General features: G+C 69.0%; 45 protein-coding genes (1 of these 45 only partly in view). 23 read left to right on the top strand and 22 right to left on the bottom strand.

The window, feature by feature from the left end; translation table 11 throughout:
* The 5 genes from IF46_RS0123780 to IF46_RS0123760 form a co-directional block, all read right to left on the bottom strand.
* Window positions 1-1,824 carry the 5' portion of a hypothetical protein gene (locus tag IF46_RS0123780; RefSeq protein ID WP_157563393.1) on the bottom strand. 1,068 nt of this gene lie to the left of the window's left edge, so the window shows 1,824 of its 2,892 coding nt (coding positions 1-1,824); its start codon is at window positions 1,822-1,824; its stop codon lies beyond the left edge, outside the window.
* Window positions 1,825-1,932: 108 nt separating this feature from the next.
* Window positions 1,933-3,246 carry a hypothetical protein gene (locus IF46_RS0123775; RefSeq protein ID WP_030490590.1) on the bottom strand — a complete coding sequence of 438 codons (1,314 nt, stop codon included), beginning with the start codon at window positions 3,244-3,246 and terminating at the stop codon, window positions 1,933-1,935.
* A 60-nt stretch (window positions 3,247-3,306) separates the two neighbouring features.
* On the bottom strand, window positions 3,307-4,485 hold the full coding sequence (locus IF46_RS0123770; protein WP_157563390.1) for a hypothetical protein: 1,179 nt from the start codon (window positions 4,483-4,485) through the stop codon (window positions 3,307-3,309).
* Entirely contained in the window at window positions 4,482-8,060 is a 3,579-nt protein-coding gene (gene pglX, locus IF46_RS0123765; protein ID WP_030490588.1) for a BREX-2 system adenine-specific DNA-methyltransferase PglX, read from the bottom strand. Before pglX ends, IF46_RS0123770 begins: the two co-directional genes overlap by 4 nt.
* A gap of 72 nt (window positions 8,061-8,132) precedes the next feature.
* Entirely contained in the window at window positions 8,133-8,372 is a 240-nt protein-coding gene (locus IF46_RS0123760) for a winged helix-turn-helix domain-containing protein (RefSeq protein WP_030490587.1), read from the bottom strand.
* A gap of 312 nt (window positions 8,373-8,684) precedes the next feature.
* Between IF46_RS0123760 and IF46_RS0123755 the strand changes: the two genes are divergently transcribed.
* Window positions 8,685-8,978 (top strand): DivIVA domain-containing protein, encoded by a 294-nt coding sequence (locus IF46_RS0123755; protein ID WP_232234137.1) that lies wholly within the window; start codon window positions 8,685-8,687, stop codon window positions 8,976-8,978.
* 279 nt (window positions 8,979-9,257) lie between these two features.
* Here the strand turns inward: IF46_RS0123755 and IF46_RS0123750 are convergent, their stop codons facing one another.
* The 3 genes from IF46_RS0123750 to IF46_RS0123740 all read right to left on the bottom strand — a co-directional run bounded on the left by IF46_RS0123750 (window position 9,258) and on the right by IF46_RS0123740 (window position 12,139).
* Window positions 9,258-10,229, bottom strand: a complete 972-nt coding sequence (locus IF46_RS0123750) for a hypothetical protein (protein ID WP_030490585.1) — start codon at window positions 10,227-10,229, stop codon at window positions 9,258-9,260.
* On the bottom strand, window positions 10,229-10,894 hold the full coding sequence (locus IF46_RS0123745) for a hypothetical protein (protein ID WP_198041516.1): 666 nt from the start codon (window positions 10,892-10,894) through the stop codon (window positions 10,229-10,231). Before IF46_RS0123745 ends, IF46_RS0123750 begins: the two co-directional genes overlap by 1 nt.
* Before the next feature lie 354 nt (window positions 10,895-11,248).
* Window positions 11,249-12,139 carry a hypothetical protein gene (locus IF46_RS0123740; RefSeq protein ID WP_030490583.1) on the bottom strand — a complete coding sequence of 297 codons (891 nt, stop codon included), beginning with the start codon at window positions 12,137-12,139 and terminating at the stop codon, window positions 11,249-11,251.
* A gap of 580 nt (window positions 12,140-12,719) precedes the next feature.
* Between IF46_RS0123740 and IF46_RS33390 the strand changes: the two genes are divergently transcribed.
* Window positions 12,720-13,901 carry a Shedu anti-phage system protein SduA domain-containing protein gene (locus tag IF46_RS33390; RefSeq protein ID WP_198041515.1) on the top strand — a complete coding sequence of 394 codons (1,182 nt, stop codon included), beginning with the start codon at window positions 12,720-12,722 and terminating at the stop codon, window positions 13,899-13,901.
* On the opposite strand, the gene IF46_RS0123730 is transcribed toward IF46_RS33390, so the two are convergent.
* Both IF46_RS0123730 and brig1 read right to left on the bottom strand, forming a co-directional pair.
* On the bottom strand, window positions 13,886-14,650 hold the full coding sequence (locus IF46_RS0123730; RefSeq protein ID WP_157563388.1) for a hypothetical protein: 765 nt from the start codon (window positions 14,648-14,650) through the stop codon (window positions 13,886-13,888). The two genes, IF46_RS33390 and IF46_RS0123730, sit on opposite strands and share 16 nt — an antisense overlap.
* Window positions 14,651-14,796: 146 nt before the next feature.
* Window positions 14,797-15,675, bottom strand: a complete 879-nt coding sequence (brig1, locus tag IF46_RS0123725; protein ID WP_030490580.1) for an anti-phage DNA glycosylase Brig1 — start codon at window positions 15,673-15,675, stop codon at window positions 14,797-14,799.
* A gap of 269 nt (window positions 15,676-15,944) precedes the next feature.
* On the opposite strand from brig1, the gene IF46_RS0123720 reads away from it, so the two are divergent.
* The 5 genes from IF46_RS0123720 to IF46_RS34875 all read left to right on the top strand — a co-directional run bounded on the left by IF46_RS0123720 (window position 15,945) and on the right by IF46_RS34875 (window position 20,074).
* A complete protein-coding gene (locus IF46_RS0123720) occupies window positions 15,945-16,376 on the top strand; it encodes a hypothetical protein (protein WP_030490579.1) in 432 nt (143 codons plus the stop codon).
* 3 nt (window positions 16,377-16,379) lie between these two features.
* Window positions 16,380-17,552 (top strand): hypothetical protein, encoded by a 1,173-nt coding sequence (locus tag IF46_RS0123715; protein WP_030490578.1) that lies wholly within the window; start codon window positions 16,380-16,382, stop codon window positions 17,550-17,552.
* Window positions 17,549-18,154 (top strand): hypothetical protein, encoded by a 606-nt coding sequence (locus IF46_RS0123710; RefSeq protein WP_157563385.1) that lies wholly within the window; start codon window positions 17,549-17,551, stop codon window positions 18,152-18,154. The genes IF46_RS0123715 and IF46_RS0123710 overlap by 4 nt, the downstream gene beginning before the upstream one ends.
* Complete coding sequence (locus IF46_RS34880) at window positions 18,151-19,113, top strand: hypothetical protein (protein ID WP_198041514.1); 963 nt, start codon at window positions 18,151-18,153, stop codon at window positions 19,111-19,113. The genes IF46_RS0123710 and IF46_RS34880 overlap by 4 nt, the downstream gene beginning before the upstream one ends.
* A 160-nt stretch (window positions 19,114-19,273) precedes the next feature.
* Window positions 19,274-20,074: a ribonuclease HI gene (locus IF46_RS34875; protein ID WP_198041513.1), complete on the top strand. Its 801-nt coding sequence runs from the start codon at window positions 19,274-19,276 to the stop codon at window positions 20,072-20,074.
* Window positions 20,075-20,114: 40 nt separating this feature from the next.
* Here IF46_RS34875 and pglW read toward each other — a convergent pair whose 3' ends face one another.
* From pglW to IF46_RS0123685, 4 genes are all read right to left on the bottom strand, one after another.
* Window positions 20,115-24,536 carry a BREX system serine/threonine kinase PglW gene (gene pglW, locus IF46_RS0123700; RefSeq protein WP_030490575.1) on the bottom strand — a complete coding sequence of 1,474 codons (4,422 nt, stop codon included), beginning with the start codon at window positions 24,534-24,536 and terminating at the stop codon, window positions 20,115-20,117.
* A 77-nt stretch (window positions 24,537-24,613) separates the two neighbouring features.
* Window positions 24,614-25,489 (bottom strand): hypothetical protein, encoded by an 876-nt coding sequence (locus IF46_RS33385; RefSeq protein ID WP_051724109.1) that lies wholly within the window; start codon window positions 25,487-25,489, stop codon window positions 24,614-24,616.
* 13 nt (window positions 25,490-25,502) lie between these two features.
* The gene (locus tag IF46_RS0123690) at window positions 25,503-27,770 is read right to left on the bottom strand and encodes a hypothetical protein (RefSeq protein WP_157563382.1); all 2,268 of its coding nucleotides are present in this window, start codon (window positions 27,768-27,770) and stop codon (window positions 25,503-25,505) included.
* The gene (locus IF46_RS0123685; RefSeq protein ID WP_157563379.1) at window positions 27,767-28,555 is read right to left on the bottom strand and encodes a hypothetical protein; all 789 of its coding nucleotides are present in this window, start codon (window positions 28,553-28,555) and stop codon (window positions 27,767-27,769) included. Before IF46_RS0123685 ends, IF46_RS0123690 begins: the two co-directional genes overlap by 4 nt.
* 741 nt (window positions 28,556-29,296) lie before the next feature.
* Between IF46_RS0123685 and IF46_RS0123675 the strand changes: the two genes are divergently transcribed.
* Window positions 29,297-30,106, top strand: a complete 810-nt coding sequence (locus IF46_RS0123675) for a Crp/Fnr family transcriptional regulator (protein ID WP_332261501.1) — start codon at window positions 29,297-29,299, stop codon at window positions 30,104-30,106.
* 90 nt (window positions 30,107-30,196) lie between these two features.
* On the opposite strand, the gene IF46_RS0123670 is transcribed toward IF46_RS0123675, so the two are convergent.
* From IF46_RS0123670 to IF46_RS0123660, 3 genes are all read right to left on the bottom strand, one after another.
* Entirely contained in the window at window positions 30,197-31,147 is a 951-nt protein-coding gene (locus tag IF46_RS0123670) for an endonuclease domain-containing protein (protein WP_051724106.1), read from the bottom strand.
* A gap of 198 nt (window positions 31,148-31,345) precedes the next feature.
* Window positions 31,346-32,971, bottom strand: coding sequence for an ABC transporter permease (locus IF46_RS0123665; RefSeq protein WP_030490568.1), 1,626 nt, complete (start codon window positions 32,969-32,971; stop codon window positions 31,346-31,348).
* Complete coding sequence (locus IF46_RS0123660) at window positions 32,968-33,933, bottom strand: ABC transporter ATP-binding protein (RefSeq protein WP_051724105.1); 966 nt, start codon at window positions 33,931-33,933, stop codon at window positions 32,968-32,970. Before IF46_RS0123660 ends, IF46_RS0123665 begins: the two co-directional genes overlap by 4 nt.
* A gap of 108 nt (window positions 33,934-34,041) precedes the next feature.
* Here IF46_RS0123660 and IF46_RS0123655 point away from each other — a divergent pair, with 108 nt between their 5' ends.
* Window positions 34,042-34,932 carry a TetR family transcriptional regulator gene (locus IF46_RS0123655; RefSeq protein ID WP_030490566.1) on the top strand — a complete coding sequence of 297 codons (891 nt, stop codon included), beginning with the start codon at window positions 34,042-34,044 and terminating at the stop codon, window positions 34,930-34,932.
* Window positions 34,933-34,976: 44 nt separating this feature from the next.
* Here IF46_RS0123655 and IF46_RS0123650 read toward each other — a convergent pair whose 3' ends face one another.
* Complete coding sequence (locus IF46_RS0123650) at window positions 34,977-36,755, bottom strand: ABC transporter ATP-binding protein (RefSeq protein WP_198041518.1); 1,779 nt, start codon at window positions 36,753-36,755, stop codon at window positions 34,977-34,979.
* 97 nt (window positions 36,756-36,852) lie between these two features.
* On the opposite strand from IF46_RS0123650, the gene IF46_RS0123645 reads away from it, so the two are divergent.
* Together IF46_RS0123645 and IF46_RS0123640 are read left to right on the top strand one after the other, a co-directional pair.
* Window positions 36,853-37,284 (top strand): MarR family winged helix-turn-helix transcriptional regulator, encoded by a 432-nt coding sequence (locus IF46_RS0123645; protein ID WP_232234136.1) that lies wholly within the window; start codon window positions 36,853-36,855, stop codon window positions 37,282-37,284.
* Window positions 37,285-37,382: 98 nt separating this feature from the next.
* Complete coding sequence (locus IF46_RS0123640; RefSeq protein WP_030490563.1) at window positions 37,383-39,167, top strand: N-acetylglutaminylglutamine amidotransferase; 1,785 nt, start codon at window positions 37,383-37,385, stop codon at window positions 39,165-39,167.
* 24 nt (window positions 39,168-39,191) lie between these two features.
* Here IF46_RS0123640 and IF46_RS0123635 read toward each other — a convergent pair whose 3' ends face one another.
* Window positions 39,192-40,325, bottom strand: coding sequence for a carboxylate-amine ligase (locus IF46_RS0123635; protein ID WP_030490562.1), 1,134 nt, complete (start codon window positions 40,323-40,325; stop codon window positions 39,192-39,194).
* A gap of 150 nt (window positions 40,326-40,475) precedes the next feature.
* On the opposite strand from IF46_RS0123635, the gene IF46_RS0123630 reads away from it, so the two are divergent.
* Entirely contained in the window at window positions 40,476-41,798 is a 1,323-nt protein-coding gene (locus IF46_RS0123630) for a flavin monoamine oxidase family protein (protein ID WP_030490561.1), read from the top strand.
* Between the two features lie 115 nt (window positions 41,799-41,913).
* Here IF46_RS0123630 and IF46_RS0123625 read toward each other — a convergent pair whose 3' ends face one another.
* Together IF46_RS0123625 and IF46_RS0123620 are read right to left on the bottom strand one after the other, a co-directional pair.
* Complete coding sequence (locus tag IF46_RS0123625) at window positions 41,914-44,547, bottom strand: discoidin domain-containing protein (RefSeq protein ID WP_030490560.1); 2,634 nt, start codon at window positions 44,545-44,547, stop codon at window positions 41,914-41,916.
* 301 nt (window positions 44,548-44,848) lie between these two features.
* Window positions 44,849-46,048, bottom strand: coding sequence for an ROK family transcriptional regulator (locus tag IF46_RS0123620; RefSeq protein ID WP_030490559.1), 1,200 nt, complete (start codon window positions 46,046-46,048; stop codon window positions 44,849-44,851).
* A gap of 237 nt (window positions 46,049-46,285) precedes the next feature.
* Here IF46_RS0123620 and IF46_RS0123615 point away from each other — a divergent pair, with 237 nt between their 5' ends.
* From IF46_RS0123615 to IF46_RS0123595, 5 genes are all read left to right on the top strand, one after another.
* On the top strand, window positions 46,286-47,584 hold the full coding sequence (locus tag IF46_RS0123615) for an ABC transporter substrate-binding protein (protein WP_030490558.1): 1,299 nt from the start codon (window positions 46,286-46,288) through the stop codon (window positions 47,582-47,584).
* A 70-nt stretch (window positions 47,585-47,654) separates the two neighbouring features.
* Window positions 47,655-48,647, top strand: a complete 993-nt coding sequence (locus tag IF46_RS0123610) for a carbohydrate ABC transporter permease (protein ID WP_030490557.1) — start codon at window positions 47,655-47,657, stop codon at window positions 48,645-48,647.
* Entirely contained in the window at window positions 48,640-49,479 is an 840-nt protein-coding gene (locus tag IF46_RS0123605; protein ID WP_030490556.1) for a carbohydrate ABC transporter permease, read from the top strand. Before IF46_RS0123610 ends, IF46_RS0123605 begins: the two co-directional genes overlap by 8 nt.
* 29 nt (window positions 49,480-49,508) lie before the next feature.
* Window positions 49,509-50,885, top strand: a complete 1,377-nt coding sequence (locus IF46_RS0123600) for a GH1 family beta-glucosidase (protein ID WP_030490555.1) — start codon at window positions 49,509-49,511, stop codon at window positions 50,883-50,885.
* 109 nt (window positions 50,886-50,994) lie between these two features.
* On the top strand, window positions 50,995-51,663 hold the full coding sequence (locus IF46_RS0123595) for a TMEM175 family protein (protein ID WP_030490554.1): 669 nt from the start codon (window positions 50,995-50,997) through the stop codon (window positions 51,661-51,663).
* Here the strand turns inward: IF46_RS0123595 and IF46_RS0123590 are convergent.
* Complete coding sequence (locus tag IF46_RS0123590; protein ID WP_030490553.1) at window positions 51,650-52,231, bottom strand: nucleotidyltransferase family protein; 582 nt, start codon at window positions 52,229-52,231, stop codon at window positions 51,650-51,652. The two genes, IF46_RS0123595 and IF46_RS0123590, sit on opposite strands and share 14 nt — an antisense overlap.
* A gap of 125 nt (window positions 52,232-52,356) precedes the next feature.
* On the opposite strand from IF46_RS0123590, the gene IF46_RS0123585 reads away from it, so the two are divergent.
* The 6 genes from IF46_RS0123585 to IF46_RS0123560 all read left to right on the top strand — a co-directional run bounded on the left by IF46_RS0123585 (window position 52,357) and on the right by IF46_RS0123560 (window position 57,532).
* Window positions 52,357-52,851, top strand: coding sequence for a 2Fe-2S iron-sulfur cluster-binding protein (locus tag IF46_RS0123585; RefSeq protein ID WP_036393040.1), 495 nt, complete (start codon window positions 52,357-52,359; stop codon window positions 52,849-52,851).
* The gene (locus IF46_RS0123580) at window positions 52,848-53,831 is read left to right on the top strand and encodes an FAD binding domain-containing protein (protein ID WP_030490551.1); all 984 of its coding nucleotides are present in this window, start codon (window positions 52,848-52,850) and stop codon (window positions 53,829-53,831) included. Before IF46_RS0123585 ends, IF46_RS0123580 begins: the two co-directional genes overlap by 4 nt.
* Entirely contained in the window at window positions 53,828-55,918 is a 2,091-nt protein-coding gene (locus IF46_RS0123575) for a xanthine dehydrogenase family protein molybdopterin-binding subunit (RefSeq protein ID WP_030490550.1), read from the top strand. Before IF46_RS0123580 ends, IF46_RS0123575 begins: the two co-directional genes overlap by 4 nt.
* 28 nt (window positions 55,919-55,946) lie before the next feature.
* Window positions 55,947-56,312 (top strand): ArsR/SmtB family transcription factor, encoded by a 366-nt coding sequence (locus tag IF46_RS0123570; RefSeq protein WP_030490549.1) that lies wholly within the window; start codon window positions 55,947-55,949, stop codon window positions 56,310-56,312.
* Complete coding sequence (locus IF46_RS0123565; RefSeq protein WP_030490548.1) at window positions 56,312-56,953, top strand: SRPBCC family protein; 642 nt, start codon at window positions 56,312-56,314, stop codon at window positions 56,951-56,953. Before IF46_RS0123570 ends, IF46_RS0123565 begins: the two co-directional genes overlap by 1 nt.
* A gap of 63 nt (window positions 56,954-57,016) precedes the next feature.
* Window positions 57,017-57,532 carry an NUDIX domain-containing protein gene (locus IF46_RS0123560; RefSeq protein WP_030490547.1) on the top strand — a complete coding sequence of 172 codons (516 nt, stop codon included), beginning with the start codon at window positions 57,017-57,019 and terminating at the stop codon, window positions 57,530-57,532.
* The last annotated feature ends 139 nt before the right edge of the window (window positions 57,533-57,671 follow it).

Here is a 57,671-nt window from a genome sequence, read left to right as displayed (position 1 = left end):
CGCCAATTCCTCTGCCCGCAGAGAGCCCTGGTGGCGCTGCTCGCAGGTGTCGATCGAGACAGCGATGCCATGCGGACGCTCGGCCACCTGCCGAAGCGATTCTAGTGTCCCTTCGGACAGCGGGGTGTCCACAGGGGTGTAGATATCGCCCGATCGCAGCGTCAGGTGGACGATGTTCACTGCCCTCAGGTGGCGACTGACGAGGCGCACGCTCGAGGCCGTCTCGCGGATCAGGAGGGCCGTGTTGCAGAGGGCGTGCACCATCTGATCCACGTCGTTGAGCGCGGCACCCGCTCCCTGCCCGTGACTACCGTCCCTCGCCAGCCACGCATAGCCGAAGGTGCCGTCGTCCGGCCCGGTCTGGCATTCCACGATGACGAGGCTCAGCTTCTTTTGGTCAGCGAAGTTCTTCAGCAGCTCTTCACAAGCGAAGAGCCCGTCGGAGGGCTGTTCGGTCTTTTCCCTCTCCGGCGGCTGCTGGGGCTCGCGTTTCGCGGGCTGTCGCGGCACCTCGACTACCGGGGCCTGGCTCATGCGCTCACGCACCACGTCCGCCACCGAAGCCGGGCAGCCTTCGAAGGGGTGAGCGGCATAAGCCGCAGGGCACGCGACCCGATGCTCCCTGCACGCTTCCGCCACGACCGCGCCGAGTCCGGAGTCCGCCTCGATCACCGCTTTGGTCGCTTCGGCGAGACAATCGGCGCGCAGCTTCCGCATCCCTTGAGTCCGGTACTTCCGGACAGCGCGAAGGTGGAGGTGGCCGACGATCAAACGAGCCTCAAGGCACCTGGCGCTTCCTCTGGCGTAAGCCTCCCCGCTGTGCTCAAGTTGGGCCCTCAACGCGGCCCTGGCGGGCGGAAGCGCGCTACGCAAATCCGACTCCACCGAATCCCGTACCCGCATCAGCGCGGACACGATCTCGTTGGCACAGCTCACCCACTGCTCTGCGACGGCCTCGTGCGCAAGGTTCGGATCGCAATCCAACCCGTTGACGTCGATAAACGCCTTGCGGGTGAATGCTGAGGGGTCCAGTCTGCACATCCGGCGCACTCCAGACGACAGTGACCGCCACTGCGAACCTTCGTGTTCATCGAGCCACCGCCAAACGTCTGTGGCCGGTCGCTCGAGCGCTCGCTCTCGGAGAGAGCGCCGCTTGAGGGCCTGGGCCAACGCTGCGGTGAAGCGGTCACCTGTCACGGCACGGACAACCGCCGTCTCCAGCGGCTCCGGTATAGCGGGCTCCGCATCCAGAGCAGCCCGCTCTCGCTGGTACTCGTCCTTGAAGGTCAAGCTTGCTGCCTGGCACGACTTCGCGAGAACGTCCCGAACACCGGTCAACTTTCGAGCTAGTTGGGCGTCGCCGGACACGTCGGCGACCCGCGCCTCGCTGTCGACCAGCAGCTCCGCGTAGCGCATGGCGGCGATCGAGGCCGAGCTACCAGCCCCTGCCTCGAGAATCGTCTGTTCCGCCGGCGCAAGCTTGCCGCCCTCGGCGATAGTGCGATGCAGCGACGCCAACCACATCATGTCCCGAGGCATCGGACTGGCGACCGGCTGCGGACGCGGTGGTGCGGCGGCGGGTATGGCTTCAGGTTTAAGCCCGCTCACAGCGACCGCATCAGCTCTCGCAGGGCTGTAGCACCGGATACAGAGCAGCTTTCCCCAGTCTCCGGACACCGTCACCACCGAGCTGGACATGCTCGTCTGCTGGCACTCGGAACACTGCAGGGTAATCGGCTGGTCGAGGAGGAACCGCTGCAACTCCCCCCGAGCCGGGTAGACCCGCGTGATGCGGAAGCGGGGAGACTTCTTTTTCGATGCCATCAAGCCTCCCGCAGCCGCCGGACTCGGTTGTGAAAGTCTGCTCGACCCTGAGCCGCATGAGAGGGGCAGACGCCGACTGAGCTGATCAATCCGCGCCGGCCACCCGGGTCAGGCAGCGACTGCAGGGAACACCACGAGCGATCCGTCGCTGCCTCGTTCGATCTCAATCGCGACGTCAGCCTGTTGGCTCCCCACGGCGAGCCCATCGCCCCAGGCTCGCAGGCGGTACGCCGCCTTGAGCAGCTCGTCGACCTCGCCCTGCGTGAACATGATGTTTCGGATGCCGCTGTGACGCTTCAGCTCCATCGACGACAGCCGAAGCAGAACCGAGTTGATGCCTGACTCCAACTCGTCGATGCGACGCTCATCCTCCTGCAGGCTTACGACAAAGCTCTTGAATGGGTTGTCCGCACCCGCCAGCTGGGCGTGCTCCACCGCTTGGAGCACGAGCACCCGGCGTTTGAGCGCGATGGCGAGTCGCGCCAGTTCCACGTGGGCGCGGAACGCACCGCCTTCTTCATTGATGCCGGGGAACGCCTTCGTCAACACGCCGAGTTCCGTCGGGCCATCGGGCAGCACCGCAAGCGCCTGCTGCCACTTCGAGAGCCGACGCTTGGTTCCCTCGATCGCTGTGTTGATCGCGTACGACGAGGAATCCAGCCCTAACGACAGGCCGACGCGGCCTTGGTCCAGGAGGACCGACGTCGCCTTGTCGATGGCGTCACGGCAACCGTCCAACGCGTTGCGTTCCCTCTCCAGGCTGTCTTCGTGTAACTGCTCCAGGAGGTCGGTGATTCGCTCGATAGCTTGCTGACGTTGGTGATCGGCGTAGGCGCTGACGCCGACCGCGACGGCCATCAACACCAGTGGCGCGGCCACCGTCAACGCTCCGGCACCGGCCGCAGCCACACCCGCAGTGGCGGCTGAGCCGGTCGCCGCCCCGGCAACAGCGGTCTTGCCGGCCACGGGCACGAATGTGGCCTGGGCTGCGATGCCGGTAGAGTTGACCAGTGCGCTGTGGATGCCTCCCGCAGATGCCCTTGATGCCATGGGTCGGACGAGTCCCTTACCGACCTGCGCGGCGACCTTCGCCGGCACCACCATTCGGTAAAGCACCTCACCTGAGGTGGCGACATTCAACGTCCGGGGCGCTGAACTCGCGGTCTGAGTGACGAGGTGCGACAGCTGCTGAGCGAGCGGGCTGGTCGCGTGCAGCGGAATCCCGCTGGCCCGGTCACGTCTGGCCGATATCGGGTGCGCTTCCAGCGTGGCGATGGGGGCGCCTGCGAGTGTCGCCAGGGCCGTTCTCAGCTCGCCGAGCCGGGCCGGCGTCATGCCATCGGCACCGAGCACGTCGGGCACACTCACCGGCTCCGTGGCGAGCGTCCACACCGGCACCTGCGCCGTGTCAACAGTGGTCACGTCTTGTTCCCTCCCCAAACTGACAGCACCATCGCCGCGGTGGCGACACCAACAGAATCCTCAGGGCGCGGATCGCAGACCGGTCGTCCAACCCGCTATGCCCTCGCCCTGGACCAGGACGACCTGGTTCTCAGCGCAGATGTCGAACCAGGCCTGGTCCGTGTATCTCGACACGACCAGCACGGGCGTCGCAGCGACTCCCCGCGTCGCCAGGCGGTGGCGGTATTCAAGGACCTGACCGAGGCCCAGCCGCAGCTGCTCCACCTCGTTGCCCCCGACCACGCTCTTCACCTCGGCGATGAACTGCCGCCCATCGGCATCAAGCCACGCCAGATCCACCAGTACGTCGTGCAGTCCCGCGCCAGCCCGTATGCCCTCGGCGTCGAGGTGGTCGATCAACGCCCGGCACAGCCGATCGTGCTCACTGACCCCGGCCCGGTAGGCGTTCGCGTCAAACGACCGCTGCACCGGTAGGTCGGCTGGCGCAGACGACCCGGCGTACTCCCGGTCGAAGCCCCGCTCCCCGCCGGTCTGGGCGGACGCCTTATCGGAGATCAGGGCCTCGGCGGCCCGCCAGGCGCGGCCGGCCACCTCGGGCCGGTACCGGCTCTCGAACGAAAACGGGCCGGCCGCCACCCAGGCGTTGAGCATCCGGGCGGCGGCCATCACGGGTGGCTGCCGGAGCAGCCACAGCGCCGTCTCGATGTCGGGGCAGGTGAAGAGCAACTTGTCCTCGGCGAGGGTCTTCGTCCGGTCCTCCCCCACGTCGACGCCGCGCCGTACCCACTCCTCCAGGTCCGCGATACCGGCGTCCATGGCCAGGCCGATCGGTACCGCAGACACCCGCAGCCACACTTCCTCGCCCGACTCGTACACGCCGAGGGTTTCCAGCACTCCGACGGTCAGCCGCAGTAGCGGCCCGTGGCCGTCGCTCACCCGCGACAGCAGCCAGTGCGTGCCGGCGGTCGGTGCCGCCTCGGGCACCGCCATCCGGGCCACCCATCCGGCGAGGGCCCAGGCGGCGCGCTGTGGCTCGTCCAGCCCGTCGGCCCAGTCACCGTCGAAGGCGGCCGGCGGTGGGTCGAGCGGCGCCGGCGCCGGGTCGGCGAACACCCACGCCGCGAGGTCGGCCGGCTCGGTGAGCTGCCACAGGCGGGAACGGCGGGCTGCCAGGATCCCGGTCAGCTCCTCGACGTCATCCGTCGACCACAAACCGGCCGGCACCGACTCGGTCGTCACGCCTTGGCCTTGCGGCCGCGGGTGGCTTTCGCCGGGCGCCACGACGTGAGCGCCTCATCAGTGAGGTGCAGGCGGTTGGTGGTCTCGGCGAGGAAGCCGTCGTAGATGTCCGCCGGCGAAGCGCCCCACTCCGGGTCGAACTCGCCGTGCCACTGGCGTACCCAGGGAAGGATCTCGCGCAGCCCCGCGACCAGCGGCAACAGCCGGTCGTCGGCCCAGCCGTCCTCCTGCTCGCGGGCCACGATCAGGGTGGCCAGGGCCTGGGCCTGCTCGCGGTGGTCCCAGCCGGCCCAACCGACCAGCAGCGACGGGTCACCGTCGCGGTTGGCACCGGGGTAGGAGACGAACCGCTCCTTGGGTACGTCGAGCTTGCCTCGGTGCTTCCAGAAGCTGCTCTTGAGGAAGTCCGCTGAGGTGTACTTCGGCGGCACCGGAATGCCCTTGCGGAACTCCCGCTTCGCCGCCTCGTCGGGCAGCGCGTCCTCCTGCCGCTGCAGGTCCCACACCTGCTCCCAGTCGGCGCGCTTGGCCAGGCCGGTGTCCTTGTAGCGCAGCGCGGCCAGGTGCGGCACATGATCGTCGGCGACCAGGCCGGCGATCACCTTGCCGAGATCCTGACCAGGTGCGTAGAGGTTGGCGACGGTGAGCACATCGGCGTCGCGGCGCAGCTCGTCGGCCAGCTGGGCGGTGGTCAGCGGGCGCGGCTGTTCGAGGCCGTCGACGTGCTGGTACCACAGCTCCCGCGCCTCGCACCGGTCGAGCAGCCAGTCGCGCAGCGCCTTCTGCTGCATGACGTCCCAGCCCTCGGTGGCCCAGCGCCGCTTGCACTCCGGCCGCTCGATCAACCCGATGTTGCGGTTGCCCTCGATGATCGCGATCCGCCGCTCCACGACCGCGCGGTACTCGTCCGACCAGTGCGGCGGCAGCTCCGTGATCGGCGTCGACTTGTGCCGAGCGAACCACTGCGTCTCGGCCTCACCGGCGGCCACCTTGCGAGCGAGCACGATCTCGAACGCCCGCTCTCCGAGACTGAGCATCGGCGGCCGGACCCTCTCCGGCGCGGTCAGATCCTCGTCCAGCAGCCCGTAGAGCGAGTAGACCTGCCAGTCCAACTCCTCCTGCAAGGAGATCATTTGGCCCCGTATGCCGTGCCACTCGTACGCGGCAGCGTTCAAACGCTCGCGGGTGGGCACCCCAGAACCCGCGGCCGCCGCCGGACTCACCGTGGCAAGCCGCTGCGCCAGGCCGTCGATCTCGCTGCTCAGTTCAAGGGGGTACGCAGGCGGCAGCGGAAACTCCTGCACTTTCGAGCCATTAAAGGCGAACCGATGTTCCCAGAACTCGTCGGAGATCCCGCCTCCTATTCCCCCGTTACCCTTGTCGAAACACATCTGCTTCAACCAAAAGCAGGCGACCGAACTGTTGAGTATCCCCAGCAGTTGCAGATGATCCGCCTCAGTAGACTTCTCCGACAACTTAATCACGGGAGCGGTACGGTTGAAGACCTTCCCACCTCGATCGAACACAAAGTGATTGTGGGTTGTGACCTCGCCAAGCGCGATACCGAGAGGCACTGCGAAGCGTTCCGGATGCCAACGGCTCCACTCGAACCAGGTCAGTCCAATCTGCTCGTGGGTCCCCCCTGGCTCCCGCCGGAGGGCGAGCAGGCTTCGGGTCAGCCAAAGCCTTCGGTGAAGCACTGGGTCGTGGAGCGATGCTTTTAGGTTGCGATCGTAGGGGAACATGGCCTCCGTGACAGGCGTTACCTGCCAGTCACGAACGGTATCGCCCTCTACCAGTTCCACCACCGAACCATCAGCAGCCCCGAAGCGAGTCAATGTGCCGATCGGCGCAAAGTAGCTCTCGTCGGCTCCCGTGTGAGTCACACGGCCCATGGCCTTTACGAGGTCACCGACTGTGGTCTTTCCCGCCGCTGCCAGCGCATCCATAACATGGGACGCCCCGCCACCCGTAAGGCTCATCGGGAACCTATGAAGCACCGCTCGCGGCAAATCGACAGAACTCACCCAGTCCGAATCCGTGCCTGGCTCATGCAATTGATTCATGATCGCAGTCCATACGAGGCCCTGGCCGGGATTTTCCGGAGCGTTTGGCTCCCCACGGATTCCAAGAATGGCGCGCACTTCCGCGGAACGATTATAGTTGCGATTCCGTCCCACTAGAATGACCGTCGGCGTACCGTGGCCTGGAATGTAAGCACCGGAAGCGTCGATTATGTAGGTGAGATCAACCTCTTGCGCAAAGAATCTCTCGATCAGCTGTTTGCCAAACTCACGCTTCATGAAAGAGTTAGCAGTAATTTGACCGACGTAGCCAGGCCGGGCATTATCATTGCCTCCCTGTTGGGCCAAGGCGAAGAAGCGCTGCGCGAAGGGCACCGAGAGCGCGTACTGCATGTGGCAGGCGCTGTAGATTTCTCGGTAAAGATCGTTAAGCCGCTTATCCTTCACCGTAATGTACGGCGGGTTCCCCACAACAACGTGGTAGCGGCCCTCCCGGAGAATGCCGGGGTGCTGATGGATGTTCTCGGTGGCATAACTGAAGTCTGCTACAGCATCCGTGGTGCTAAAAAGGTCGAGTTGACGGGCCTTGATGAGGGAGTCGCCCACTGCTAGGTGCATCGGGAAGGTGTAGCCGGCCGAGTCGGTCAGGGTCTTGACATCGCTGGCGCGGAGGGCGGAAACCAGGAGGCGGAAGCGGGCGATGGCTACCGCGAAGGGGTTGATGTCGACGCCGTGGACGGCGTCGAGGGCCAGGCGTACCCGCTCGTGGGGGTCGCGGTTGGGGGCGTGTTGCTCCCACTCCTTGAGGAGGCGGTGGAAGGCACCGAGGACGAAGTGGCCTGAGCCGCAGGTGGGGTCAATCATCTTGACCACGTCGTGGCCGAACTCAGCGATCGCCGGCGTGAGGGTCAGGTCGAGGATGAACTCCTCAACGAACTCCGGGGTCTGGAGCAGGGCGTAGGTCTTGCGGGCCGCCTCGGAGAGATCCTGGTAGAGGTCACCGAGGAAACGGGTGTCCCACTCCGGGTCCGTAAAGTCGTGCGCCAGGCCGCCCGTCTCGCTGCGGCGACGCCAGAAGGCGATCAGGTTCTTGGCCTCGTCGTGGGACAACGGGATCTGGTACAGCGGGTTGTGGCGCTTGTCGAAGAGCGACTTGCCGGCCTGGGTGCTGGCGATGGCGTTGTAGCCCTGGTGCAGCCAGTCGCGGAGGGTTTTGTCGGGCTGGTCGCGGAAGAACTGCGCCTCGGCTTCCTCGGCGAGGACCAGGCGGTCCCCCGGGCCAGCCAGATAGGGGTCCGGCAGCAGGCCGTTGTCCTCGCAGAAGCGTACGAAGACGGTACCGAGCACCCAGGCGACGGCTGCCTGGGTGACGCGCTCGTCCCGCCAGGCTGTCCAGGTGGCGGCGGTGCGCCCGACCTTGAAGGCGTGGTCGTACTCGCCACGCAGGCGGAGGCGCACCTCCTCGACCGACTCGGCCTGCTCTCGCAGGTCCTTTTCCAGGTTCTTGACCTGCTTCTGCAGGTCGGACAAGAGCAGTTTCCGGTCGATCACGCGCCGACTCTAGTCGTCCCGTGGACGGGACGGGGGTACCCAAAAGGCTCGTGTAGGTAGCCAGCCCGCTACCTACGGCTCCCGCATCCAGGTCTTCGGGTCGGTCACGAAGACACCCTTGCCCTGCTGCCGCCGAATCACCCGCAGCGCCTCCAATCGGGCGTAGGCCATCTGCACGGTCCCGTGACTGACGTCGTAGCGAGCACGCAGTTCAGCGATGGAGGGCAGCTTGTCCCCGGGCTTCAACTTCTTCGACCTGACGTCGGCGATCACATCGTCGGCGATGCGCCAGTAATCCGGCACTTCTCGCATGGCACTCCTCGCGTGGCAACCCGATTTGATCACACCGCGACGCGCCTAACAAGCAGCGTTGACTCATCTGACATGTCTAGCTATGTTGATTCCGGGCCGCTCCTCGCGTGGCAACGAGTTCGGCTCATCCCCTGGTCGGGGCGGGTGCGTGTGCCCGTCCCGACCCTCCGGACTGCTCTGCTGTCGTACCGCTGAATAAGGCTGCGGCGGCGGAGCGGGCGGGTCGCCCGCGGCCCCCGAGCGGACGGCCCGCCCTTCCAGACCCACCACAAGGACCTTTGGCGCTCCCGCCTGTCCTCAGAAAGGATCGTCGTGGCTCAGGTGTATCGAGGTGGCCAGCCCTACCCCGCCGGCCACCCAGGCAGGTTGACGCCGCACGAGGTGCGGACCCGCGCGTTCGCCGCGTGCCGGCGCGGCGTCGACCCCGATGAGGTACGCGAGTTCCAGGCCCGGGTGGCCGACGAGCTGGCCATGCTCAACGAGACGGTTCGGCTGCTCAGCCAGGAGAACGACCGGATCAAGCGGGCACTGCGTGACTGGCAGACCATGCACGCGCGGGAGTGCCCGCCGCCGCAGGAGCATCACCGCAACTCCGGTCACTGGTGACCGCGCGTCCCTCCCCCGGCGACCTGCTCGTCATCGACGGCCGGGCCTCGGTGCAGTTCGCTGGGGGTCGTGCCCTGACCTTCCGCGTCGTCTCAGTCTGCGACCGGCCGACGTACCAGGACTGGATCTGGTTGACCGGCTACGTCCTCAACCGCCGAGGTGACGCAACCGCCAAACGCGAGGTCTTCGTCCAACTCGCCGGCCTCCACCCCGCGCCCAAGCCGGTAAACGAGCGGAGTGCAACGCCGGGTCGGGGAAGGTCGCCCGGTCAAGTCAGGGTCAGAAGCGCCAGTCGTTGAGGGAGATGGCATTCGTCCAGTTAGATCCGACCAGCGTCCCATCGGGAAAGGCGGTGGCTGCCTCGTCCAGCTCAATGCCGGAGTCGAGAAGCTCGACCACCGAGTCGTGCAGACCTGACAGCTCCCCCTGGCTTGCCTGCTGAACCCTGACGGCGATGTCCCTACGCAGGCCAACTCGAAGGTCGAGCAGGCCGAGACGGGAGGTGAGGTAACGCTGGTCCCGCACCTGCGGAGTTCCTGCGGCGATGGCGGCGAGGAACGGTTCATAGTACGCCAGCATGTACCGGTCCAGGTCCAGGTCGACGTCGACCGGTTCGGGTCCTTCCTCGTCCGGGTCCACCGCGGTGATGGACAGCTCGCGCCGATGCGGCGGAAAGGCGGCGACGCAGCCCAGGGCGAGCCAGGGGCGCCTGCCAGAAATGGACTTCACCGAGCGCTTCTGAGCGATGATGGTGTTCAGTAGATCCGGTTCTATGCCGTTCGAGCGTCCCTTGGCCTCGGCGACCACCCAGCCGGCCGGTGACAGACCGAAGAGATCTGCCCGCTTCTTGGTGGCGGCGAAGACGACCCCCCACCTGCTTGCGTAGCGGTCAATGTGCAGCAGGTGCGTCACCCCCAGTTTTCGCTCACAGAAAATCCCGGTCAACGCCTGCCCGAGCGAGTACGACAGCGTCACCTTCTCCGAGCGGTCCAACTCCATGGCAAGGGCCGACTTCACCAACGCGCCGCCGCGGGTCCTGCGCACGTACGCCGGAATGAGCGAGGCGCGGTGGACGAACTCCCACACGGATGCCCACCCGTGGCGTACCTCGTCGCCCGGCGCCCTGCCGGTGGCGAAAATGGCATGGGCGAGATCGTCCGTAGTGAACTCCAGAACCGCGTTTGGTGAGATCAGCCCGGCGGGAAACGCAATGGCGCGGCAGGCGGCCGTGAACCTGTTGCGATGCGGCATCAGGCACCCACCACGTCCGCCGGCGTGGGCTTCGCCTGGTCGACCTGCACTGCCAGCCAGCGAAACTCGCCATTGCCGCCGTTCAGGCGGGCGAAGTCTCGCCACGTCAGTGGATAGTCACCGAGCAGGTCCCTCTGATTCGCCAAGAAGTAGCTGCCCTCGGTCCCCCAGCGAAGCATGCCGCGAAGCCTGCGTCCCTCGTGCAGGCGGAACTCTCCGTCCCGGGTCAACCGGTATCCGGTCGGTGGGCTCCACATCCCGCGGTCGTTGGTGAGCAGGACGGCCAGACCGTTCATCGCGGCGGGGCCGGATTGGCAGAACCGTTCCAGCCTGGCGATGTCGACCACGAAGCCGAGCCGGGCGAGGTCTGGGGCGCCGTGGTGGCGCAGCCGGAACTGTTCGCCGGTGCGAGGGTCGACGCCGTCCCAGCGCGCGGTGAAGTACTTGAACTCGATCGCCGTCCGGCCTTTCGGACCGAAGCAGAGCAGGTCCAGGTACGCCTTCTCCTCCTGCCGCACTTCCAACCTCACCTGGACCTCGTTGTCCAGGCAGTGAACAGCCCAGGCGAAGGCGTGCTGGAAGTCCGCCTCCGAATGGAAGACGGTCCGCGCGGCCCGCAACGCGTCCATCACCACGGCGAGCGGGAGCGAACCTGCGATCCGCACTTCTGCCTGCTGATCCACTCTCGTCCTTCCACATATCCATCCGGCACCGTGCGCCTACGCTGCACGACGCAGGCGCCCCCGCCGGGATCCGCGCTTCATCCATCGACACATTCCCCTCGCCTGCAGGCCATCCGTGGCGACCGAGAGGACACGGGGAAACCCCTGTCGATTTACGCTGGGTCGATACTCACGTTCACCTTGAGGTGAGTGGAAACTCACCGTACGGAGTCCCACAGTTGGCATCAAGGGTCTTGACTGACTTCTCTCGCCCGACAGGGCCAATTCGCTCCTGTCTTCCGGCGGCTCACTGATTCATGCGGCCCCGACTGCTCACCCTGATGGCGCCGGACGGCGTCACAGGGCAGGTTCGTGGCCCTTGCGCTGCCACCACGCCGTGAAGAGAGTGATCACCTGCGCTTTGACGTCCTCCGCGACGAACCCTTGGGCATCACCCATGAGCGGCACGACGGCGTGCTGGTAGACATCCCGGTGCCGTTCGACCGACGGGCAGGCGAACACGGCAAGCATCCGCAGGACGCGCACGGTGTCAGCGCCTAGGAGAGGGAAGTGAGCTTCGAGCAGCCGCGTCAGTGCCGCCCACACCTTGTCGACGACGATGTCGACGACAGCGTCCTTCACCAACTCGGAGATGCGGGACGTGAAGTGATTCGACAACGCGTTCTTGACGGCCTGCTTGGCCGCATCGGTGAAAAGGCCGATGACCTTGTTGATCCTTTCGATCAACTGGATCAGCGCCACCAGGAGGCTGCACCAGCCGTGACTGGCGAGACCCTTCTTGATCTCCCGAGCGGTTGGCTCGTTCTGAACGAGGTTGTCGATGTCGCGCGATATCTCGCCCCAGGGGTCCACCATGATCGCATCGGCGAGGAGGTTCATCCGCCCGTTGTCGAACTCCACCGCCGTCCGGTCGCCGACCTCGAAGTCACGTTCAAGCCTGCCCTCGGTCCTGGGACGCGGATCCGTGGCCCACAGGTGCTCAGCGATGCCCAGCCGGGCAAGATCGAGGGAGAGCTGTCGGTTTTTGGCGTTGGACCTCAGTTCCCCGACGCGGCCCTTCTGGATGTCGCCGTTGAACGCGCGTCGCCGCTCGTCGCGTACGGCCGGGCGCTCGACGGCGAGCGTCGCCCAGCCATCCCAGCCATGCAGCGAGCCACCACAGCCGGAGCACTTGCAGCCCGGATTTTGAGCATTCGCGCAATTCGCCCGATGCGTGCTCACAGCCATCCGCAGTCCGCCAATCGGCTCGCCGTCGCCTGGGGTGAAGCACCGATAACCCTAAGTGCCTGACTGGGCGCTGCCAATCAGGGCCTGTCGCTGAAGATCAGGCATTTGCCGCTCCAGCGAGATTGCCTGGCTGCCAGACTGGTGCGCGTCTCGCCTGCACCTATTGATGCTGTCGGATTTCTGATGGACGCGGTCGAGACGATCTGCAGGTCCGGATGGCCGACGATCTGGCCATGCTCAACGAGCCGGTACGGCTGCTCAGCCAGGAGAACGACCGGATCAAACGGGCGCTGCCAAACGCGAGGTCGTCGTCCAACTCGCCGGCCTCCGCCGGGTCTCCAGCAGAGTCTGAGTGGCTTACCGCTGCCCATCCGTGCGCCCGGACGATCGAAGCGGGCGGCGGAGATTCCTGACGCCTCCGATCGCGCTGAGGGCTGTCCCTGGCACAGATAGCAGTAGCACGAGACGAAGCGTCGGTGGGACGCTGCACGATCGGTTCCTGATTCCCGACAAGCGTGAGGCGTGAGGGGCAATGCGAACGCGGTCTGACTACACCCTTCGGCTCCTGATCGAGAAGATCGTGAAGCTCGGCGTCTCGGAGCATGTCCGCGGCTTCCTTGAGGACGCGCTGAGGCACATGGGCGGCCAGAGCCCTTACCGAGGTGGTAGGGAGTTGCTCTCCCTACTCCGCTACGCGGAGGGTGCCGCGCGGGAAGAGGAGGACCGACTCGCGAGTGAGCGCATCGAGGATGCGCTGGCGTACGCGATGAACACGATGCTTCGCCCTGACGTTGAGATCAAGTATCAACTCTTCCCTGGATCTCGACTCAACCTGCTCACACTCATACGTCGAACCATGGAAGCCTTCGGCGATGTCGTTCTGTCGTCTGCGCGTACCTTCCTCACCAACAACCCGTCGGCTACGGCCGCCGATCTCCAGAGTCATCTCGTTGGTGTGTTCGAGTCCGCGTCCGCGATCTCTGATGACGAGGAGCAGCCTGGGCACTATGTGCTTCGCGGCCAACGGGAGTCATCCGCTTGGCTACACGAGGTCTTGACGAACCGCCTGACTCTCGAAGAGCGGCCGGTGGGAGCTGGTGCAGACGCTGGCCGACTCACGATGGCTGAAGTGATGAGCATGGAAGAGCTGGCTCATCTCGCCCAGCTCAGGATCCGATCGGACGCCCTGCAACGACTGACTGCTGCGGTTCACAATCCGCACAGCAGCGAGGCCGACCTTCAACACGAAATCCAAAGGAACCTCTGGATTTTTGGTGGGTCCTACCTTCCGGACCTCGGCCGTCGCCGGCTCGTCGTGGGGAGCGAGCTGGACATCCCCCTGCTCCGCCCCGACGGTTCGCTCCACGTCGTGGAGCTGAAGCGTGCCAACGTGCGCATCATGACCCATCAGCGCAATGGCCTGATCCCTAACGCTGAGGTGCACCGTGCAGTGGGGCAGGTGATGAACTACCTGCTTGCCCTCGACGAAGACCGCTCGCGCATCCTCGACCGGCACGGCGTGGATGTGCGCCGGGCGGGTGCGACGGTGGTGATCGGCCATCCACGCTTCCAGCCTGACCTCGACGAGGCGGAGGTGAACGAGGTATTACGGACCTACAGCAGCCACCTTGCCCGGATCGAGGTCATCACCTACAAGCAGCTGCTCGACGGGGCAAGCAACGCCCTCGGGCTTGCTCAAGCCGACGCGGCGCGGCGGGTGAACAACAGCGACGATGCGAGGCACAGCTACCTCGGCGGGTAGAGATTCACATCCTGCGGGCGCCGTTGCGGTCCGACCGGCTTGCTGTCGTGCACATCCATGGGAGTCATCAGTTGTTGCGCGGCCCTCAACGTCGGGGCGACGGTCTCGAATAGGTACGGCACTTTGGTCAGGCGGCCCCAGTGGTCGGTCAACCGCATGGCAGACGGGTGGTTGAAGGCGGCGACTAGGGTTTCGACGCCGGCAATCCTCGCCCGGACGAGGTGTGGGGTGATCTGACGACGGTCACTCATCATCGTGGTGAGCGACTTGTAGACCTCGACTCCCTGAACAATGCAGAGGGTCGGTTGAAGGATCTCGATCGTCGCCGACATGTGGGGGGCGCAGTTCCGGCTCATGGTCGGGTTACCGAGCGACTTGGTCGTGCCGCTGACCATCGCCGAGCAGAGCCGCATATTGGCCATGGCATAGGCGTCGAAAAGGTGCACCGGCGACGAGACGTTGTCCAAGTTGAGCAGCTCACCGGCCCTGTCCGGCCCTGGTTCGCGCCCAGCGGCGAGCCGCAGCGCGCTCGTGACTCCACGCATGTGCGGGTTGCGGGCGGTGAACGCCAGGCCAGCGGACTGCATCACCTCGGCATAACGCTGTTTGAGCGTGACACCTCCTCGGGCTCTCCCGGTCTCCATGGCGATAACCAAGGTCCGCGCCGGCACCCCGTCGAGGACCAGGTCGTAGTGATGACCGACGTGCGAGAGTTGCCCTGCGGCAAAGGCCGCCTCCGGTCGGGACACCGATCGGCGTCCACCCAGGGCGCTTCCACGGCAGCTCTCCAGCCTGCGGCAGACACACGTTCCAGACGGAGCCAGGACGTACTGACCCATGTACTGATCGAGCTGCTCGATTCGGCCGACTGTGAGGACGGCGTCGCTGGCACGGGTCATGATGACGGTCCGAGGGGCGTCGAAGCAGGGGCCTGGTCGACGGAGGCTTCCGCCCTGGGACTGGGTGTGATCCAGGTGCCGTCACTCCCAGCGTCGATGAGCGCTTCCCGGAGTAGGGCCGTCTCCTTGGCGCTCGGCGGTCCGGCTGAGCCTGGATGCCACTCCACCACCAACCGCTGTCCTGATGGAAGCCCGTACGTTCGCACCGTCCGACCGGACACCTTCGACCCGTAGTCCGTGCCACCGAACCCCAACTTGCGCGTCTGCCGCAGGCCGAGCGCCTGTGCGATGCCGTCCCATGGGCGACCGAAGGCGAACACGTCCCGCACGGGCAGCTCTGCGATCGGCGGCCAGACGTACTCATCAATGACCTCGGACGGCGGCCGCAGTGGAGCCGTGATGGACTTCGAGTGCCACGGGTAGCACTCGAAGATCAACAGATCACGATGGTCCGCGCTCGGGTCCTGGAGCCACCGACGGGTGAACGAAAGCCGGGCCTGGTAGTACCTGTTCCTGCCCATCTCCTGCGGCAGTGTCCACGGCGGCCGGTTGTATGGGCAGGTCGTAGCCCACCTGCTGTACGAGCCGTGCTCCTCGATCTCCTTGGCGAAGATGCCATCGCGCGCCTGGAAGCGAGGACGGAACTCGCCGGGGTTCAGGCCGAGCACCACCATCCGTGGCGTGTGCTCCAGACCGAGGAGGTCACCGTGGTAAGGCTCTGGAAAGCCCTCGCGCGTCACTTCGCCGGGGCCTGCCCCGACATAGGAGGCGAACCAGGACTCAAGCTCTCCCGGCATTTGATCTTCTCCGCCGAGCCAGGACTCGACGTAAGCATCCCAGAACGCCGCGACGCGCTGCCGATCGGAGGTCGTCATGACGAGAAGTTAGCGATGCCTCACTGATCAACCCAGTGCACGCCGCGAAGAATCAACCTTGTGACCGGGAAGTTGCACCGGTTGGCGGCATTGCTGCGGGCTCGCGACGAATTGGACGCCCGGATAAACCGCTTTCTGTTGGGACGACGATTCTCGGTGCCGCATCAATACGTCACGGCCGAGCCTGTCCTTGACAGGCATGAGGGCGTTGGCATACTGGGCGATGCCCGCTCCCCCAATGCGCGCCATTACAACAGATGCGGTGATCCATGGACGACCTGTCGGCAGCAGGCCTGGCCGCCGCAGCGAGCGCGGCCTTGATCCAGGCCATGGCCTCGGACGTGTGGCTCAACGTGAAGGACCACGCGGCACGCATTCTCGGTCGCGACGAAGCTGGGTCCGTGGCCAACCTGGACGGGGTCCTGGAGGATGCGCGCGACCGGGTGTTGGCCGCCTCGCCAGAGCGCAGGGATGAGACGTCCGCATTGGAGGTGGCTAGGTGGGAAGGCCGCTTGCAGGCCCGGCTTGAGGAGGACCCCGGAATCGCCGTCTCGATACGTGACCTGATCACTATGGCGCGGGCTTCCGGTGAAGGCGTCGATCAATCGACAACAATTCAGCAGAACGTGACCGCCGGACGGGATTCCTACACCGCGGGCCGTGATCTCACCGTGGGACGCCCCGAACGAGCACATGAGTGACTCGTGACCGTCCCCCAGCAGGACGTCAGCGCACGGCGCGACGGCTATGTCGCAGGCCGCGACCTGCACCTGCACGTGGCGGGGCAGCAGCTCAGCCTCTATTCAGAGGAACGCTTCGCGACGCCGCTGACCTACGATCGGGCACGGCCAATCTTCGTGCAGTACCTGAATCCGGAGATCCGGTCCTGTTACGGCCGCTCACCGACGGCCCCCTTCACCGAGACAGATCTGGCTCAGGCGCTGCATGCGACGCGGTTGGCCGTGCTCGCCACCGACGAGGAGCTGATCCTTCCCGCGTCGTACCTGTTCGAGGTGCCCAGCCTGTCGGTCTTCCTCACCCGGATCAGGTCACTCGTGGTTCGCGGCGTGATCCACTATTCCTCACACATTGCCCACCTCGACTCCTACGTGGAGCACAAAGCCGCCGAATACCGCGGCGACAGCCGCAATCCCTACGAGCTGACCCCGCACCGCAGCCTCACCGACGGCCTTGTCTGGCGGCCCCGCTACGCGCAGAACACCGCCGCCGATATCGGCCAGAGCTGGGGCACCGCGCTACAGCCGGACGGCGAGTTGGCCACGACGCTCGTGAGCATCGCCCGTCGCTGGCCCACGGGAGCCGGCGACGTCGAGACGCGCCTGCATGAGGTGCCCGAACGGCTCGACGGGCAGGCGTTCATCGGCCGGTTCGTCCGCGCCACGGTGCCAGTGACTCTGGGAGCCGAGGAACGGGCCAGGATCGAGATGTTCCTGTCCCGCGAATATCTCGCCAGCTACCTCCGTGACCTCGACGCCGCCATCGTCGCCGACTTCGACTTCGGCGACTTCTCCTGTGGCATCCGCCAGATGCGGGCATACCTCGCCGACCGCGTGCTGTCCGCCCGCTCGTTCGACCTCGGCCTGCGATGGCTGGGTATCCACGATTTCGTCCACCGCACCGCCCGCTGGCCCGAGCTGCTCACCCTGCGCTCGACTCCCGAGTTCGGCACCGTGGCCATCGCCACGCAGCATCCGGTGCTCCGCGCCCGGCTCCGCGAGGCGGTGATCCGGGGGCGGAAGCGCGTCAGGTGCCAGGATGCAGAAACCATCCAGCAGGCTCTGACCGTGGTGGCCGTCGTCGCCAACAAGCTCGATGTCACGTTGAACCCGACAGACTCCGATCGAAGGGCACGATGATGCTGGTATCCGTTTACTGTTCGGGATCGATCATCAAAGGTGGGGGCGACCAACATCGTCTTTGCTGGACGGATGTGGAACGAAAGGAGGTCGCGGGCGGCGCGGCCTCATGCGAGGTCGTCTTTCTCAATCCAGACGATCCGATACCGGATGCGGGCAACACGTTGGGCCAGTTCGGCCGGGACATGTACCAGGTGATGATTGCGACGGCGGTCATCGTCGACGCGCGGGTGCGCCGCGGAATCGGCATCGGTGTCGAGATGGCGGCGGCGGTCACGCTGGGGACGCCCGTGGTCGTGGTTGCTCCTCGCAACTCGCAGTACCGCAGCGACGTGCTGGAATACCGAGGTGTGCGGGTGACCGACTACGTGCACCCGCACGTGGCGGCACTGGCCACCCATGTGGTTGACGACTTCGCGGCCGCCGGCCGCGCCCTCGTGTCACTGGCCCACCGACCCAAGGCGTCTCAACCTCGCCCCGCTTGGTTGTCCGCCGCACTGAACGAATACGAGAACAACGTGCTCAACATCGACACACCGATGCTCGTTGCGCTTCAGAAGATCAGGGCCGGCGCGTCGCGAGTGCCCAGCACGACGGCATGATCGAGGACACAGGGTCCAGCGTCATAGAGTCGATTGGCAGCAGAACGGGAGTGACAGGTCTCCACCTGGTGCACAACCGGCACCTGGAAGCGCTCTTGTTCGACCGCAATCTGACGGACCTCCCGTTCCGACAGGCCTGCCTCGCTAGCAGCCGAGAGTTCGTCCGGCACATCCGGGACGAACTCGACGGTGCCGACCTCACCGAGCTGATCATCCTGAGCAAGGGCCTGGTATACCAGCTCGCGGAGGCGGTCGCCCTCGATGCGGGCCGGAACCTGCCGGCGAATCTGGTCTGCACGAGCAGGGTGGCCGTCGCCTCCGACGACGCGACCGTCGAAGTGTCCTACGCGCGGTTCGACGCTGGTGGTTCGACGCTACTGATCGGCGACACGGTCGCCTCCGGTGCCACGATCGTGGCAGCGCTACGGGAGTACCGACGGTTCCACCCAGTCCGCCGACTGTACGTGCTGTCATACGCCGGTGCCCTGCACGGCGCAGCCCGCATCGCCGACTATTGCGCCAGCAGCGGGATCGAGTGCACCATGCTTTTCGGCCTGGCCGCGTTTGGGCTCGCCGAGAATGGGTTCGACCTGTCTTTCCTGCATCCCGCGACAGTTACCAGGGACGCCTACCGCGAGCGAGCCCGACGGCAGTTCGCTGGCAAGCCTGTGTCAGCAGTCGGCTGGGACTTCGGCTCGCAGGCCATGGCCCCGGAGAAGTACCGCCAGCTCTGCTGGGTTGAGGCAGGCTTGTGGGATCTGCACGGTTCCCCGGCCCTCGCCGTCGCCCGCGCGCCCGAAAACATGGAGGCCCTCGCACACGAGGCACCCGCGTACGCGGGCACAACGTTTCAGGTTCCCGGCAACGATGTCGCGCGAAGCGCCGAGACCGCGGCAGATACTCGTCCGTCAAGCGATGACTCCGCTGCTTTGGGCGTGGACGATCCATACGTCCGGTAAGAGATCCACTCGCTTTCCCCCGCACCACCACACCGCCCAACTTCGGCCAGAAGGGCGGCCTCGCGCAACCCGCCACCGCAATGTCGGCATGCCGACGGGACGCCACCCGGCGGATGACCGCGTCCTAGAGTTGTCCACTTGTGCGGTAAGGAGGCAACCGGTGGCAACAGGACAGCAGGAACCTGAGGTAAGGCTCTGCACGAACTGTCGATACATCGTTGTACGCGAGGACGCCCAGTGGGCGCACCCGGCCTGGGTGATCGACAGGTTCCCCAGGTATCAGTGCGAGTTGCCCGACCCGGGCCGTCTAGCTAAGCCACGTGAAGTGCGGGCGGGCTGGGGTACGGACGTCCGTAAAGACGACTTCTCACATCAGTCCGAGATCGAGGAGTTCGCCCTTGAAGCACAGGTGCGTGTTCTTCTTGGAACTGATGGCTCCTACCGTCACGTGGAGGGTATGGACATCCGGCAGCGACCCATCTGCTGGGGCTACGTTGGGGAGAACGGCATTTATGGCCTTGGGGCGGCACGGATGCCGCACCGAATAATTGGTGCTCGCGTGCTGCAGACCGAGTTGCGGGCGATGTGGTGGTCGCTTCGGCGTCTCATCAGGCACCACCCGGTCCGCATTCTTAGTGACTCCCAGGACGCGCTCGATCTGATTAGCCTGTGGCGTTACGGTAGCGAGCAGATGCCGCCGGGTTACACGCTGGACCGGGCGGGCGGGCGTAAATCAACGATCCTGCAACTGGCGCATCTCGTAGCAGAGAACGCGGATCGAATCAGCGTGGAGAAGGTCCGAGGCCACACCGGTCATCCCCTCAATGAAGGTGCTGACGCGCTCGCCAAAATAGCCCGTGCCTGGGCAACGGGAAGAATTTCAAAGCAGACGGCTCATGCGGATGCGCGATCGGTCGCACGCAACACGGTTGCCCGTTACGTGAGCAGCACCGCCCAATGACCAGAGCGCGTGGTTTGGAGCTCCAGCCTCACTGAGCGCACTAGGCCGAGGCAGAACTCCGGTGGGCGTTGACGACCCAGGCGTCCGGTAGCGCGATCCACTCGTTGTCACCCACCCGCACTACCGCACCGTCCAGCTTGGGCAGCAGCGCCGGATCCTCCATCGGGCAGAGCAGCCAGACGTCTCCCGCCCCACCGCGCGCCGCGTCAGCCACCTCGTGCAGCCGCTCCATCGCCCGGTACCGCGCCAGCACCGCCGCGTCGTGCAGCAGCACCGGCCCCTCCGCAGCAGACAGCGAGGCGTGTAGCGATGGCACGGTCAGCTGCCACGCCTGCTCGACGTACTCCCCCAGTTTGATCGCCGGCCGCGACCCCTCCTGGGCGATGTCCGCGCTGAGCACGGTCTCCCACGTCGGCTTCGGGCGGGCGTCGACCAGGGCGTGCAGGTGATTCAGGAAGCGGGACGCCACGTTGACCGGCCGGGCGTCGAAGCGCCGCGCCAACTCCTCCCGGGCCAGGTGGTAGCGGTCGAGGCGTACCGTCAGCGCCCGGAACCCGCCCGCGGACCGCGCGCCGGCCAGCCGCTCCTCGGCGCGCATCGCCGCCGCCAACTCCGGAGAGTCCGCCGTCCACCGGCTCGGTGCGGCGGTGACCGACGGGCGCCGTTGGATGATCGACACCGAGGACGAGGCCGCGCGGGGCGGTGGCGAGACGTACCGGTCGCGGTCCCAGCGAAGCTCGAAGCCCGCCTCGGCCAGCAGCCGATCCAGTTTAGGGTGACCCGGCAGCGGGTCCAGCTCCGGGAAGCGCGCGGTGACCCGGTCCGCGACGTGCGTTGGAGTCAGCCCCTTCCGACCATCAGACGCGCTCGTCGGCGGCACCACGCCGGCCTGGGCCAGCCGTAGCGCCCGCACCGGGTCCAGGTCGCGCGGGTAGAGCTCCAGCCGCGCGGTGGCGGCGGCCCGCTCGGAGGCCACCGCGGCGAGCACCACCCGTCGCCGTTCGTCGAACGCCTCAGCCGCGCCGCCGGGTGCGGTCACCGCCGCGAGGGTACGCAGCACTGTTGCGGGGCTGGGCAGCACCTCACTCGCGGCGAGCTTGTCGGCGGCCTTGCCGAGCGCGTCGGCGTAGTCGAGCAGCGCCGGCGCGGCCGGGGTGTCCGGCGCGTCGTCATCACTGACCTCCAGCGCCACTAGAAGCCGGTCGCCGCGCGGGTGCGGCTTGCCGTCGATGTCGGCGCGGGCGTGCCGGCGCAGCAGCAGGCGTGGCTCGTCGGCGAGCGCGTCGACCTCCACGGCGGCGCGTACCGCCGCGACGGCCACCGCGAGACGCAGCGCGTCGCCGGTGCGCACCGAGCCGCGGCTACTGAGCAGCGCCGCGGCCAGTTCGGCGACGCCCATCACCCGGCCGCCGTCGTGCAACAGCTCGATGATCTGGGTACGCACGCTGCCGACTACCGGGATCTCGTGCCAGCGTTTGCGCTGCTTGCCGAGGATCTGCGCGACCCGACCGGCGGTGACGCCCAGCGCGGTGGCCACCTGCGGCTGCTGCGGCCAGAGCTGCAACGCCGGCAGCGCACCTGACTCGTCGGGTAGGTGCAGCAGCAGCCGGGTGCCCTCGATCTCCGTGGCGTTGCGGCCGTTCTTCGCCGGGACGAGCAGTGTGGCGATGGCGTCCAGACCGACGCGTACCAGATCGGTGTCGCCGTGACCGGAAGAGGTCTCGGTGGCCGCTTCTTCGCTTGCCGCCTTGCGGGCGGCGGGCGTGGTGGGCAGCGTTTCCCGCTCCCCCAGGCGCTGTCGCCACTCCTTGACCCGGCGTTGCAGCTCCTGGCGGGTCTTCGCCCCGAGACCGGGCAGGTGCGCGAGCTTGTTCGCGACCGCGAGCAGCTCACCGACGGTGGTGGCATCCAGGCGGTGTGCGGCCGAGACGGCGCGTGGGGTGAGACCGGCGGCCTCCAGCGTGGTGGCCCGGGTCGCCTTGCCAACGGCCTCGTCGCGGGCCACCGCGGCGACCTGCTCGTCCGGCTCGTCGACGTCTGGGTGATCGGTGCCGACCGGGGTGCTCGCGTCCGAGCGGCGGAACACGTCCTGCCAGGCGTCGCGCAGGTCCTTCAGCGACGCGTGGCGTCGACGGTGGTCCCGGTGCAGTGCTCGCTGGAAGAACTCCACAAGGCCGTCGCGGATCGCCGGGTCGAACGCCTCGGCGGCCAGCACCGGCGGACCGTCGGTGAGTTGCGGTTCGGTGCCGCCGTCGCCCCAGACCGGCAGCTCTCCGGACGCCATCTCGTGCAGGGTGACCGCGAGCGCGTACCACTCGGCGTGCTTGTCGTAGACCTGACGGTTGGCGGTGCCGAGGAACGGGTCCAGGTAGCGAGGAGTGCCAGCGGTGATCTCCTTGACCGAGACTCCGGCCAGGGAGAAGTCAAAGAGCACCAGCTGCCGGGTGCGGTTGGGCCGGATCCGGATGGCGATGTTGTCCGGCTTGATGTCGCGGTGGTAGACGCCCTCACCCTCCAGGTAGTCGAGGGCGCCGAAGAGGTAGTCGCTGTACGTCTCCAACTCGTCGACAGTGAGCCGGCCGTCGTCGCGCAGCTTGCGCGCCAGCGTGTGGTCGCCAGCGTGTTCGAGCACTACGACAGTGCGGTTGCCCAGTTGCAACGGCTCCGGCCGGGCCAGCCGGATCACCCGGGAGTCGGTGAGCGGGCCGAGCACCCGGGCCTCGTGCGCCAGCCGGGCACCCTTTTCGTCGGAGAGCCCGACCTTCAGGACCTCTTCCCGCCGGGTGCGCTCGTTGAAGCCGAGGAACGCCCGACAGGTCGAGCCGGTGCCGAGGCGGCGGACGATCTTCCACTCGCCGACTCGGTCGCCCCCACGCGCCTCGAGCGGGTCGGGCTGCTCGTGCGCCGGCTCCTCCGGGTGCGCCGAGCCCGGTGGCGGACTGGTCAACTCGTCCTCGACGAGCTGCAGCATCTCGACGAAGTCGGCGACCGTAGTGAGCCGCTGGGCCGGAACCGGTGCGGTGGCAGCCTGGATCAACTCGTCGGCGAACTCGCTGATGCCGTCGGCAACAGCGGTGGCCCGCAGACCGTTGTCCCGGGCCAATCGGGCCAGCAGTTCGGGGCGCTTCGTGGCCGGTGGTTGACCGGTCAGGATCAGGTACGCCAGTGCGCCCAAGCCGAAGACATCCATCGCCACCGCGTCCGGCGTCGGCGCGGTCAACTCCGGCGCGAGGTACGCCTCGGCGGAGCGCTCGATATGAGCTGTCGCGTGCGAGGAGAGAGTCACTGGCTGGCCACTGCTGCCACCAGCACTGTCCGCGCTTCGGGTCGCCGCTTGCCAGTCACTTATCTGTAGTTGAGGTGTCAGCCACGCTTCGTCGTCAATGCCACCACGCCGCGTCCGGCCAGGGTTCACCAACACGCTACGGGCAGAGAGTGCACGGTGGTGCAGCCGTCGACCGTGTGCGTACGCCACCGTCTCGGCGAGTTGTCGGATCATCGCGAGTCGGCTCAGCGCGTCGAGACGGTCGCCGTACTGGGCGATGTAGTGGTCGAGACGCACCGACCGCGGGTCATACCGGAAGATCAGCGCCGGGCCGGCCTCGTGCGACTCCATCGCGTCGACCTGCACGATGCCCGGGTGGTTGATGCCGTGCAGGGCCAGCATCTCGCGCTTGGCGGCACGTTCGATGCTGGCCCGTTCGGTCTGCACGGCGTTGCGCTCGACCAGGTAGATCCTCACCCGGCGACGTTCGCGCTCCAGGTCGCGGTGCCGCGCCTGGTGGTCCTGCCAGGTGGGGCCGATGTCGAACGGGCGGGTTTCCAACTCCCACGCGCCGATCTGGTAGTGCCGGCGGCTACGGGCGATGCCCACGGCGTCGAGGAGGTCGGGCAAAGCGGCCGACATTTCCTTGGTGACCCGCTGCCGTTCGTCCTGCGGTGGACGCTGCAGCAGCGAGGTGATCGTCGGCAACGGCCCCGGTTCGTGACCCGGGGCCGGCTCCGGACCGAAGATGCCGTGCAGATGATGGTCCGACAGCTCTACCCGCAGGCCAGACTTGGAGAGGAACACCGCCGCCTGCACGAACGGGATCCTGACCTGCTGACCCTTGCGTCGCGAGGCAGCCACTTGGAGCAGCGACTTGAGTTTCTTGGCCTTGGCGTCGGCCAGATGCAGCGGGTTGTCAAAGGTGCGGGTGCCGTTCGGGCCCTGGAGGATCCAGTTAGAGCCGCTGGACCGTAGGCGGCCGTTCAGGCTCTTGATCTCGATGAGGTAGAGGCCGCCGGGCGCGGCGACCAACAGGTCGACCTCGTAGGGGTGCCCGGTCTGGGCGGTGAAGGTGAAGTTCGACCAGGCGCGGTAGGGCTCACTGTCCGGCAGCAGCGCTTGGACGTGCGCCAGCGCCTCCCGCTCGTGCGCGAACTGCGACGGCGTGATCGTCGTCCAACGGCCCTCCTGCATTCCAGAGATCCTAGGGTGAGGCGGCCGATAGACGGCGGCCCGCCGCCCGCTTCTGGGTGTTCTTGTTTCACCGCCTGTCATGAACGGCCCGCGGGCGGCGCCGTGTGTCGCCCATTCCCGTTCATCCGGGAAGCGGCAGGAGTAGGGGCAGTCTCCTCCTCCCTGAGGATGTCATCCAGCAGCTTGATGATCTCCGTCGCCTCGTGCTCTTCCAAGGGCTGCCCGACCCGGCCGCTACGGCGCAGGGCTTCCTCTAAACGAAAAGCCAGCTGCTCGACGTTCGACCGCTCCTCCTTCAGAACGAATTCGTCCAGGATGTCGGCGAGATCCCGATCGCTGAGACGGAGGGCGGCGTGCGCCAGAGGGCTTTGGCGTAGACGATCGATCAGTGCGATCCAGCGTTGGGTCAGTTGGTCGGTCAACTGGATCCGTCGGAGCCGCAGCTCGTGCTCGCTCTCCTCCCTCAGCCGTTGCAGGTGGGCATGTCGGAGTTCCGCTTTTACCTCCTCGTCGAGCTTCACCCGCACCTCCGGCCTGCAGTGCAACACAATCCCTTGGCGCTCGTAACGCCGACGAGTTCGCGAAAGCTCACGGTTGAGCTGGATCTCCAGGGCACCCGCCTGGTGAGGATGGAAATGCCGAGCGAGATTCGCTGCCTGGTGTTCCACGTCTCTACGGGCGAGGTCGGCGAACTGCAGCGACCACGCTCCGAGCTGGTCCTCCCTCAAGCCTTCCGAGTACCAGGTGAGGACCAGGTGTATTTCGAAGGTGAAGACGTAGCCGCGAGCCGGCACGACGACCGGTCTCGGGTGGCGGCGGCGCTGGGTGAGGTCCGGTGCCGGCGGCCGCTCGCGATAGGCGAACGCAGCTCGGACGCGGCTCAGCAGGAGGCGGATGCCGGCCCGGGCATGGTGCAGCCCAAACGCCGGGGAACCTTGATTCTCGGCTGTCATGGCGGCTCCTGGATCAGGCGGCGGATGGGGGCGTCATTGAGGCGCGAGAGAGCCAGTAGCGCAGACGGGAACGGATCGCATGTTCAGCGGCCAGCTGCCTTGCGAGTGCCCGGATGGGTTCGTTGAGACGCGCGTCGCGGGAACCCCTGCGCATCCAAACGGCGAGGTGGCGCCATGCGGAGACCGAGTATTCGGGATCGATGAGCACGACTCGCCAGAGCGTGGCTACCCGGTCGACCATCGAGGGCTCGGCATCCAGAAGAGCCACGAGCTGATCAGCGCCTCCGGTGCGCGGCTCGTCCAACCAGTTCAGAAAGGCACGAGTAGCACCCGCACGGAGCGCATCGTTGTCGCTGTCGAGCCACCAGGCGAGAACATCGATCGTCCATGCACTGCCGTATCTTCCGGACAGTTTCTCGATCGCGTCCGAGACGGTCCAACCGGATGACGCGTTGGCGTTGGCCGCCACTGCAGTGAGGGCCCTTGCTGTCTGGACCGGATGACGTGGTATGTAACCCATCCCCCACACCATCGCTGCTGTGTCGCGTTCCATCGCCGAGTTGGAGTGGGCCAGCCACTCCAGCTTTCTACCGACATCGGCTCTGACTCGCGGGCTCACCGTGAAACCGAGCGCTACCGCACCGTCCAGGTTCGCGGCTGAGGCCATCGCAGCTGCAGCCGCCTTCCGTAGCCTCCGCTTCCGGTCCCTGGCCCAACGCCCGATCACCTCCTCGTAGACCTGATCGAAGTCGTGAGTGGCGAAGATGGCCGCGGCGACAGCGGCACAACTGCTGAACCCGCGGGCCGGGTGGGCGGCGAGTTCGTCGACCCACTCGATGAGGGCTGGGCGGGTATTGTCGAAATCGTTCCAGGCAACATCGAGGATGGCTCTCACCAGCTCGGGGGCAGCCTGGGCGACCCTGGTGGTCGTATGTAAGGACGCCCTCTCCGTGACCCTGTCGTGCCAGCCCGCCCCGAGTTCCTGACCCAGCAACGCGGGGATGTCGTTGAGCAGGGCAGGTCGGCCGATGGCCGGCTCGGTGAAGAGTCGGTCAAGCTTGCCGAGCAGCAGCCCAGCCCCTTCCGAGACCCTGGCCATTGATTGTCCGGCAAATGCGGCGTAGGCGATCCTGAGTGCTCGTCGATGCTGAACGGGCCTGTTCTGAAAGACCATCTCCTTGTCGTCGGGCAGCAGGAGGATCTGCCTTGCTCGATCGCGATGCCACTTGTCCTCCGATGGCAACAGAGCGGCGACGCCAGCAGCGTCTGCGGGGACCTCGCGCGCGATCCTTTCCGCATGCAGGACGCACTCGCTAGGCCTGGAGAGCAGGTCGAGCAATCGACGTACCTCCGGCGTGAGCATCCTGGAGGCGTACGCACTCCCGCAACTGCGATCGCAGTCGGCGCAGCTTCCGACGCACTTGTCGCCGAGGTATTGCAGGAGATGCTGGTGGAAGACGTCTGCGGGCGAGGCCGAGTGATGGAACACCTCCGCCCGGTGGATGGATGCCTCGGGGTCATCGAGGTCCCGAATGATGACACCGCTGCAGTCCCTCTCCTCGAACACTGCCTCGACGGACCGAAGGGTGCCTCGGACCTGCCGGCCACCGACCTTGACGACATAGCCGAACCCCTGCTTCAGAAGGTCGGGCTGTTCCCGGATCACCCGAACATCGTCCAGTCCGGGGTGCAGCACTATCTCCATGACCCTGTCGTGGCCGCGATGTTCTGCGAGGGCGACGCAGGCGACTGTCGATCGGCCGCTGCCGACAGCACCAGCAAGTCCCACCACTCGATGACGCCGCAACCGGTCCTGCAACTCAGCAAAGTGACGTGGCCGGACGAAAGTTCGTCGCCTAGTGGTCAGGTCGGCAATCCGATCGGCGAAGAGTCTTGCCTTCGGACTATCCGACCCAACGAACATGCTCCCGATGACCGTTGCCCGATCGCCGAACGCACTGGGACCTGCGTTGGTCAGATCCTCGATCCGATATCCGCTGCCATTGCGTGACACGAAGGAGCGAAGGGTGGGATTGGAACGGATGAAGTCGCCGAGCGAGTCACGATCATCGTTGCGCTCGTCGATTGCGTCTGTCAGGTCCTCGGGATCTCGCTGGTCGCTGCCATCCAGGCTTGCCTCAGGATGCAGCCCCTGTTGCGAACCAGAGGACCCATCTGCCGAATCTGAGCCGGCGGGGGCGGATGGTGCAGCCGGCTCAGCGGCGGACTCGGCCGCAGGCGTACCCTCAGGCGCCGGGCGGACCGCCGGGTCGGAGTTCACTGTCGCCCGTCCCCGTCAGTCCGCCTGGCCGCCGCACCCCACGCTTGACCCTGATCGCCGAAGACGGCCGGACCGTGGTTGACCACACTGCCGAAATCGAACCGGCTCCCACCTGCCAGTTCTGCCTGCACCCTGCCTGCGCCGCCTGCGTCAGGCCGGGGTGCCGGCGTAGTCGCACCGAGAGGTACGACTCTCGCCGAATTGATGTTCTCGTCGGGAACGAAGATCCACGCCTCCTCGCCGAATGATTTTACGTGGACACTGACCCGACCGTAACGCTCCTTCCGTATCCCGCTGTACGACTGGCTCACCACCTCTCGATAAAGGGTGGAGGAGACGATCATCGCCACCGCCGCCTCGGGGAATGATGCCAACGCGTCCTTCAACGGGGGTGCCTCTACCAGGCGAGCCGCGGTCACGACCGCAGAGCCGGCGTAACCGTTCTCCGTCTTCGTCACCAGTCCCTGGTGGAAAGCAACCCGCATCCGAACCTGCGCGTGCTGACCGGCATGACGGTTGTGGTCGCGGAGAATCCTGTCCATGGCGGGCACGAGGTCGGCAACGACCCGGGGTTCAGGCGTACCGAGCGGGAAGAGCGCAAGCTCCCCGTCGCCGGTGGGCTGGATCTCCCAACCCTCCCGCTCAAGCCCGCATTGCTCAGCCGCTCTCTGCATGAGCAGGCGAAAGCTCGTTTGGGCGTTGACCTGGCCGGCGTCGTCGTGCCGGCTGTAGCTCTCCATGTCCACGAACATCATCAGTCGACGGTCCGGCTGCAACGTTGACATCTCGTCCCCTCACGCCCCGCAGGTTGTGGTCATCTCACTTATAGCGATGGCGGACGGTGGGAAACCCGTCGAAGTACGGGTTGTCAGGAAGCAGATGAACACCTGTCGGAAAGGCGGAAACCCGTACTGAGAGGGGGTACCGCCGCCGCTCCTCATCTTCCCTGGACCCATGACCATTCCAACGCGCCATCGGCTGAGGTACGCGCGGCCCGACACGGACGTTGAGCGGGCGCTCGCTGCGATCCACCTACACCAGGACTCCATCCGGCATGCCGACACCAAGATCGCTAGGATGTTCGCCTTCCATGGTTCCGTGGTGACCCTCATCATCAGCCAGGCACCCGTGGTCCTACACGTTGCTGCGGGTCGCCACGTCGCCATGGTCGTGTACTGCATCGGTCTGTTCTTCCTGACCACTCTCCTGATCGCGACGCGACATCTCGCAATCGGCTTTCGGCCTCAGACGTCCGGGCCTCCCTCACCCAACAGGTTCGGGTTCCCGGCGCTACGTGCCGTCCGCGTCGCGCCGCCACAACTTGACGCAGGTGGGGAGCCCGCCGAAGCATGGCTCCTAGCGACAGTCCTCGCCGATATCGCGCTCACGAAGCACCAACGGGTGCGATCTGCGATGCCCTGGAGCGCGGCTGCCAGCTGCACTGGCCTAGTTTGGCTGACCATCGCCGTAATGGGTAATTGATAGAGGCAGCGGGGAGCTTCTGCGGGCACTTCGCATCAGAAACAATGCGTCCAATGGCTGCCCCTGTGCATCCGCCACGAGCAGGGGCGCCTGCCGACGAACGGGGTACTGAGATGCGACGCAACCACGACCAGCCGTCGGTGAGTCTTTCCTGGCCTCCCGGCACCCTGCTTGGCTGCCTGAGTTCGAAGGCCAGAGCCAGCCTCCTTGCGTTGGGAACGACTGTCTCGGTTAGGCCTGGCGACCACATCTTGCGGGAGGGAGACACCGGGAGCCACCTGATACTTCTCCGAGAAGCCATTACGAAGGTGACCGTCAACATGACAGATGGCCGTCAAGCGCTCCTGGCCATCCGCGTCTCAGGCGACGTGGTCGGCGAAATCTCCGCACTCAATGACACGCCACGGACAGCGACGGTTACAACATGCGGCGTGGGCCTGATCAGCGTCATCCACAAGCGAGACTGGCATCCCTTCCTCCTCGATCAGCCAGACGCCGCGCTCGCCCTGGCACGAACCACTGCGGCCCGCTTCCGGTGGGCGAACCAACGCCGAGTCGACTTCACCGCCTACCCGGCAAAGATCCGCTTGGCCCGGGTTCTGGCCGAACTTTCGACGACACACGGCGAGATCACCGGTGCCGGTCGTACCGTCGGAGTGACGCTGACTCAGCCCGAGCTGGCGTCACTCTGCGGTGCCGCAGAGCCGACGGTGGAGAAGGCCCTCCGTGAACTCCGGCAGGCGGGAGTCATTCAGACGGGCTATCGCCAAATCATCGTTCACGATGTGGCACAGCTTCAGCGTGTCGGCCACCTGGACGACAGCGATCGGACGTGGACCGCGAGCACCAATTGATGCCGCGCTTGTCGTGCGAGGTTCGCACCTGCGCTAAGTCCTGCTCGGCAAGACCCATGATGGTCTATCAGTCTCCGAACAACACCCGCATCAGTTCCGGCGGGCCGCCAGGATGGCCAGGATGGCCAGGGTCTCCCGGCGTACCGCTTCGGCCTCGTGCACGAGGCGGCGGTGGGCGAAGCGGACGACCAGGATCCCAACGGCCGCCAGTAGGGCATCACGGCGCAGGTCGATCTCGCGCTGCCAAGGGCTGCCGTGGGTGGTGGCCCCGTCGAGTTCGATGTTGACCCGTTCCCGCTCGGCGAACATGTCGAGGTACACCAAGCGGCCCCCGACACGGACCGACACCTGCCGGCGGAACGTCGGCATCCCCGGACCGGTGAATACGTGCTCCTGACCCCAGATTTCGAGCGGGCTGCGGCACCCGTCGGCAAGCTTCGCAAGCAGATGCCGGAGCGCCGCCCGGTCGATCAGCTTCGGCACCCGCTCCAGGGCCGCCGACAGCCGTTCGGGTGTGGTCAGCCAGTCGTTGACCGCTCGGATCACCAACGCCCGCCGGTCGGTGGGCGGCATCGTCGGCCACGAGTCGACGAGGGCCTGTTCGAGGCGGGTGACCATCAGGCCCCGCCGAAGTATCACCTGCGGCGGCTCGATGGTCAGCCCGCGGCGTCGATGCACGATCACTCCGGGTCGGGTGCGCAGGCTCGCGCTCGCCGACGCACTCAGGTGCACGGGGTCACCAACCACCTCGGGGCGCAGTCCCCACACGGCGAGCGCGCTGAGATGACTGAGCGCGCCGTAGGCGCCGGCCCAGGCGAGAGCCGCCCGCCGGCTCAGGGCAGGGTCGAGTCGACTCAGAACCGGAACGCCGGGTCGCCCACCGACGAGGTGCGCCGCCACGAATACCTCAGGCAGAACCCGCACCAACTCGCCGTTACGGCAAGCCTGCTGAAGCGTCCACGACGGCACCACCTGCCCGGCCGTCCCGAGCGTCACCAGCCCACCGCCAAGCTCCACGAGTTCCCGAAGCACCGAGTTCACGCACGGAACCGTGAAGCCTTACCCAAGCCCACCGCAACCGCACCTGCCGGCCCTCTGTGGACAGCCACCGACCTGTGTACAACGCCCGGTCGGACCCCACGTGTGTTAGTCAGGTGATCGGTGGCAGCTCAGCAGGGCTGACGTCGGCGTGCCGAGTCGCTGAGCTGCCAGCGATCATCGGGACGCCCGAGCCGTTGGTCAGGACGGGACGTCGCGGTGGCGGAAGGCGGCCACGCCGACGGCGAGCAGGGCCGCGGCCACCGCCGCCAGCACCACCAGGGGAAGCGCCGCCGGGTCGACCGCGGGCACGGCCGGCACGTGGGTGTACGGGGAGACGTTGAGCGCGGCCTGGGGCAGCTCCAGCACCGCGCCGAGCTGCCCGAGGAGCAGGAAGACCAGTAGCGTCGTCCAGGACAGCACCACCGACCAGCGGGGCAGCAGCCCGAAGATCGCGGTCACCACCCCGGCCACCACGAGCAGGGCGGGCAGCCGCAGCAGCGCAGCACCGCCCAGCTCGACGGCCTGCCCGAGCGGGTCGCCGGTGACGACGCCGTAGCCGAGGCCGGTGGTCACGCCGGCGAGCAGCAGCAGGGCGACGGCGCCGAGCACCGCGGCGAGCACCTGGGTGCCGAGCCAACGGGTGCGGCTGACCGCTGTGGCGAGGGCGGCTTCCAGCACCCCGTCGGCTTCGTCGGCGCGTACGCGCAGCAGGGCCTGCACGACGTACGCGCCGATGGTCAGGGCGAAGAGGGCGAGCATCGCGGCCAGGTACGACTTGACCAGGCCGGCGCCGCCACCCATCGCGTTTATCGCCTCGGCGGCGGCCGGATTCGCGTCGATCATGTCGTTGAACTCGTCGGCGGCGACGCCCATGGAGAAGCCGAGCACGGCCACCCCCACCGCCCAGCCGAGCAGCGCGCCGCGCTGCATCCGCCAGGCCAGCCCGGCGGGGCTGAGCAGTTGTCGCGCGCCGGTGGCCGGGCCGCGTCGGGGGGCGATCAGCCCGGCCCCCTGGTCGCGTCGCTCGGCGAGGGTGTACGCCAGCGCCACCCCGGCGAGCAGCAGCGCGGCGGGCAGGGCGAGCACCCACCAGCGTTCACCGTCGAAGGCTCGTACCTGGTTGCCCCAGCCGAGCGGGGAGATCCATGACGGCCAGGCGCTCCGCACCTGGGTACCGTCGGCGCTCTGGGAGCCGAAGACGTCGCCGGCGGCGCGCAGCACGAAGGAGAGTCCGACGGCGGCGGCGGCGAGGGAGTTGGCGCCGCGCGAGGTGACGGAGAGTTGGGCGGTGACCGCGGCGATGGCGGTGAAGGCGACGCCGACGCCGCCGATCGCGGCGGCGGCCGCGACGGAGCCGGCGAGCGGCAGGCCGGCGCCGACAAGCGCGACCGCGAGCAGCACGGCGGCCAGGGCGTTCGCCGCGACGGTGACGAGCAGCGCGGCGGTCAGCGGCGCGTACCGGCCGACCACGGAGGCGCCGAGCAGTTCGGCCCGGCCGGTCTCCTCGTTCTGCCGGGTGTGCCGGGTCACCGCGAAGGTGCTCAGCAGGGCGACGATCAGAGCCAGCGTCACGTACGTCTCGGCGACCACCACGGCGCCGAGGTCGGTCCCGTGGATGGGGCCGTTGAAGGCGCGGGCCACCAGGCTGGACGCCGAGGTGGTGGCGTAGCCCAGCCGGGCCTCCTGGACCGGGTAGACGCCGGCGACGCTGCCGGCGAGGGCGTAGCCGAGCAGCGGTGTGCCGACGATCCAGACGGCGAGGCGGATCTGGTCGCGGCGCAGCACGAGCCGGGCCAGCAGGGTCGTGCCGGTCAGTGCGCTCACCGCGCACCGCCCTGCAGGGCCTGCGCATCGGCGGCCGGGACGCTGGCGGCGGGAGCGTCAGCGCCCGTGGTAGCGGCGGCGGGGTCGCCGCCGTAGTGGCGCAGGAAGAGCTGTTCCAGGGTGGGTGGTGTGCTGGTCAGCGCGCGGACGCCGAAGCGGATGAGCTGGCCGAGCAGCTCGTCGAGGTGAGCGGGGTCGACCTCCAGGTGGATACGACCGTCGGCCTCGTGCAGGTTGTGCACGCCGGGCAGCGCGTCCAGGCCGCTGACCGGACGGGCCGTCTCGACGGTCACCGCCGTACGGGTGAGGTGGCGCAGCTCGGCCAGGGTGCCGGACTCGACGGTGCGGCCCTCCCGGATGATGCTGACCCGGTCGCAGAGCGCCTCGACCTCGGCGAGCACGTGGCTGGAGAGCAGCACTGTGGAGCCGGCCTCCTTGATCCGCCGCACCTCGTCCTGGAACACCGCCTCCATCAGGGGGTCGAGGCCGGAGGTCGGCTCGTCGAGCACGTAGAGCTCCACCGGGGAGGAGAAGGCGGCGACGATGGCGACCTTCTGCCGGTTGCCCTTGGAGTAGGTGCGGCAGCGGCGGGTCGGGTCGAGGTCGAAGCGGTGCAGCAGCTCGTCGCGGCGACGCCGGTCGAGGCCGCCACGCAACTGACCGAGCAGGTCGATGGCTTGCCCGCCGGTGAGGTTGGGCCAGAGACTGACGTCGCCCGGCACGTACGCCAGCCTGCGGTGCAGGCGGACCGCGTCGCGCCACGGGTCGGCGCCGAGCACCTGGGCGTCGCCGGAGTCGCGGCGGAGCAGCCCGAGCAGGATCCGGATGGTGGTGGACTTTCCGGAGCCGTTGGGCCCGAGGAAGCCGTGCACCTCCCCCTGCTCGACGTGCAGATCCAACCCGTCGAGTGCCCGGATGACGCCGAACTTCTTGACCAGGTTGGTGATCGAGATGACGGGCATGGCCCCTCCTGCGTTGGGTGCGTCGACCGTCCCCACTGTACTGACCGGCGGTCAGGCAAATCAACGGTGATCGTGCCCACCGGTCAGGACGTGGCTAGGCTTGCCGACATGACCGCCGATCCCGCGGACGACACCCGCACCCGGATCCTGCGCGCCGCGCTCGACCTGTTCGCCGAACACGGCTACCAGCGCACCTCGCTGCGTCAGATCGGCGAACGGCTGCGGCTGACCAAGACCGCGATCCTGTACCACTTCCCGGCCAAGGAGCATCTGCTCGCCGCCCTGGTCGAGCCCCTGGTGGCGGACCTGGAGGCACTGCTCGACTCGGCCCGGACGCAGCCCACCGAGTTGGCCCGGTGGACGGTGCTGGAGGGCTGGGTGGACATCATGCTCGCCCACCGCCGGCCGCTCGGCATGCTCTTCCACGACATCGCGCTGGTCGGCCGGGGCGACACGTACCACCGCCTCATGGAGGTGGCGATGCGGGCCAACGACCTCATCGCCGGGCCGGATGCCGGCCGCCGCGAGCGGGTGCTCGCGGTGCAGGCGGTGGCCGCGTGCAGCGACCCGATCGTCTTCTTCACCGACGTGTCCGACGAGGTGCTGCGCGCCGACATGCTCGACGGCGTACGCCGACTGCTGGCCCCGCTGCCCACGAATGTCGAGACCAGCCCGCCTGCGGACGCCGCAGTCGCGGCGCACCGGGACGCCGTGGTCGAGCCGGGCACGACGATCCGGCCGGCGCGCGGAACCCCGACGCACGCGACCGCGAGGGGTGCGGCCGCGGCGGGCACGAGCCCGACGACGCCACCGGACGTGGCCGGCGGGGCGGGGATTGCGAGCCGGCGTCGACGGCCGGGACGGCCGCCCGCGCTGGGCCGGGAGCAGGTCGAGGCGGCCCGGCGGATGCACGCGGCGGGCACCCACTCGGTGGACGCGATCGCCGCCGCGCTGGGGGTGTCGCGGGCCACCGTCTACCGCCACCTGACGACAGCATAACGAGACAGTTATAAGACTGTTTCGAGACGGTTGTGAGCCGGAGTTCAGGCCGCCAGCGTGGCGTAGCGGCCGTTGCGGTTCAGCAGGCTGTCGTGGGTGCCGGCCTCGACGATGCGGCCGTGGTCGAGCACCGCGATCTGGTCGGCGTCGCGGACCGTGGAGAGCCGGTGCGCGATGGTGATCGTGGTTCGCCCCTCGGCGAGCACGTCAAACGCGCGCTGCACGGCCCGTTCGGTCTCGGTGTCCAGTGCGCTGGTGGCCTCGTCGAGGACCAGGATGCGCGGGTCGCGCAGCAGCGTACGGGCGATGGCGAGGCGCTGCTTCTCCCCGCCGGAGAAGCGGTGGCCGCGCGAGCCGACCATGGTGTCGTAGCCGTCGGGCAGCCCGGCGATGAGGTCGTGGATCTGGGCGGCGCGGGCGGCGTCCTCGATCTCGGTGTCGGTGGCCTCCGGCCGGGCGTAGCGCAGGTTCTCCCGGACGGTGGTGTGCAGCAGGTACGTCTCCTGGCTGACCACGCCGACGATCGTGGCCAGGTCGGCCAGGCGCAGGTCGCGCAGGTCGACGCCGTCGACGGTGATCCGGCCGGCGGTCGGGTCGTGCAGTCTGCTGACCAGCCCGGCGAGGGTGCTCTTGCCGGAGCCGGTCTCGCCGACCAGGGCGAGGCTGGTGCCGGCGGGCACGTCGAGGGTGATCCCGGCGAGGGCGGCGGTGTCGCTGCCCGGGTAGCCGAAGGTGACGTCCTCCAGGCGCAGGTGCCCGCGTACCCGGGTGGGGTCGAGGTTGATCGGCTCGGTGGGGTCGGCCACGTCGACCGGCAGGTCGAGGTATTCGAAGATCCGGGCGAAGAGCGCCAGCGACGCGGTGAGCGAGACACCCACGTTGAGCAGCCCCATCAGCGGCCGGAACAGGCCACCCTGCAGGGCCGTGAAGGCGACCAGGGTGCCGATGCTCAGCGTGCCGGCGGTGCCCGGCAGCCCGGCGGCGAGGTAGATGACCGCCGGTACGGCGGCGAAGATGATGCTCATCGAGGCCATCCGCCAGCGCCCGGCTAGCTCGCTGCGCAGCTCCAGGTCGACCAGGCGCTCCGAGGAGGCGGTGAACCTGTCGATCAGCGCGGGGCCGGTGCCGAGGGTCTTGGCCAGCTGTACGCCGCTGATCGAGAGCCCCTCCTCGACGGTGACGTTGAGGTCGGCGAGTTCGCGCTGCCGCTGGGCGGTGATCTCGCGGCGCATCCGGGCGACCCGTCGGGTCAGCCAGATGGCCGGCGGCAGCACCACGAGCGAGACCAGGGAGAGCTGCCAGGAGAGTGCGACCATGGCGACCGCGGTGGCGACCACTGTGGTGAGGTTGGCCGCGACGGCGGTGGCGGTGGAGGTGACCACCGACTGCATGCCGCCGATGTCGTTGGTGATCCGGGACTGCACCTCGCCGGTGCGGGTGCGGGTGAAGAAGCCGAGCGACTGACGCTGGAGGTGACTGAAGACGTCGGTGCGCAGCCGGTGCATGACCCGCTGGCCGACCTGGGTGGAGATCCAGGTCTGCACGACGCCGAGGGCGGAGGTCACCGCCGCGACGGCGACCATGCCGAGGACCAGCCAGACCAGCAGCGTCACGTCGCCCTGCGGCAGGGCCCGGTCGATCACGGTACGCAGCAGGAACGGGGTGGCCATCGCGACGATCGAGGAGATCACAATGATCGCGGTGACGGCGGCCAGCGCGGGCCGGTGCGGGGTGAAGAGGCGGCCGATGCGGCGCAGCGACACCTGCCGGGCCTGGGTCTTCTCTTCGGCGGTGAGGGTGCGGTGGCCGCGGTCGCGGCCCATGGGGGTGGGTTCCAAGGAGGCACTACCTTTCGTTGGGAGCAATGCTGAGGTTACCTCATCATGAGGGAACAACCGCATCGCCTGCTACCGTATTCCGGTGATCGAGCACACCGCCGACAGTGCTGACGACGAGAGCCTGGCGGAGACGTTCTGGGCTGTCGCGTCCCGTCTGCGCCGGCAGGCACGGGATTCGCTGGCGCCCTGGGACATCACCCCCAGCCAGTCCCGGGCCCTCGGCGTGCTGGCCCGCCACGGCGAGGTACGCCCCGGCACCCTCGCCGAGCACCTGCGCATCGCCCCCCGCTCGGCGACCGAGGTCGTCGACGACCTCCAGAGCCGTGGGCTGGTCGAGCGCCGACCCGACCCGGCCGACCGACGGGCGACCCTGGTCGCGCTCACCGAGGAGGGCGGCCGCGTCAGCACCGCCATCCGGGCCGCCCGGCGGGCCGAGGCGGACCGCTTCTTCGGCCACCTCAACGACGCCGACCGCGCCGAGCTGGCCCGCATCCTGCGTACCCTGCGCGCCTGACGGGTTTGCCCGCCGCCCGCGCGGGTAGCCAGCGGCCCCCGTCCGGTCGACGGGACCGGCCGACACCGGCCGGGGCGAGGCGACAGGAGGCCCGGCTGATGTGCGGGATCAGCGGGGAGGCGCGATTCGACGGCCGCGCGCCCGACGTGGCGGCGGTCAACCGGATGACCGAGGCGATGCGCTCACGCGGCCCGGACGCCGAGGGCCTGCTCGCCGACGGCTGGGTGGCCCTCGGGCACCGCCGGCTGACCATCATCGACCTGTCCGAGGCGGGCGGGCAACCGATGGTCCGCGACGACCTGGGCCTGGCGCTGGTCTTCAACGGCTGCATCTACAACTACCCGCAGCTGCGCGAGGAGCTGCGCCACGCCGGGTACGTCTTCCACTCCACAAGCGACACCGAGGTGATCCTGGTGGCGTACGCCCACTGGGGTGAACGTTTCGTCGACCACCTGGTCGGCATGTTCGCGATTGGGCTGGTCGACCGGGCCCGGCGGCGACTGATCCTGGCCCGCGACCGGCTCGGCATCAAACCGCTCTACCTCGCCGAGACACCGGGGCGGCTCCGGTTCGCCTCCACACTGCCCGCGCTGTTGCGGGCTGGCGACGTCGACACCGGCATCGACCCGGTGGCGCTGCACCACTACCTGTCCTGGCACTCCATCGTGCCCGCGCCGCGGACGGTACTGCGCGGTGTGCGCAAGCTGCCGCCGGCCACCCTGCGGGTGATCGAGGCGGACGGACGCAGCCGCGAGGAGGTCTACTGGCGACCCGACTACGTGCGGGAGCCCGCCGACGCGAGGATGGACGCCGCCGACTGGCGGGCCGCGATCGGCGACGCGCTGCGCGCGGCGGTACGCCGACGGCTGGTCGCCGACGTGCCGGTGGGGGTGCTGCTCTCCGGCGGCCTGGACTCCAGCCTCATCGTGGCGTTGCTCGCCGAGGCCGGCCAGCAACACCTGCGCACGTTCAGCATCGGCTTCGACAGCCGCGACGGCGAATCCGGCGACGAGTTCCACTACTCCGACCTGGTGGCCCGCGTGTACGACACCGACCACCACCGGATCCGACTGGCCAACGACGACCTGGTGCCCGCCGTACGCCGGGCCGTGCTGGCGATGACCGAGCCGATGGGCAGCCACGACGTGGTCGCCTTCCACCTGCTCTCCGAGCAGGTGGCGCAACACGTGAAGGTGGCCCAGTCGGGGCAGGGCGCCGACGAGGTGTTCGCCGGCTACGGCTACCACCAGCCGCTCACCGAGGCGCCCCGGCACAGCGCTGCCGAGACGTTCGCCGCCGCGTTCTTCGACCGCGACCACGACGAGCTGCGCCGCGTCGTCGGCCCGGCGTACGCGCTGGAGCACGACGCCAGCCGGGACCTGCTCACCGGGCACCTCGCCGCGCCCGGGGCGCAGACCGCGCTGGACGCCGTACTGCGCCTGGACACCCACCTGATGCTCCCCGACGACCCGGTCAAGCGGGTGGACAGCATGAGCATGGCGTGGGGTCTGGAGGTGCGCACGCCCTTCCTCGACCAGGACCTGGTCACCCTGGCCGCGCACTGCCCACCGGAGCACAAGGTCGCCCAGGGCGGCAAGGGAGTGCTCAAGGAGGTCGCCCGGGGCGTGCTGCCCGCCGAGGTGGTCGACCGTCCCAAGGGCTACTTCCCGGTGCCGGCGCTGCGCAACGTGGACGGCCCGGTGCGCGAGCTGGTCGCCGAGGCGTTGCAGGCGCCAGCCGCGCGCGAGCGGGGGCTGTTCCGTCCGGAGTACGTGGCAGAGCTGCTCGCCGAGCCGGACCGGGCGCAGGCCGCGGCCGGTAGCAACAAGCTCTGGCAGCTCGGCCTGCTGGAGCTGTGGCTGCAGACGCACGACATCCGCTGAACCGCCCACCGGGGCGGGCGTCGCTCAGGCTGCGGCCGTACGGACGATCAGGTCGTCGAGGACCGCGCGCAGGTCCCCGGCGCGCTCCAGCACCCGCCGCTGCCGGGTGGCGCCGGTGCCGTCGCGGCGCAGCCGGGCGAGCTGCGCCAACACGTACCCCAGGTCGCCGTGGCGCAGCAGAGCCGGGGCGATCACCGCCATCAGCTCGTCGACGAGCACCCAGGCGGGCCGGGTGCCACCGGCACGCAGGTCGATCAGCTCGCCGTCGAGACCGTCGTGGGCGGCCCGCCAGTGCGCCGCCGCGACCAGGCAGTCCCGGACGTTCGGTGCGGTCACCCCGGCGCGTACGTCGTCGGCGAGGGTGGCCACCAACGACCGGACAAGCGCGGCGACCAGCACGGCGTCGTCCACCTCGGTGCAGACGTCACCGACGCGCACCTCCACCGTCGGGTACGCCGACGACGGCCGTGCGTACCAGTAGACCATCGCGGCGTCGAGCATGATGCCGGCGGCGATCAGCTCGTCGACCGTGCGGTCGTAGTCGGCGGCGGAGCCGAAGTACGGAGTCGGGCCGATGCTGGGCCAGCGTTCCAACTGCATCGAGCGCCAACTGGCGTGCCCGGTGTCGTACCCGTCGTGCAGCGGCGAGTTGGTGGTGATCGCCTGCACCACCGGCAGCCACACCCGCAGGTGGTTGCAGACCTGCACGGCCAGCTCCCGGTCGGGCAGCCCGACGTGCACGTGACAGCCGCACACCGCCGGGTCGTGCGCGACCGGCCCGTACCGGCGGGACATGGCGTGGTAGCGCGGTTCGTCGGGCACCGTCCGGTGCGGCTCGGCCACCGGCGTGGCGCCGACCGCCACCAGCCGTGCCCCGGCCGCCGTGGCGGCGTTGATGGCGCTGCGGCGCAGTGTCACCAGGTGCGCGCGCAGTTCGGTGAGGTCGGCGCAGACCGGGGTGACCATCTCCACCATGCTGTGCCGGAACTCCTGGCGGCTCTGCTCCCGGGCGGGGCCGCGCAGCGCGCCCAGCACCTGGTCGGCCACTGGCAGGTTCCGGCCGCTGTCCGGGTCGAGCAGCAGGAACTCCTCCTCCACACCGAGCGTGAGCGTGGTCAGGTCGGGCACGGTGTCGACGATCGCCGGACGGTACGCCATGGCCGCCTCCATCCGCTGCTACGGCCGCAGGTGGACCCCGGCCGGGCGTCCCGGGTTCCCCGCCAGACCCACCGCAAACGCACGATCCACGCGCCGCAGGCCCGGTCACACCGGGAGTCATGCGCTCGGCGGTTGCGGGTAAGCGGCGCCGTGACCGACGGCATCCGGGTGGTCGTGGTCGGCGCCGGCTTTTCCGGCCTGGCCGCCGCGCAGGCGCTCACCCGTGCCGGTGCTCGGGTGCGGTTGTTGGAGGCCCGCGACCGGGTGGGCGGCCGGGTGCTGACCCGGTGGCTGCCCGAACTCACCCAACTCGACCTGGGCGCGCAGTGGATCGGCCCGACCCAGGACCGGATGTACGCGCTGGTCGCCGAGCACGGACTGGGCACCTTCGCCTCGGCATCGGTCGGCACGCCCACCCTGCTCTGGGCCGGTCAGCGCCGGGCCGAGCCACCAGCCCAGGTCGGCCGGGTGCTCGGCCTGCTCGACGAGTACGCCGCACAACTGGACCCGGCCGCCCCCTGGCAGATGCCGCAGGCCGCGCGCTGGGACCGGACGACCCTCGGCGGCTGGCTCGCCACCACGGCTGGGGACGACGACACCGCCGACTACCTGGGACGACTGCTCGCCGGAGGGCTGCTGGCCACCGGCGCGGATGAGCTGTCCCTGTTGCACCTGCTGTTCTACCTGCGCAGCGGCGGCGGGACCGGGCCGTTGCTGCGGATGGCCGGCGGCGCGCAGCAGGACCGGATCGTGGGCGGCCCCGCGGCGCTCGCCGAGCGGATGGCCTCCGCGCTGCCGCCGGGGACGCTGACGCTGGCCACGCCGGTGCGGGCCATCGAACAGAGGGTCGACGGCGTGACGGCGTGGACCGACACCGGGCGCGTCGATGGCGACGCCGTGGTGGTCGCGCTGGCCCCGGCACTGGCCGGCCGGATCCGGTACGACCCACCGCTGCCACCGCTGCGCGACGGGCTCACCCAACGAATGCCGATGGGCTCGGCGCTGAAGGTGCACGCCGTCTACCCGGAGCCGTTCTGGCGTGCCGACGGGCACTCCGGCGTCGCCACCTGCAACGCCGGTCCGCTCACCGAGACGGTCGACAACTCCACCCCGACCTCCCCGCTCGGGGTCCTGACCGGATTCAGCTACGCCGCGGACGCCGCCGCGCTGCGCGGCATGTCCCCCGCACAGCGTCGGCGATGCCTGCTGGAGGCGTTCGCCAACGTGGTCGGGCCGCGCGCCGAAGACCCGGTGGACCTCGTCGAGTACGACTGGTCGGCCGAGGAGTGGGCCCGGGGCTGTTTCTCCGGTGCGCTCACTCCGGGCACCTGGCGGACGTACGGTCCGCACCTACGGGCACCGGTGGGGCGGGTGCACTGGGCGGGCACCGAGACGGCCACCCGCTGGAGTGGCTATCTGGAAGGCGCGGTGCGCGCCGGTGAGCGGGCGGCGGCCGAGGTGCTGGCCGGTTGAGACGGCACGCGACCGAGGCCGGCCCGGTCTCGGCGGGACCGGGCCGGCTCGGCCCACGGTGGCGGCCCGCGCCAATCCGGTCGGTGCTACGACCGGGCCGGCGCGGGCGCCCCGGTCAGGGGTAGGTGGTCAGGTACACCGTCTGGTTGGCCGCGTTCGCGGTGCCACCGGCGTTGTTGATCACCCGATTGATGGTGCCGACGCCACCGAGCGAGACGGTGACCATGTTCGTGAAGCGCACGTTCGGGTTGGTGGGCACCTCGAAGGAGCGCTCCTCGACCACTGCGGGGTTGACGTTGAAGTAGCTGTAGCTGCCCAGCCCCCACGCCTGGTGAGTGGTCACCGAGTCGGCGACCTTGTACGCGGCGTACCCCCGGGTCGACCCGTTCATCCAGGCCGCCTGGTTCGGTACGTCGTAGGGCAGTTCGTTCTGGTAGAAGTACGTGCGCCCGCCGTTGCCGTTCCAGATGGTCTGGTACTTCTGGTAGTGCTCGACGAAGAGGCCGTACATGGTGACGTTGTCGCCGTTGACGGTGAGCCCGGTGTCGGCGGTGTTCAGCGTCCACCCGGTCGGCACGCCCTCCGCCGCGTGGTCGGCCCGCCACAGCCACATGTGGTCGCCGATCACGTTGTCGCTGTTGACGGTCAGCGTGTTGGTGGCCTTGCCGACGTGCGGCCCGCCGATGCGGAAGAACACGTCGTGCAGCGAGGTCGGGTTGGTGGCGTGGCTCGCGGACGAGCCGGACGGCCCGACCTCCATGAGCACCGGCGAGTTCGTCGTGCCGGCCTCGAACATGATGCCGGCCACCTTCACGCCGTCCACGTCGGCGACGCGCATCCCCACCGCGCCGTTGTCGGCCTGGATGGTGGCCAGGCCGAGGCCGAGGACGACGGTGTCGGCCCGGTTGACCTGGATCGGCTCGGTGACGTGGTGCACGCCCGGGGTGAAGAGCAGGTGCCGCCCCTGGGCCAGGGCCGCGTTGATGGTGGCGGCGCTGGTGCCGGGCTGGACGACGAAGAACTGCGACAGCGAGATGGACGACCCGGCCGGGGTCTTGTTGTACCAGCTGGTGCCGGTGGAGTTGGTGCGCAGCGCCGGCACGAAGACCCGGTACTCACCGGTGCCGTCGACGTAGAGGAACGGCTTCTCGCGTACCTGCGGGGTCTGCGCGATGACGGTGTGCGACGGGTTGGGGAAGCTCGGCGCGGGTGCGCCGTTGACGCCCTGGAAGACCATGTTCCACACCGAGCCGGTCCAGCCGTTGCCGAACTCGCTGTTGCGGGAGTACCACTGCTGCTGCGAGCCGGAGACGACCAGGCCGTCGACGCGGGTGTCGGCCATCAGGCCGCCACTGGACCAGCCGTCGCCGCCGTTCCAGAGCTGGATCTGGTTCTGCGCGCCGCGCAGGTGCATCCGCCGGTACGGCGCGGCCTGGGACACCGCCCAGCGCTCCACGGTCTGACCGGCGGGCAGGGTGACCGAGAGGTTCTCGGCGGCCCGCCAGAAGTTCTGGGTGGCGTTGCCGCCGAACCAGAACGCCTCGGTGCGGACATGGCCGTTGAGGTTGACGTCGTCCGGGCTCATGCCGAGCCCGGCGACCTGGGTGAAGAAGCCGAGGTTGACGTCGGCGGTGTAGGTGCCGGGCTTGAACAGCACCGCGTAGCGCTGCGGGCCGAACTGGTTGGTCTCCTGCTGGGTGAAGAGGGTGTTCAGTCGACTCTGGATGGTCGACGTCGGCGTGCTCGGGTCGAAGACGAACGTGTTCGACCCCAGGTTGGGGTTGTACGGGTCGGTCGGCGTCACTGGAGGCTCGCTGGTGCCGCCGGTGGTGTTCACCGCCAACTCCCAGAGCGAGTAGCCGTAGGCGGTGCCCCGGACGGTGCCGTAGACCCGCAGGTAGCGACCGCTGCCGGTGACGGTGAGGGACTGCGTGCCGCCGGTGGCCGTGGTGGTGGAGTAGATCGTGGTCCAGGTGGATCCGTCGGCCGAGGTCTGGAGCTGGAAGGCCCGGGCGTACGCGGCCTCCCAGGTGAGCACCACCCGGCAGATGGTGCGGGTGCTGCCGAGGTCGACGCGCAGCCACTGCGGGTCGCTGGCGGCGCTGGCCCAGCGGGTGCCCGGGTTGCCGTCGACGGCGGCGGACGCCGCGAGGCCGGCGTCCTGGGTGGACGAGGCGGTCGCCGGGCTGCCCTGCGCGACGTTGGTGCTGCCGCAGGTCGGCGTGGTGCCGCCGGTCTCGCCGTAGACCTGGAACTCCCATAGCGAGTAGCCGTAGCCGGTGCCCCGGGCGGTGCCGTTCATCCGTACGTAGCGGCCAGCGCCGGTGACGGTGAGGTTCTGGGTGCCGCCGGTGCCGGTGGTGGTCGAGTAGATCGTCGTCCAGGTGGCACCGTCGTCGGAGGTCTGCAGCTGGAAGGCCCGGCCGTAGGCGCCCTCCCAGAGCAGGTTGACCTGGCTGATGGTGGCGCGGGCGCCCAGGTCGACCTGGAGCCACTGTGGGTCGCTGAACGCGCTGGCCCAGCGGGTGCCGGTGTTGCCGTCGACGGCGGCGGAGGCCGGCGTGCCGGCGTTCTCGGTGGACGAGGCGGTGGCGGGGCGGCCCTGGGACAGCAGGGTGGGCGCGGCCTGCGCGGGCGTGATGGCGCCGGTCGGGGTGAGCGCCGCGACCAGGGCCACGGTGAGCCCGACGAGCAGGTGCCGGACGACCCGTCGGGGACGCGGGCGTACGGATGTTGCACGAGATGTCATGACATCGCCTGTCGATAGGGGGTTACGGATGCCGCGAGGGGTGGGATCGGGCTCGCCCCGTGGTGCCGTGGGTGGTGCCGCCGATGCGACGCCGCGGGCCGGAGAGCGCTCTCGTAGGAGTGTTGCGGCGAGATTGCGGCGGCGTCAAGACATCGATCTATAACTTCGTTATTTATCCCGAGAATTCTTTTTGTGTAATTCGCCGCAGCCGCCGCCGGTCGCGCCCACCCGCGATGATCAAGAGGTTTGCGTCACGACGAGCGCGATTCCTGACGCAAACCTCTTGATCAACAAAGAGGGACTAGCGGCGGAGGCCGCCTTCGGTGAGGAAGCGGGCGATCGGGAGAGTGGCCGCGCCCAGCGCCACCGCGTCCACGCCGAGGCGGCACAGCTCGATCGACGCCTGCTCGTACGGCTGGCGCAGCGCCTGCCGGCCGGCGGCCTCCCGGACGGCCGGCAGCAGGTCACCCAGGGCCATCGCCGCCCAGCCGCCGAGCACCACGCGCTCCGGGTTGAACAGGTTGATCAGGTTGGCCACCCCGGCGCCGAGGTAGCCGGCGGTGTCGTCGAGCACGCGGCGGGCGGTGGTCGAGGTCTCGGCGGCGGCGACCAGCGCGGCGATCTGGGACTCCTCGTCCTCGCCCGGCACCGGTCGACCCCGGCGGGCCTCCCGGTAGCGGTCGATGATCGCCTCCGCCCCCACGTACGCCTCGAGGCAGCCGCGCGCGCCGCACCGGCACGCCCGCCCGCCGTACACCAGGGTGGTGTGCCCCCACTCCCCCGCGCTGCTGGACGCGCCCCGGTAGGTGGCGCCGTTGGTGACCACCGACGCGCCGACCCCCGAGCCGACAAGCGCGAAGACGGCGTGCCGGGCGCCTCGACCAGCGCCGAACCACATCTCGGCCTGGCCGAGGGTCTTCGCGCCGTTGTCGATATGCAGCGGCAGGTCGGTGCCGGCGCCGATCAGGCGCTCCAGCGGCACCCGGTCCCAGCCGAGGGCCTGGGCGTGCACGACGGCCTCGGCGCCCTGCTCGACCACGCCGGAGACGCCGATGCCGACGCCGAGCACGTCGGCGGGGGCCACCCCGGCCGACCCGGTGACCGCGTCGATGCCGGCCAGCACGTGCCCGGCCACCAGGTCGGGCTCGGTTCGGGCCGGGTCGAGCGGGTACTCGCCGCTGGCCAGCAGGGTCATCGCGAAGTCGAACAGCTCCACCCGGACCCGGGTCTCGCCGACGTCCACACCGATCACGAAGGCGAAGCGGTGCGCGATCCGCAGCAGCATGCTGGGTCGGCCGCCGTCGGACTCGGCGGCCCCGGCCTCGGCGACCAGCCCCTCGTCGATCATGTCGGCCACCACGTTGCTGACCGCGGGCTGGCTCAGCCCGGTGCTGCGCACCAGGTCCTGCCGGGTGAGCGGGCCGTCCAGGAAGAGCTTGGTCAGCAGGGCGGACCGGTTGCGCAGCCGCACGCTGCGGTTGGTGGCACGCGCCAGCTCCACTCGTCACCTCGTTCCTGTCGGCCGTTCGAGGCGACTGTAACCGCCTCGTGCTTGACGACCCACCGGCCAGCAACTTTAATGACGACATAAATTAAGCCGTGATGTAACTCCCGGGAAACGCCGACGGACCCCGACGGCGCACCCCCGATCCCTGTCCGCAGCCGGCCGCCCGTCGCCTTCAACCCCTATCGGCGACGGAGGTCGGCGGACCCCCACCACGCACCGGAAGGGCTGACCGTGTCGAGACGACACCTCGGGATATTCACCGCCGCCGTACTGGCCGCCGCCTCGTTGACCGCCTGTGGCGGCTCCGGCGACGACTCCGCCTCCGCACCCAAGACGCTCACCTACTGGGCCAGCAACCAGGGCCCCAGCCTGGAGGCCGACAAGACCATCCTCCAGCCCGAGCTGGACAAGTTCGAGAAGCAGACCGGGATCAAGGTCAGCGTCGAGGTGGTCCCCTGGTCGGACCTGCTCAACCGGCTGCTCGCGGCCGCCGCCTCCGGCAAGGGCCCAGACGTGGTCAACATCGGCAACACCTGGTCGGCGTCGTTGCAGGCCACCGGCGCGCTCGTCGAGTTCGACGATGCCGCTCTGCAGGCCGTCGGTGGCAAGGACCGGATCGTGCCCGCCGCGCTCGCCGCCGCCGGCGCCCCCGGCAAGCCGCCCGCCGCCGTGCCGCTCTACAGCATGGCGTACAGCCTGTACTACAACAAGAAGTCGTTCGCCGACGCCGGCATCACCGCGCCGCCGACCACCTGGGAGCAGCTCGCCGAGTACGGCAAGAAGCTGAGCACCGGCGGCAAGTGGGGCCTGGCGATCGAGGGGGCCAACCCGTCGGAGAACGCCCACCACGCCTTCACCTTCAGCCAGCAGTACGGCGGCGAGTGGTTCGACTCGGCCGGCAAGCCGACCTTCGACACCCCGCAGAACGTCTCGGCGATCAAGCGGTACATCGACTTCATGGCCGCCGACAAGATCACCAACCCGAGCAACGCCGAGTACGCGCAGAACCAGTCGGTCTCCGACTTCGCCAACGGCAAGGCCGCCATGCTGCTCTGGCAGTCCGCCGGCTCGAACCTGAAGACGCAGAACATGCCCGCCGACGCGTACGGGGTGGCCCCGGTGCCGTTCCTGGCCAGCCCGCCGGCCGGCGGCAAGAAGGTCAACAGCATGGTCGCCGGGATCAACATGGCGGTCTTCAAGCACACCAAGAACAAGGACGGCGCGCTGAGCTTCGTGAAGTTCATGACCAGCGACGAGGAGCAGACGATCCTCAACAAGACGTACGGCTCGCTGCCGGCGGTGAAGACCGCGGCCTCCGACCCGGCGTTCAGCGCCACCGAGCAGAAGACCATCCAGGAGACCCTGGTCACCACCGCGGCCCCGCTGCCACAGGTGCCGGAGGAGAGCACCTTCGAGACCCTGGTCGGCACCGCGATGAAGGAGTTGTTCGCCGACGCGGCCAGCGGCAAGCCGGTCACCGAGGAGTCGGTGAAGGCCAAGCTGACCGACGCGCAGCAGAAGATGCGCTGACCCAGGCGTCACCGGTGGCCGTGGTCGGGTGCTGAGCCCGGCCACGGCCACCGCCTCCGAGAGGACCCCGATGGCAACCAGCACCACCGCGCCGGACGCCGACCGGCGCGAACCCCGGGCCGGGTCGCCGGCCCGGGGGCCGGTCCGCCGGCCCCGCGGCCCACGCCGCTCACTCCTGCCGTATCTGCTGCTCGCACCGGCCGTCGTGCTGGAACTCGCCATCCACGTGATCCCCATGGTGGTCGGGGTCTGGATGAGCCTGCTGGAGCTGACCCAGTTCCACATCCGCGACTGGTCCACCGCGCCCTTCATCGGGCTGGAGAACTATCGGGCGACGCTGGATCTGAACAGCGCCGCCGGCAAGGAACTGCTGCACTCGTTCTGGGTCACCCTGGCCTACAGCCTGCTCTCGGTCGGATTCGCCTGGCTGCTCGGCATCTCGGCGGCGGTCGTGTTGCAGAAGCCGTTTCGAGGACGAGCGATCCTGCGGGCGCTGTTCCTCACCCCGTACGCCCTGCCCGTCTACGCCGCGGTGATCACCTGGAGTTTCCTGCTGCAACGCGACACCGGCCTGGTCAACCACGTGCTCGTCGACCAGCTCGGGCTGCTGAACGATCGGCCGTTCTGGTTGATCGGCGACAACAGCTTCTGGTCGCTGCTGGTGGTGTCCGTGTGGCGCAACTGGCCGTTCGCGTTCCTCTGCCTGATGGCCGGGCTGCAGAACGTGCCCGGCGAGCTGTACGAGGCCGCCGCGATCGACGGCGCCGGGTTCTGGCGCCGGCTGCGCTCGGTCACCCTGCCGATGCTGCGGCCGGTCAACCTGGTGCTGCTGCTGGTGCTGTTCCTGTGGACGTTCAACGACTTCAACACCCCGTTCGTGCTCTTCGGCGGCTCCGCGCCGGAGCAGGCCGACCTCATCTCCATCCACATCTACCGCAGCTCCTTCAAGACCTGGGACTTCGGCTCCGGGTCGGCGATGTCGGTGGCGCTACTGCTGTTCCTGCTTGTCGTCTCGGCCGCGTACCTGCTGATCACCAACCGTCGGAGGGACGACCATGCGTGAGACCGCCGGTGAACGCTGGGGCCGGCGCATCGTGCTGACCCTGCTCACCCTCTTCGTCGTCGTCCCGCTCTACGTGATGGTCACCTCGGCGGCGAAGCCGTTGCAGGACGTGCAGAACGGCTTCACCTGGTGGCCCAGCCGACCCACCCTGCAACCGTTCATCGACATGTGGAGCACCGTGCCGCTGGCCCGGTACCTGGTGAACAGCCTCGTGGTGTCCAGCATCGCGGCGATCTGCTCGGTGGCGGTGGCCATCTTCGCCGCGTTCGCGGTCAGCCGGTACCGCTTCCGCGGTCGGGGTGTCTTCTCGGTGACGGTGCTGTCCACGCAGATGTTCCCCGGCATCCTTTTCCTGCTGCCGCTGTTCCTCATCTACGTCAACCTGGGCAACGCCACCGGCATCGAGCTGTACGCCAGCCGTACCGGCCTGATCATCACGTACCTGACCTTCTCGTTGCCGTTCTCGATCTGGATGTTGGTCGGCTACTTCGACTCGATCCCGCGAGGGTTGGACGAGGCGGCGCAGGTCGACGGCGCCGGGCCGCTGCGCACCCTGTTCCAGGTCATCCTGCCGGCCGCCGTGCCCGGTGTCGTAGCGGTCACCGTGTACGCGTTCATGACCGCCTGGGGTGAGGTCCTCTTCGCGTCGGTGATGACCGACGAGGGCAGCCGCACCCTGGCCGTCGGCCTGCAGGGCTACTCCACCCAGTTCAACGTCTACTGGAACCAGATCATGGCCGCCTCGCTGGTGGTCAGCATCCCGGTCGTCGTCGGGTTCCTGGCCCTGCAGCGCTACTTCGTCGCCGGCCTCACCGCCGGCGCGGTCAAGTGAGTCATCCAACCCCAGAGGAGAACCGTCCCGTGCCCGACCTGTCCAAGCTGCCACCCGACTTCCTCTGGGGTGTCGCCACCGCGGCGTACCAGATCGAGGGGGCCGTCGACGTCGACGGCCGGGCGCCGTCCATCTGGGACACCTTCTCGGCGACCCCCGGCAACGTCGACAACGGCGACACCGGCGCGGTGGCGTGCGACCACTACCACCGGTGGCCGGAGGACCTGGCGCTGCTGCGCCGACTCGGCGTGGACGCGTACCGTTTCTCGGTGGCCTGGCCCCGGGTCATGCCCGACGGCGTCGGGCGGGTCAACGCCGCCGGGCTGGACTTCTACGATCGGCTCGTCGACACGTTGCTCACCGACGGGATCCGGCCGTTCGTGACGCTCTACCACTGGGATCTGCCGCAGGCCCTGCAGGACTCCGGCGGCTGGCCGCAGCGCGCCACCGCCGAGGCGTTCGCCGAGTACGCGGCGGTGGTGGCCGCCCGCCTCGGTGACCGGGTCGCCGACTGGTGCACCGTCAACGAGCCGCTCTGCGTGTGCTGGATCGGGCACCTGGAGGGGAACATGGCCCCCGGCGAGCGCGACCTGACCCGCGCGGTGCACGCCTCGCACCACGTGCTGCTCGGGCACGGCCTGGCCACCCAGGCGATCCGCGCCAACGCCGCCCGGCCGGCCTCGGTGGGGCTGGTGGTCAACCTCAGTCCGATCGAGGCGGCGACCGACCGACCCGAGGATGTCGCGGCGGCCCGCCGGGCGGACGGGCACGTCAACAGGTGGTGGCTGGACCCGATCCACGGGCGTGGCTACCCCGCCGACATGATCGCCACCTACGGGGTCGAGCCGCCGGTACGCGGCGACGACCTGACGGTGATCGCCACGCCGACGGACTTCCTCGGGGTGAACTACTACTTCCGTCAGCTCGTGGTCGACGACCCGACCGGCGCGGCCCCGTACGCCCGGCAGGTGCCGGTGCCCGGCTCGGTGGAGACCGCGATGGGCTGGGAGATGTACCCGGCGGGCCTGGAGCGGCTACTCGTCGACGTGCACGAGGAGTACCGGCCGGGCCGGATCATCGTCACCGAGAGCGGCTCGGCATGGCCGGACGAGGTCACCCCGGACGGCACGGTGCAGGACAAGGAGCGCACCGACCATCTGGAGCAGCACCTGGCCGCGTGCGCGTCGGCGGTGGCCCGGGGGGTTCCCCTGGACGGCTACTTCGTCTGGTCTCTGCTGGACAACTTCGAGTGGGCGTACGGCTACGACAAGCGCTTCGGGCTGGTGCACGTCGACTACGCCACCCAGCGCCGGACGGTGAAGGCGAGCGGTCTGCGCTACGCCGAGTTGATCCGGGCCCACCAGCGGATCGCCCGCACGACCGGCACCGCGACGCCGGTGGCCTGAACACCTGCGGTGCGAGCGGCCGCCCGGGGTGTCGACCCCGGGCGGCCGTTCCCGTCCCGATCGGGCGAAACCGCCACCGACGGTGTTGCCGAGTGGCTAGCCTGCGGCAATGGCCGCAGCACCCGACGAGGTCGAGCAGACCGATCCCCGGGGGCGGGTGTCCGGCACCGACCGGATGACGGCCTTCAGCGACGGCGTCTTCGCCATCGTCATCACGTTGCTGGTCATCGACCTGCGGGTGCCGGAGGGCCACGAGGGCGAGTTGCTGACCGGCCTGCTCGACGAGGGCGCCTCGTACCTCGCCTTCGTGGTGTCCTTCGTCTATGTCGGGGTGCTCTGGCTCAACCATCACGCGCTGCTGCGGCTGATCCGCGGCACCACGCTCGCGCTGAGTTGGATCAACCTCGGCGTCCTCTTCGGCGCGGTGATCATCCCCTTTCCCACCGCGGTGCTGGCGTCGGCGTTCACCCATGGCGACACCGACGACCAACGCGCCGCCGTCGCCCTGTACGCGCTGGCCGCGGCGTTGATGTCGGCACCCTGGCTGGTGTTCTTCGGCTACCTGCACCGACACCCGGCGCTGCTTCGGCGCGGGGTCAGTCCCGAGTACGTGCGGACGCAGCGGCTGCGACCGGTCACCGGCTTGATCCTGTACGGGCTCAGCGGCCTGCTCGGCTGGTTCGTCAATCCGCTGCTGGGCCTGATCGGCGTCATCGTCATGATCACCTATCACGCGGTGACCAGCGAGGGGCTGCCCCGGTGGCTCACCCGTCGCTGACCGGACGCAGTCGAAGCAGGTCGGCCGGGGTGTCCACGTCGACCGGGGAGCCGACGTCGTCACAGGACACCTCGACCACCAGGTCCGGCCGGTCACGCAGCAGGTCACGAGCGCCTCGGTCGCCGACGGCGTACCCGGTCAGCAGCGCCCAGGTCTGCCGGCCCAGCAGGATCGGGTGCCCCCGCCGGCCGGCGTAGGTGGCGACGGCGACGACCGCGCCGTCGGCGTACGCCGTGCGCACCCGCCGCACCGCGACCGGGCTGAGCAACGGCTGGTCGACGAGGACCACGACGGCGGCCGGCACGGCGGCCGGCAGCGAAGCCAGGCCACGCAGCAGCGACGAGCCCAGCCCATCGGGCCAGCGGTCGTGAAGGATCGGCACCGCGCCGGACAGGGCGGGCACCTCGTCGGCGCCCGCGCCGAGCACCACGTGCACGGGTGCGCATCCGCCGTCGCGCAGCAGCCGGATCCCGCGCCGCACCAGCGGCTCTCCGTCCAACTCGACAAGCGCCTTCGGCCGGCCGTAGCGCCGCCCGGCGCCGGCGGCCAGCAGCAGACCGGCGGTCACCGCATCACCTCCCGTACGAACGGCTTTGCGTTATTCGCCCTGAGATATACCGACAAAGCTAGTCTGGGCCGGTGCAGGGCGGACCGGAGAACGCGACGACGACCGATGAGCCTTACTCGTCCCGGGTGGCGTTTGAGGTCAACGGCGCGTCGCGTGAAGTGACCCTGGACAACCGCACCACCCTGCTCGACGCGCTGCGCGAGCACCTCGACCTGACCGGGGCGAAGAAGGGCTGCGACCACGGCCAGTGCGGCTCCTGCACCGTGCTGCTGGACGGTCGCCGGGTGAAGAGCTGCCTGGTCTTCGCGGTCACGGTGGACGGCCAGTCGGTGCTCACCGTCGAGGGACTCGCCGGGCCCGGCGAGCTGTCCCCGTTGCAGGCCGCGTTCATCGCGCACGACGCGTTCCAATGCGGCTACTGCACCCCCGGGCAACTCTGCTCCGCCCGCGGCATGCTCGACGAGGTCTCCATGGGTTGGCCCAGCGCGTTGACCGACGATCTGAACGCGCCCGCCGAGCTGACCGACGTGGAGATCCGCGAGCGGATGGCCGGCAACCTGTGCCGCTGTGCCGCGTACCCGCACATCGTCGCGGCCGTCCGCGAGACGGCAGCGGCGTGAGAGCGTTCCGCTACCACCGGCCCGCCGACGTGGCCGACGCCGTCGCCGTGCTGGCGGCCGAGCCGCGCGCCGCGTACCTGGGCGGTGGGACGAACCTGGTGGACCTGATGAAGCTCGGGGTGCAGCGCCCCGAGGTGCTGGTGGACGTGGTCCGGCTCCCGCTGGACACCGTCGAGGAGTTGCCCGACGGTGGGCTGCGGATCGGCGCGACAGTGCGCAACAGCGACCTCGCCGCCCACCCGGTGGTGCGCCGCGACTACCCGGTGCTGGCCCGCGCTCTGCTCGCCGCCGCGTCCGGGCAGCTGCGCAACATGGCCACCACCGGCGGCAACCTGTTGCAGCGCACCCGCTGCGTCTACTTCCAGGACACCACAAAGGCGTGCAACAAACGGGAGCCGGGCAGTGGTTGCGCCGCCTTGCATGGCCAGAACCGCGACCTGGCGGTGCTGGACTGGTCCGAGCAGTGCGTGGCCACCCACCCGTCCGACCTGGCCGTCGCGCTGGCCGCCCTCGACACCGTGGTGCAGGTGCACGACACCGACGGCCCCCGCGACGTCCCGATCGCCGACCTGTACCGCTCCCCCGGCACCCACCCGGAACGGGAGACCACGCTGGCCCGGGGCACGCTGATCACCGCCGTCCGGCTGCCACCACTGCCGGCCGCGCGCCGCTCGACGTACCTCAAGGTGCGTGACCGGGCCTCGTTCGCCTTCGCCGCCGGCTCGGTGGCCGCGGTGCTGGACCTCGACGGTGACGTGGTCCGCGACGTGCGGCTGGCGTACGGGGCGGTGGCGCACCGGCCGTGGCGGGCGTACCGGGCCGAGCAGGAGCTGCGTGGTCGTCCGTTCAGCCCGGAGCTGGCGGCACGGGCCGCCGACGCGGAGCTGGCCGAGGCCCGCCCACTGCGGCACAACGGCTTCAAGCTGCCGCTGACCCGGGCCATCACCGTGCGGGCGCTCAGCGAGCTGGCGTCGGCGTGAGCACCGACGCGGTCGGCCGGGCGTACCCCCGGTTGGAGGGCCGCGAGAAGGTCACCGGCACGGCCCGGTACGCCGTCGAGTACCCGGTGGACGGGGTCACCTACGGCTGGGCGGTGCCGTCGACTGTGGTGCGGGGCCGGATCACCCGGATCGACACGACGCAGGCGCTGGCGTCGTCCGGCGTGCTGGCGGTGCTGCACCACGGCAACGCGCCTCGGCTCGTGCCCGGCCCGGACCTGGACCTGCGGCTGTTGCAGGAGCCGTCGGTGCACTTCCGGGGGCAGTTCGTCGCGGTGGTGGTGGCGACCAGCCTGGAGGCGGCCCGCGAGGGCGCCCGCCTGGTCCGGATCGACTACGACGCCGGGCCGCACAGCACCGTGCTCACCGACGACCACCCCGGCCTGTACAAGCCGGACCACGTCAACCCCAGCTACCCGACGGACACCGCCGAGGGCGACTTCGACGCCGGGTACGCCGCCGCCCCGGTGCGGATGGACGCCACCTATCGAACGCCGGCGTACCACAACAACCCGATGGAACCACACGCCACCACGGCGCAGTGGCGCGACGGGCAGCTGCTGGTGCACGACTCCACCCAGGGCGGCTCACCGGTACGCGCCACGCTGGCCGAGCTGTTCGCGCTGCCCCCGGAGTCGGTCCGGGTGATCACCGAGCACGTCGGCGGTGGCTTCGGCGCCAAGGGTTTCGCCAAGGCGTCGGTGGTGCTGGCGGCCCTCGCCGCCCGGCACGTGGACCGACCGGTCAAGCTGGCGCTGACCCGCCAGCAACTGTTCGGGCCGGTCGCCTACCGCACTCCCACCATCCAACGGGTCCGCCTCGCCGCCGACGCCGACGGGCGACTCACCGCGATCTGCCACGACGCGATCAGCCAGACCTCGACCACCCGCGAGTTCGCCGAGCAGACCGCCGTCTACACCCGCAGCATGTACGCCGCACCCCACCGACGCACCACGCACCGACTGGTCCGCCTCGACGTGCCCACCCCGGCCTGGATGCGCGCGCCGGGTGAGTGCCCCGGCTCGTACGCCCTGGAGTCCGCGCTGGACGAGCTGGCCATCGCCGTCGGTATCGACCCGGTGGAGCTGCGGATCCGCAACGACACGGCTGTCGACCCCGACCTGGGACGCCCGTTCACCAGCCGAAACCTGGTGGCCTGCCTGCGCGAGGGCGCGCGGCGGTTCGGCTGGGCGGGCCGGGACCCGACGCCCCGGGCTCGGCGCGACGGGCGCTGGCTGATCGGCACGGGGGTGGCCGGGTCGAGCTATCCGGCCCGCGCCCGGCCGTCGTCGGCCACGGCCACCGCCCGGCCCGACGGCAGCTTCCTGGTCCGGATCAACGCCACCGACATCGGCACCGGCGCCCGGACGGCGGTGTGGCAGGTGGCCGCCGACGCGCTCGGGGTGCCACCCGAGCGGGTGGAGATCCGGATCGGGGACACCGACCTGCCGACGGCTTCGCTGGCCGGCGGCTCGATGGGCACCGCCAGCTGGAGCTGGGCGGTGATCCGCGCCGCTGGGGCGCTGCGCGGGAAACTGCGCGAGGGCGTACCGCCGGATGTCGAGGTGACCGCCGAGGCGGACACCGCCGACGAGGTGGGCGGGCAGCCCACCCGGCCCCGGTACGCGTACGGGGCGCAGTTCGTCGAGGTGCGGGTCGACGCGGACACCGGCGAGGTGCGGCTCAACCGGATGCTCGGGGTGTTCGCGGCGGGGCGGGTGGTGAACCCGACGACGGCACGCAGCCAGCTCATCGGCGGGATGACGATGGGGCTGTCGATGGCGCTGCACGAGGAGGGCCTGCTCGACGAGCGGTACGGCGACTGGGTCAACCACGACCTGGCCACCTACCACATCACCGGCTGCGCGGACGTGGAGTCCATCGAGGCGTACTGGCTGGACGAGCGCGACGACGAGCTGAACCCGGCCGGCGTGAAGGGCATCGGCGAGATCGGCATCGTCGGCGCCGCGGCGGCGGTCGCCAACGCGGTGCACCACGCGACCGGCGTACGGATCCGGGACCTGCCGATCCGACTCGACAAGCTCATCGGACTATCAGCCTTGGCTTAAATAAGGCGATGCTGATATAACTATCGCCGTGCACGCCTTCGACGTGCTGGGCGATCCGGTCCGGCGCCGCATCCTGGAGCTGCTCGCCGGTGGCGAGCAGACCGCCGGCGCGGTCAGCGCGGTCATCCGCGACGAGTTCGGCATCTCCCAACCCGCCGTGTCCCAGCACCTCAAGGTGCTGCGCGACAACGGCTTCGCCACCGTGCGACCGGAGGGCACCCGCCGGCTCTACGCGGTCGACCCCCGCCCACTGCGCGAGGTCGACGGCTGGCTGGAGCACTTCCGCCGGTTCTGGACCCCACCCCTGGCGGCACTCGCCACCGAGCTGGCCCGGGGCCGACGCGAGCGTCGACTGCGCGGGCCCGCCGACCCACCCGACGAGAGGAACACCTGATGTTCGACGCCACCGAGCAGATCAACGCCGTCCAGCGGAAGGTCGGCAGCCGCACCCTGGAAGCCGGCGAGGCGCGGGTGACCACGATCAGCCAGACCTACCAGGCGACGGTCGAGGATCTGTGGGACGCCTGCACCAGCGCCGAGCGCATCCCGCGCTGGTTCCTGCCGATCTCCGGCGATCTGCGGCTGGGCGGCACGTACCAACTCCAGGGCAACGCCGGCGGCACCATCGAGAGCTGCGAGCCGCCGCACCGCTTCACCGCCACCTGGGAGATGGGCGGCGAGGTGAGCTGGATCGAGGTGCGCCTCACCCCGGTCGACGACGAGCGGACCCGCTTCGACCTGGACCACATCGCGCACGTCGACCAGGACCGGTGGGCCCAGTTCGGGCCAGGCGCGGTCGGCGTCGGCTGGGACCTCGGGCTGCTCGGCCTCGCCTCGCACCTGGCCGGCGACGGCAGCGGCATCACCCCGGAGCAGGGCGCCGAGTGGACCGCCTCCGAGGAGGGGCGACGGGCCATGGAGTTGAGCAGTCACCTGTGGGGTGAGGCGAGCATCGCCGCCGGCACCGACGCCGACGAGGCGAAGGCCGCCGCCGAACGCACCACCGCCTTCTACACGGGCACCCCCGCAGCCTGAGCGCGGAACGAGGCGGCGGCGCAGCGTCCTGGGTGGTAATCGGTCGGAGTAACGTGCTGCGGCATGACTGGCACGCCGTACTCGCACTGCTCCTACTGCGGCGCTGCCTACCCGGCGGCCGCGGGTTGGCCGCGAGTCTGCGCGGTCTGCGGCGAGACCGTCTGGCGCAACCCGACGCCGGTGGCGGTCGCGGTGCTGCCGGTCCGCACGGCCGAGGGCCTGGGCGTGGTGGTGGTCCGCCGGGACATCGAGCCGGCCCGCGGCCTGCTCGCGTTGCCCGGCGGCTTCATCGAGTACGGCGAGGAGTGGTCCGACGCACTCGTCCGTGAGCTGCGGGAGGAGACCGGCCTGATCGCGGCGGCCGAGGACGCCCGGCTGTTCGCGGTGCACGGCGCACCGGCCGGCGGCACGATGATGGTCTTCGGAGTGCTGCCCGAGCAGGCGGCCGAGGATCTGCCACCGTCGGCGCCGACCGAGGAGGCGACTGAGTGGCTGGTGCTCACCGACCCGGTCGAGCTGGCGTTCTCCACCCACACCCGGGTCCTCGCCGACTTCCTCACCGCTGCTCGCACCGCCTGACCCGCAAGATCGTGCTCGAACCTTGTTGTAGTGGCATCAAGAACTAGTCGAGGCCACTACTTCCCAGATCGAGCACGATCTTGCGGTGGGGTGCAGCGCGAGGGCTCGCACGTTTGACCGCGACACCGCCGGCCACCCG

The sequence above is a fragment of the Micromonospora chokoriensis genome (genome assembly GCF_000718555.1).
Lineage (GTDB): Bacteria > Actinomycetota > Actinomycetes > Mycobacteriales > Micromonosporaceae > Micromonospora > Micromonospora chokoriensis_B.
The sequence above is the reverse complement of the archived record's forward strand: the minus strand, read 5'-3'. Positions and strand labels throughout refer to the sequence as shown.

Coding starts and splice junctions, on each gene's coding strand:
- IF46_RS0123635 (WP_030490562.1), bottom strand. CDS start 40,325: ATGGCGTACCGTCCGGCGATCGTCGACACCGTGCCCGACCTGACCACG.
- IF46_RS0123640 (WP_030490563.1), top strand. CDS start 37,383: ATGTGCGGGATCAGCGGGGAGGCGCGATTCGACGGCCGCGCGCCCGAC.
- IF46_RS0123605 (WP_030490556.1), top strand. CDS start 48,640: ATGCGTGAGACCGCCGGTGAACGCTGGGGCCGGCGCATCGTGCTGACC.
- IF46_RS0123710 (WP_157563385.1), top strand. CDS start 17,549: ATGATGCTGGTATCCGTTTACTGTTCGGGATCGATCATCAAAGGTGGG.
- IF46_RS0123560 (WP_030490547.1), top strand. CDS start 57,017: ATGACTGGCACGCCGTACTCGCACTGCTCCTACTGCGGCGCTGCCTAC.
- IF46_RS33385 (WP_051724109.1), bottom strand. CDS start 25,489: ATGACAGCCGAGAATCAAGGTTCCCCGGCGTTTGGGCTGCACCATGCC.
- IF46_RS0123595 (WP_030490554.1), top strand. CDS start 50,995: ATGGCCGCAGCACCCGACGAGGTCGAGCAGACCGATCCCCGGGGGCGG.
- IF46_RS0123650 (WP_198041518.1), bottom strand. CDS start 36,755: ATGGGCCGCGACCGCGGCCACCGCACCCTCACCGCCGAAGAGAAGACC.
- IF46_RS0123655 (WP_030490566.1), top strand. CDS start 34,042: ATGACCGCCGATCCCGCGGACGACACCCGCACCCGGATCCTGCGCGCC.
- brig1 (WP_030490580.1), bottom strand. CDS start 15,675: ATGACGACCTCCGATCGGCAGCGCGTCGCGGCGTTCTGGGATGCTTAC.
- IF46_RS0123720 (WP_030490579.1), top strand. CDS start 15,945: ATGGACGACCTGTCGGCAGCAGGCCTGGCCGCCGCAGCGAGCGCGGCC.
- IF46_RS0123685 (WP_157563379.1), bottom strand. CDS start 28,555: ATGTCAACGTTGCAGCCGGACCGTCGACTGATGATGTTCGTGGACATG.
- IF46_RS0123565 (WP_030490548.1), top strand. CDS start 56,312: ATGTTCGACGCCACCGAGCAGATCAACGCCGTCCAGCGGAAGGTCGGC.
- IF46_RS0123675 (WP_332261501.1), top strand. CDS start 29,297: ATGCGTCCAATGGCTGCCCCTGTGCATCCGCCACGAGCAGGGGCGCCT.
- IF46_RS0123750 (WP_030490585.1), bottom strand. CDS start 10,229: ATGCCGCATCGCAACAGGTTCACGGCCGCCTGCCGCGCCATTGCGTTT.
- IF46_RS0123660 (WP_051724105.1), bottom strand. CDS start 33,933: ATGCCCGTCATCTCGATCACCAACCTGGTCAAGAAGTTCGGCGTCATC.
- pglW (WP_030490575.1), bottom strand. CDS start 24,536: ATGCAGGAGGGCCGTTGGACGACGATCACGCCGTCGCAGTTCGCGCAC.
- IF46_RS0123625 (WP_030490560.1), bottom strand. CDS start 44,547: ATGACATCTCGTGCAACATCCGTACGCCCGCGTCCCCGACGGGTCGTC.
- IF46_RS0123760 (WP_030490587.1), bottom strand. CDS start 8,372: ATGCGAGAAGTGCCGGATTACTGGCGCATCGCCGACGATGTGATCGCC.
- IF46_RS34880 (WP_198041514.1), top strand. CDS start 18,151: ATGATCGAGGACACAGGGTCCAGCGTCATAGAGTCGATTGGCAGCAGA.
- IF46_RS0123740 (WP_030490583.1), bottom strand. CDS start 12,139: ATGGCTGTGAGCACGCATCGGGCGAATTGCGCGAATGCTCAAAATCCG.
- IF46_RS0123610 (WP_030490557.1), top strand. CDS start 47,655: ATGGCAACCAGCACCACCGCGCCGGACGCCGACCGGCGCGAACCCCGG.